This window comes from Paracoccus sp. 228, assembly GCF_000967825.1.
GTDB lineage: Bacteria > Pseudomonadota > Alphaproteobacteria > Rhodobacterales > Rhodobacteraceae > Paracoccus > Paracoccus marcusii.
Window position 1 is genome coordinate 282274 of record NZ_JYGY01000005.1, and the last position, 56748, is coordinate 339021.

Consider the following 56748-nt stretch of genomic DNA (forward strand, 5'->3'; position numbering starts at 1 on the left):
GCGACATCTGGCCCCTGCCGCGCGGGGCGTGCTAACGTGGTCGCCAATGATGACGGGGGCTTTGCGGTGGCGGTGATCCGGCTGTGGCTGTTCGTGCTGGCGGCGCAGGTGGTGTTCTATGTGCTGCTGCGCATGCATATCCGGTCCGGACAGGTCGAACGGCTTGAGAACCGGTGGGATGCCCGCCATCCCGACCAGGCGGGGAACACCGCCGCACGGCGCGCGTTCATCGCCAAGGCGATGGTCGGGTTCAACCGGACCCTGCGAGCGCGGCTGGCCGGCCTGGTCTTCGTGCTGCCCACGCTGGCCGTCGTGGTCATCGTCATCCTGGTCAACTGGCAATAGGAGCTGCCATGTATTATGTGCGCGTCGTCGCAGGCGTCCTGTTCGGCATCCTGGTCTTTGGCCTGCTGGATTACACCCTGCCGTCCCAGAACACGCTGCGGATCAGCAACACCTACAACCGCCTGACGGAGATCCCGCCCTCGGCCGCGATCTTCTGGGCCTCCGACAGCACCGGCACGGTCGAGAACGCCCAGGGCCAGCGCGACGTGCGCTTCATCGACGCGGTGCGGCCCGGCGGGCGCGTCTTCGTCTATCGCAACGAGGATACGGGCTGGGTCTGGCCGCCCTATTTCAAGTATGACAGCGCGAACCTGCAGGCCGAGGCCACGAACCTGCAATCCTCGGCGCGTGATCCGATCTGGGTCAGCGTGACCGCCTATGGCTGGCGTCTGCCGTGGATGTCGACCTATCCCAATGCGATTTCCATCAACACCGTGGCGGGCCCCGACGACCGCCCGACCAACTGGGCCGCGCTGATCGTCTGTGGCGTGCTGCTGGCCTTGCTGACGCTGGTCTGGCGCATGTGGGCGCAGTTCCGTCAGCGCAGCGCAAGGAGACCGGCATGACCAACCCCGGAACCGACCTGCACCCCGACTGGTTCGAGGGCATCCGCATCAACACCCCGGCGGTCGAACGCCGTGCCGCGACTTTACCCGCGCGCCGCAGTCTGAAGAAGGATCACCAGGCCGCGTGGCTTTTGAACGCGGTGCGCTGCATCGACCTGACCACGCTGGCGGGCGACGACACGCCCGACCGCGTAGCGCGGCTGTGCGCCAAGGCGCGCCAGCCGATCGCCGCCGATCTGCTGGAGGCCGTGGGCGTGACCGGGCTGACCACCGGCGCGGTCTGCGTCTATCCGACGATGGTCGCGCCCGCCAAGCGCGCCCTGGGCAACAGCGGCATTCCGGTGGCCAGCGTGGCGACTGGCTTTCCCGCAGGCCTGATGCCCCTGGACCTGCGCCTGGCCGAGATCCGCTATGCCGTCGATCAGGGCGCGGATGAGATCGACATCGTCATCACCCGCGCCCATGTGCTGCAGGGCAATTGGACCGCGCTTTACGATGAGTTGCGCGCCATGCGCGAGGCCTGCGGGGCCGCGCGGATGAAGGCGATCCTGGCCACCGGCGATCTGAAGTCGCTGGAGAATGTCGCCAAGGCCAGCCATGTGGCGATGCAGGCCGGGTCTGACTGGATCAAGACCTCGACCGGCAAGGAGGGCGTGAACGCGACCCTTCCGGTCAGCCTGGTCATGGTCCGCACGATCCGCGATTTCCATGCGCGCACCGGCATCAAGGTCGGCTTCAAGCCCGCGGGGGGCCTGCGTACCGCCAAGGACGCGATCAGCTGGCAGGTGCTGATGGCCGAGGAGCTGGGCCGCGACTGGCTGGCCCCGGACCTGTTCCGCATCGGCGCCTCCAGCCTGCTGGGCGATATCGAGCGCCAGATCAGCCACCATGTGACGGGCCGCTATGCCGCCGCCCACCGCCAAGCGATTGCCTGAGGATCCGATGACCAAAGTGAGCGAGATCATGCAGACGATGGAATACGGCCCCTCGACCGAGGACGCGTCCGCGGCCCGCGACTGGCTGGCCCGGCGCGGGGCGTTCGGGCATTTCATCAACGGCAGCTTCACCAAGCCGGGCGAGACCTTCGAGACCCGCGACCCCGCCACCGGCGAGGTCCTGGCCCGCGTGACGCAGGGAACGGCGGACGACGTCGCGACGGCGGTCAAGGCCGCGCGCCGCGCGCAGAAGGGCTGGGCGGCGCTGCCCGGCACCGAACGGGCGCGGCACCTCTATGCGCTGGCCCGGCATGTACAAAAGCGCGAGCGCTTTCTGTCGGTCCTTGAGACGCTGGACAACGGCAAGCCGATCCGCGAGGCGCGCGACATCGACGTGCCGCTGGTCGCGCGGCATTTCTATCACCATGCGGGCTGGGCGGAACTGCGCGACACGCGGTTCCCGGGCCACGCGCCGCTTGGCGTCTGCGGCCAGATCATCCCGTGGAACTTTCCGCTGCTGATGCTGGCCTGGAAGGTCGCGCCGGCGCTGGCCGCGGGCAACACGGTGGTGCTGAAGCCCGCCGAATACACCCCCCTGACCGCCTTGGCCTTTGCCGAGATCTGCCAGGAGGTCGGCCTGCCCGCGGGCGTCGTGAACATCGTCACCGGTGACGGCGCGACGGGCGCGGCCCTGGTCGCGGCCGAAGTCGACAAGATCGCCTTCACCGGCTCGACCGAGGTGGGGCGCGGCATCGCCACCGCCCTGGCCGGGACCGGGCGCAAGCTGACGTTGGAGCTGGGCGGCAAGTCGCCCTTCGTGGTGATGGAGGACGCCGATCTGGACGCCGCCGTCGAGGGCGTGGTGGACAGCATCTGGTTCAACCAGGGCCAGGTCTGCTGCGCGGGCTCGCGCATCCTGGTGGCGGAATCCGTGGCGGAGCGGTTCGAAACGCTGCTGTCGGCCCGCATGGCGCGGCTGCGCGTGGGCGCGCCCTTGGACAAGTCCACCGATATCGGCGCCATCGTCGATCCGGTGCAGAAGGACCGCATTCTGACGATCTGCCACGCCGCGACAGATGCCGGGGCGGAACTGGTCGGCGGTCAGGCGCAGGAGGGCTGCTTCATCGCGCCCGGCTATCTGAAGAACATCGCCCCCGCCAATCCCGGCATGGAGCAGGAGATCTTCGGCCCCATCGCCACGCTGTCGACCTTCCGCACCGCGGATGAGGCGGTCGAGCTGGCGAACAACACCCGCTATGGCTTGGCCGGATCGGTCTGGTCGGAAAGCGCGACGGTCGCCACGGACATCGCCGCGCGGATCAAGGCCGGTGTGATCTGGATCAACGGCGCCAACATGTTCGACGCCGCGGCCCCCTTCGGCGGCTATCGCGAAAGCGGTTACGGGCGCGAGGGCGGGGCCGCGGGGATGCGTGACTATCTGGCCGAGCCTGCGGTGAAACCAGGGCGTGAAGCTGCTTCGAAACCGGTCGTCGCGGTGACGGACGGGGCCGCGCCGCAGCAGGGCATCGACCGCACGGCCAAGCTCTATTACGGCGGCGCGCAGAAGCGGCCCGATGGCGGGGCGATGTACGCGGTGCCGGGCGGGCTGGCCCCCCTGGGCAGCCGCAAGGATATCCGGAACGCCGTCGAGGCTGCGACCAAGGCCGGGAAATGGGCGGCGGCGGGCGGTCACGCCCGTGCGCAGGTCCTCTATTACATCGCCGAGAACCTGTCGGCGCGGGCCGCGGAGTTCGCGGCCCGCACCAGCCGGGCCGAGGTCGATGCCGCCATCGCGCGCGCCTTCCACTATGCGGCCTGGGCCGACAAGTTCGACGGCGCGACCGTGCAGGCGAAGCCCGGCCATCTGGTCACCGTGATCCCCGAACCGATGGGCGTCATCGGCATCGCCTGCCCGAATGCACAGCCGCTGGCGGGGTTCCTGTCACTGGTGCTGCCCGCCATCGCCATGGGCAACGCGGTCGTGGCGATCCCCGCGCAGGACGATCCGCTGGCGGTGACGGACCTCTATCAGGTGTTCGACACGTCGGACCTGCCGGGCGGTGTCGTCAACATCGTGACCGGGATCACCGCCGATCTGGCCGTGCCCTTGGCCGCCCATGAGGAGGTCGCGGGCTTCTGGCACGCGGGACCCGCGGCAGGGCTGGCGGCGGTGGACCGGGCGGCGGCGGGGAACCTGAAGCCGGTCTGGGCCGTGCCCGCCCGCGACTGGACCGGCGTCCACGCGCAGGGCGAGGCGTTCCTGCACCATGCGACGCGGTTCAAGACGATCTGGCTGCCCTATGGCGCCCTGCCTGCGGGCAGCGGCAGCGCGGCCTATTGAAACGAAGAAGGGGGGCCGCTTGGCCCCCCTTTTCCGTCAGCGCCCCCGGATGCGGGGGTCCATGGCGTCGCGCAGCCCGTCGCCGATATAGTTCACGCACAGCACCGTCAGCGAGATCAGCAAGCCGGGGAAGATCACCCGCCAGGGATACAGCACCATCTGGTCCACGGCGTCGAACAGCAGCCGTCCCCAGGTCGGGAAGTCGGGCGGAAAGCCCAGGCCCAGGAAGGACAGCGCGCTTTCGGTAATGATCGCGGTGGCAATGCCCAGGGTCGCGGCCACCATGATCGGCGACAGCACGTTGGGCAGGATGTGGCGCGTGATCATGCGGTGCGATGGCGTGCCGATGGACCGCGCGGCCAGGATGAACTCGCGTTCCTTCAGGCCCAGCACCTCGCCGCGTACGATGCGGGCGGCCTGCATCCAGCTGGTCGCGCCGATGGCGGTCACGATCAGGAAGAAGATGCCAAGCGCCGGGCCGAAGGTCTGCGACAGCGGCTCGCGGAACAAGGTCACCATCAGCAGCAGCAAGGGCAGCAGCGGCAGCGCCAGGAACAGCTCTGTCAGGCGCATCAGCGGCGCGTCCAGCCGGCGGAAGTAGCCCGACATCACGCCGATCAGGCTGCCCAGGAAGATCGCGATGATCATCGCGGTCAGGCCGACGGCGATGGACACCTGGCCGCCCGCCATCAGGCGCGCCAGCAGGTCGCGGCCCAGCTGGTCGGTGCCCAGGGGATGGGCCGCGGAAAAGCCCGAGTTGCGGGCGCGGATGTCCACATAGGTCGGGTCGATCGTCCAGATCAGCGGTCCGACGGACACGAACAGGATGATCGCCACGAACAGCACCAGCGCCACCATCGCGCCGCGGTGGCTGCGGAACTGGCGCCAGACGTCGGACCACTGGCTGCGGGTCTCGACCGCGCCCTGGGGGGGCACGACCGGGGGGCTGGCGGCGGCGGGGACGGCGGCGTTGCCTGCGGCGGCGCGCAGGTCGTCGGGGGATTTGGGGTCAGTCATAGCGGATCCTCGGGTCCAGCACCCCATAGAGGATGTCTGCGATCAGGGTGAAGACGACGATCAGGATGGCAAAGATGAAGGTCAGCGTCAGGACCATCGGGATGTCGTTGCCGTGGATCGAGGTGATCAGCAGCTGTCCCAGCCCGTTCACCTTGAACACCTGTTCGGTGATGATGGCGCCGCCGAACACCGCCGGCAGGCCAAGCGCGATCACGGTCACGACCGGGATCAGGCTGTTGCGCAAGACGTGCTTCAACACGACGACGCGCTCGGACAGGCCCTTGGCGCGGGCGGTGCGGACATAGTCCTGGCCCAGGTTGTCCAGCATGGACGAGCGCATGAAGCGGCTGATCTGCGCCGCGTTGTAAAGTGCCAGCACCGTCACGGGCATCACCATCTGGCGGGCCTGCTGCTTGAAGCTGGCCCAGTCGTCGACCTGCAGCGTGGTGTCATAGACCGACGGGAACCACTGCAGGTTCACCGCGAAGATGATGATCAGCACGACGCCGGTGAAGAAGGTGGGCATCGAGAACCCGATCATCGACACGAAGGTGCCGATCTGGTCGAACCAGCTGTACTGCTTGTAGGCCGAGATGATCCCGATGGGGATCGCGATCAGGATGCCCACCAGATAGGACATGCCGACCACGGTCAGGGTCTGCGGCACGCGCTGGGCGATCACGTCGAAGACGGGGCTGCGCGACTGGAAGCTGATGATGCGCTGGGCGCCGTCGCTGAAGTTCGTGCCGAACCACTGGTCGGTCCAGTACAGCGGCTCGACCCAGAAGAACTGCTTGAGCCACAGCAGGTAGCGGACTGGCCAGGGCTCGCCCAGGCCCAGGGCCGCACGCATGCGTTCGCGGACCTCCGGGGGCACGGTCAGGGGCACGTCGCCCAAGGGATCGCCGGGCGAGGCTTCCAGCAGCAGGAAGATCACCAGCGAGATGAACAGCAATGTCGGAATGGCCAGCAGCAGCCGGCGGATGGTGAAACTCAGCATGGTGCCTCGATCCGGTGGTTTCTGGGCATCTGTGTCCCCCCGTCACGGTCCCGCGCGCCCGCGGGCCCCTGAGAGAGGGGCGCCGCCCCGGCGCAGGGCCAGGGCGGCAGGATGCATTACTGTTCGACGCGGGTCCAGTCCGCGACGTTCCAGATCTCGCTGTCCCAGGCGTTCAGCTGCACGCCGCCAAGCGTGTTCGAATGCGCCGAGGCCGTGCCGCGATAGACCAGCGGGATGATCGCGTTGCTGTCCTTGGTCAGCATGTCGTTCATCGTCCGGCCCATGGCGGCGCGTTCGTCGGCATCGACGATGCCTTCGATCTCGTCGACCATGCGGTCGTATTCCGGGTCGCAGAAGCGGCTGATGTTCTCGCCCTGCCACTGGTTGGCGGGCGAGGGCGCCTTATCGCAGGTCCACTTGGACAGGTAGGGCGCCGGGTTGTTGCCGTCGAAGTTGTCGGCATACATCTCGACGTCGGCATAGAACTTCTGCAGCGTGTCGGGCGAGCCCGCATCCGAGCCGAAGAACACCGACGCGTCGACCGTCTTCAGTTCGGTCTGGACGCCGATTTCCGACCACCACTGCTTGATCAGCGCCTGGAAGTCCTGGCGGACCGCGTTGACCGAGGTCTGGAAGACCATGTTCAGCTGCACGCCGTCCTTCTCACGCACGCCGTTGCCGCCCATCGTCCAGCCTGCCTCGTCCAGCAGGGCGTTCGCACCGGCGATGTCCTGGGTCAGGCATTCGGTGTTGTCGGACGCCCAGGCCTCGGGGGCGGGGACATAGTTGCAGGTCGGCTGGCCCGACGTGCCATAGCCGATCTCGACCAGCAGGGCGCGGTCGATGGCCATGGACAGCGCCTTGCGCACCGCCGGGTCCGACAGGAACGGATGCGGATGCGCGGCGGTCGAACGCTCGCCCTCGGGCAGCGACGACGACGGGTCGGTCAGGTTGACGTGGATGCGTTCCACCAGTGTGCCGAAGGCGGCCGAGACCTTGCCGCGGCCCGCGGCCTCCATGCCGGCGATGACGTCTGGGGCCAGCTGGGTGTTCCAGGCATAGTCGAACTCGCCCGTCTCCATGACCGACCGCGCGGCGCCGGCCGCATCGCCGCCACCCTTGACCAGCACGGTCGCGAAGGCGGGCTTGGCCGCGTCGCGGTATTCCGGGTTCGCTTCCAGGCTGATCGTGTCGTTGGTCAGGAACTGGGTGACGCGGAACGGGCCGGTGCCGATCGGGCCAAAGTTCTGGTCGGTGCAGGTCGGCGCGTTCACGCCCTTGCAGGCCTCGAACTGGGCCTTCTGCAGGATCGGCGACTGCGATCCGACAAAGGCCGAGAACGGGTCGGCGCGCGGCGAATCGAAGGTGACCTTGACGGTCTGCGGATCGACCGCCTCGACCGCGGTGATGCCCTCGAACTTGGCCAGCTGCGCGCAGCCGCCCTCGGGGTCCATGCAGTATTCGGCGGTGAAGACGACGTCATCGGCGGTCAGCGGCGTGCCGTCCGACCATTTCACGTCGTCGCGCAGCTTCCAGGTGACCGAGGTCAGGTCCTCGGCGATGCCGCCGTTCTCCAGCGACGGGATCTCGGTCACCAGGCGCGCATAGATCTGGCCTTCGGTGTCGTAGCCCGCCAGCGGTTCCAGGACCAGGCTGCCGGCGATGACTTCCTTGGTGCCGCCCGACAGATAGGGGTGCATCAGGGTCGGGGCCTGCCACATGATGATGTTCAGCTGGCCGTCGCTGCCGCGTTCCGCGAAAGCGGCAGGGGCCATCGCCAGCGTGGCGGCGGCGCCCATCAGACCGGTTCTCAGTTTCATTACACTCTCCTGTTGGGTGTTGCGGCCCGCGGGGGGTTCCACGCCACCTTCAGCCATTCGGGGGCTGATCGTCTTGTCGCGTCCCCGATTGTCCGGGTGGTTGTTCGTGTTGTCATCGTCCCTGCGGAATGCGCGCATCATCAAACGAAGCCTCTGCGAAAGGCAAGACCCATCGCACATGCGTTTGGGCTTTGACTTTCCCCGGGCAATGGCTAGCCTGCTGGCTTGATCTTTCCCGGGGGCCCCAGATGCTTGACGACAAACCTCTTGTTTCCATTGAGAAACTGCGGGTCGAATTCGAAACCAACGATGGGGTCGTGGTCGGCGTCAAGGATGTCAGCTTCAACATCAAGCCGGGCGAATGCGTCTGCGTGGTGGGCGAATCCGGGTCGGGAAAATCGGTCAGCTCGCTGTCGCTGATGCGGCTGGTGGAATTCGGCGGGGGCACCATCGCGGGCGGCCAGCTGATGTTCGAACAGGATGACGGCAAGGTCGTCGACCTGGCCCGCCAGAACAGCGCCGCGATGCGCGACATCCGCGGCAACCAGATCGGCATGATCTTCCAGGAGCCGATGACCGCGCTGAACCCGGTCTTCACCGTCGGCGACCAGCTGGTCGAGGGGTTGATCACCCATCGCGGCCTGAAGAAGGCCGAGGCCCGCGCCCGCGCGCTGGAGATCCTGCGCCAGGTCCGCATTCCCGAACCCGAACGCCGGCTGGACCAGTATCCGCACGAACTGTCGGGCGGCATGCGCCAGCGCGTCGTGATCGCCATCGCCATGGCCTGCGAGCCTCGCCTGCTGATCTGCGACGAGCCCACGACAGCGCTGGACGTGACGATCCAGGCGGAGATCCTGGCGCTGATCGACCGGCTGAAGCGGGAAAAGCAGATTGCCGTCCTTTTCATCACCCATGACATGGCCGTGGTCGCCCAGATGGCCGACCGCGTGGTGGTCATGTATCGCGGCGAGAAGGTCGAGGAAGGCCCGGTCGAGCAGATCTTCGAGAATCCTCAGCGGGATTACACCAAGATGCTGCTGGCCGCCGTCCCGCGCCTGGGCGAGATGACCGGCAAGGCCGCCCCCGAACGCCTGCGCCTGATGAGCGACGGATCGACCGGCGCCCCCGAACCCATTGTCGTCGCCAACCCCACGCCGCTGCTGACGGTCAAGAACCTGACCACGCGGTTCAAGGTCAAGGGCGGCCTGCTGCGCCGCACCGTCGCGCGGGTGCACGCGGTCGAGGATGTCAGCTTTACCATCAACGCCGGCGAGACGCTGTCGCTGGTTGGCGAATCCGGCTGCGGAAAGTCCACCTGCGGGCGGTCGATCCTGCGCCTGGTCGAGCCCGAATCGGGCACGGTCGATCTGGGCGGCACCGACATCATCGGCCTGTCTGCGAACGCGCTGCGCAAGTCGCGCCGCGACATGCAGATGATCTTTCAGGACCCGTTCGCCAGCCTGGACCCGCACATGAAGCTCTACGACCAGGTCGCAGAGCCGATGGAGAACTATGGCATCGGCAGCAAGTCCGAACGCCAGGACCGCATCGCCGCCCTGTTCGACCGGGTGGAACTGCCGCGCAGCTTCATGCGGCGCTATCCGCACGAGATGTCGGGCGGCCAGCGCCAGCGCATCGCCATCGCCCGCGCCCTGGCGCTGAACCCCAAGCTGATCATCGCGGACGAGGCCGTGTCGGCGCTGGACGTGTCGGTCCAGGCGCAGGTGCTGAACCTGCTGATGGAGCTGCAGCAGGACCTGGGCATTTCGATGCTGTTCATCAGCCATGACATGGCCGTCGTCGAACGCGTCAGCCACCATGTGGGCGTGATGTATCTGGGCCGCATCGTCGAACTGGGCACCCGCCGGCAGGTCTTCGAGAACCCCCAGCACAGCTATACCCGCCAGCTGATGTCGGCGGTGCCCGTGGCCGACCCGCGCCAGAAGAAGATCACCGAGGATCTGAGCTTCAAGCCCATCCCGTCGCCCATGCACCCGGTCGATTACGTGGCCAGGCCGTCCGTCTACCGAGAGGTCGCGCCGGGGCACCGCGTGCTGGTCGATCCGGTCACCCACGGCTGATCGCTTTTCGGGCAGGGCGTGGCGGGGTGCCCCTGGCCCCTCTTGCAGATCGTGCAGGAAATCGCCACCCTGCGCCCGAAGGAGACAACCATGCCCGTCAAGAACCGCTTTGCCGAACTGCTGCCCGAAATCACCGCCTGGCGCCGCGATTTCCACGAACATCCCGAACTGCTGTACGACGTCCACCGCACAGCGGGCCGCGTGGCCGACCTGCTGCGCGAATTCGGCTGTGACGAAGTGACCGAGGGCGTGGGCCGCACGGGCGTCGTCGGCGTCATCAAGGGCCGGACCGACAGCAAGGGCCGCGTCGTGGGCCTGCGCGCCGACATGGACGCGCTGCCGATCATCGAGCAGACGGGCGTGGAATACGCGTCAAAGACGCCGGGCAAGATGCACGCCTGCGGCCATGACGGCCACACCGCCATGCTGCTGGGTGCGGCCAAGTATCTGGCCGAGACGCGCAATTTCGACGGCACCGCCATCGTGATCTTCCAGCCCGCGGAAGAAGGCGGTGCCGGGGGCGAGGCGATGGTGCTGGACGGTCTGGTCGACCGCTGGAAGATCGACGAGTTCTATGGCATGCACAACATGCCCGGCATGCCGGTGGGCCAGTTCTCGATCCGGCCCGGCGCGATGATGGCGGCGGCCGATCAGTTCGACATCACCGTGACAGGCAAGGGCGGCCATGCCGCAAAGCCCCATGAATGCATCGACACCACCCTGACCGCCGCCCAGATCGTCGTGGCGCTGCAGTCGGTCGTGGCGCGCAACATTGACCCGCTGAAGAACGCGGTGATCTCGGTCTGCGTGGTGTCGACGGATTCGACGGCGCATAACGTGATCCCGCAGGTCGTCCAGCTGAAGGGCACCGCCCGTAGCCTGGCCCCCGAGGTCCGCGACCAGTTGGAGGAGGGGATCAAGCGCGTCGCCACCAACATCGCCGCCGCGATGGGCGCGCGCGCCGATGTCGATTACCAGCGTGGCTATCCGGTCACGATGAACGACCCGCAGGCGACGGAATGGGCCGCCGACGTGGCGCGCGACATCTCGGGCGGGGTGAACATGGACATGCAGCCGATGATGGGCGGCGAGGATTTCAGCTACATGCTGAACGAACGTCCCGGCGCCTACATCTGGGTCGGCAACGGCGACACGGCGATGGTTCATCACCCGGCCTACAATTTCAACGACGACGCGATCCCGGCGGGCTCCAGCTGGTATGCGGGCATGGTCGAGGCGCGGCTGCCGGCGGCCTAATGCAGGCCGCCTGATGTCGCGGGCGGCCCCCCGCCGTCGCAAACGTGATTGCCCTTCGCGGGCAATGCGTTGAAATGCCGGTGGCGTTCGCGCCATCGGCAAAACGGGGACCCCATATGAAGACCTTCACCCTGCGCGTGACCTGCGCCTCGACCCGCGGCATCGTCGCGGCGATTTCCGGCGCGCTGGCAGATGCGGATTGCAACATCACCGACAGCGCCCAGTTCGACGATGTCGAGACGGGGCGGTTCTTCATGCGGGTCAGCTTCCGCTCCGAAGGGGCCGCGACGCTGGAGAGCCTGCGCGCGGCTTTCGCGCCCATCGCCACCCGCTTCGGCATGGAGGTCGAGATCACCGACGATGCCGTCAAGAAGAAGGTGATGATCATGGTCAGCCGGTTCGGGCACTGCCTGAACGACCTGCTGTACCGCTGGCGCATCGGTGCCCTGCCGATCGAGATCGTGGGCGTCGTGTCGAACCACCACGAATACCAGAAGGTCGTCGTGAACCACGACATCCCCTTCCACATGATCCGCGTCACGCCCGAGAACAAGGCCGAGGCCGAGGCCCGTCAGATGGAGATCATCGACCAGACCGGGGCCGAGCTGGTCGTGCTGGCGCGCTATATGCAGGTGCTGTCGGACCGGATGTGCCAGCAGATGTCGGGGCGGATCATCAACATCCACCACTCCTTCCTGCCCAGCTTCAAGGGCGCGAACCCCTACAAGCAGGCCTATGAGCGGGGCGTCAAGCTGATCGGCGCGACCAGCCATTACGTCACCGCCGACCTGGACGAGGGCCCGATCATCGAACAGGACACGGTCCGCGTGACCCATGCCCAGTCCCCCGGCGACTATGTCTCCCTGGGCCGCGACGTCGAGGCTCAGGTTCTGGCCCGCGCGGTCCATGCCCATATCCACGGCCGGGTCTTCCTGAACGCGGCCAAGACTGTCGTCTTCCCGCCGTCGCCCGGCAGCTATGCCAGCGAGCGGATGGGTTAACGCACCGTCTCGAACTCGGCCGCGTCGGCGTCGCGCTGATCCTGGACGGCCTGGTTTGCGCCGTCGCGCGCGGCCTCCAGCGTGCTGCGGATTTCTGCCGCGCGGGCGTCATGGGCGTCATGCGCGGCTGTCAGCGCGGCGCGCAGCGCGGCCTGCTGGTCGGGGGTCAGATCCTGGTCGCGTGACCAGGCACGCACCCGGTTGCTCTCGCGCAGCGAACGGCCACCGATGCAGTTGTCCAGCCGCAGCAGCGCACCTCCGGCGGCGTTGGAATTGCGCAGCTGGGTCATCGACGCCTGGTTGTTGGTTCTCAGCATCTCGAAGCTGTTGGCGTTCCAGCGACGCCTCTCCTCGATCTCGCGCGCCAGTTCGCTTTGCGTGGTGATGGGGGTGAACAGGCCGCCCCCGGCCTGGGCCACGGCCTCCAGCTGGGCGCGTTCGTCGGCGGGCAGGTCCAGGCCCAGGATGTTGACGACGGCGCGGATGTTGCCGTCATGCAGGGCGCGGGCCTGTTCCACGGGATCGCCGCCGCAGGTCTCCTCTCCGTCCGACACGACATAGACGACCTGTTCGCCCACTGCGTCTGACGGCGACAGCTGCGTCCCGGCGGCGGCCAGCGCATCGGCCAAGGGCGTCCAGCCCGCCGGTTCCAGCGCCTGCACCGCGGCCTTCAGCGCCGTGGTGTTGTCGGTGGCAGGCACCAGGGTCTCGACCCCCGCACAGCTGGCGGCGCGACCGGCATCATCGTTCGTGCCCCGATGGCCAAAGGCCACCAGGCTGGCGATCACGTCATCAGGCAGGTCGTCCAGCAGGGCTTCGACCGCCTGCCGTGCCGCCGCCATCTTGGTGTCGCTGCCAAGCGCACCCGCCATTGACCCGGATGCGTCGAAGGCCACCACCAGCCGCCGCAGGGGCACCGGGGCGTCCGTCGCACCCCGGAAATCGGCATCGCGCTGGTCGTCGCGCATCTGTGGCATGTCGGTGAAGCAGGCGTCGATATCCTCGCCCCGGTCCCGCAGGAAGCGCGCCAGCAGCGCGTCGGCGTCCTGCGCCAGGGCAGGGGCGGTGGACAGCAGCAGGGCGGTCAGGGCAAGCAGGCGCATCAGGCGGCCTCCGGTATCGGTCGCGCACAGTATCGCCGGGGTCGCGGCCGGATGTCATCATCGCGGCCGGGCCTGCGCGGGATGTCGCCGGAACGACGAACGCCCCGGCCGTTTCGGACCGGGGCGCGCAGGGTGTGGGTCAGGGCCGCTTACTGCGGGATCTGGGCGGTGATGCCCTCGACGTAGAAGTTCATCGACTGCAGGTCCGCGTCGCTGGCGGTCTCTCCCTCGGCCAGCCAGACGGTGCCGTCGGCCTTGTTCAGCGGCCCGGTGAAGGGGTGGTATTCGCCCGCGCCGATGGCGTCGCGCAGGGCCTCGGCCTCTGCCTTGACCTCGGCGGGGACGGCGTCGGTGATCTCTCCGATCACGACCTCTCCGTCACCGATGCCTGCCCAGCTGGACCCGCTTTCCCAGGTGCCATCCAGCACCGCGCCGACGCGCTTGATGTAGTAGGGCGACCATTCATCGATGATCGAGGCCACCCGCGGGCTGGGCTTGAACGCCGCCATGTCGCTGGCCTGACCGAATCCGATGGCGCCTGCCTGCTGGGCCTGGGCCAGGGGCGCGGTCGAATCGGTGTGCTGCAGGATCACGTCCACGCCCTCGGCCAACAGCGCCGACGCGGCCTCGGCCTCCTTGGCGGGGTCGAACCAGCTGTAGGCCCAGACGACGCGCATCTCCACGTCCGGGTTCACCTTGCGGGCATGGATGAAGCTGGAGTTGATGCCCTGGATCACCTCGGGGATCGGGAAGGACCCGATATAGCCGATCTTGTTCGATTCCGTCATGCGGCCCGCGATGGTGCCGATGACCGCCCGACCCTCGTAGAAGCGCGCGTCATAGGTCGCGACGTTCTCGGCGGTCTTGTAGCCGGTGGCATGTTCGAACTTGATGTCGGGGAACTTGGCCGCGACGTTCATCACCGGGTCCATGAAGCCGAAGCTGGTCGCGAAGATCAGCTCGTTCCCGGCCAGGGCCAGCTGTGTCAGGGCGCGTTCGGCGTCGGCGCCTTCCGGCACGCTCTCGATGAAGGTGGTCTCGACGCGGTCGCCGAACTCGGCCTCGACGGCCTGGCGAGCCAGGTCGTGCTGATAGGTCCAGCCGCCGTCACCCACGGGGCCCACATAGATGAAGCCGACCTTCAGCGGCTCGTCCTGGGCCATGGCCGGGGCGGCCATCGCTGTCATCAGGGCGGCGGCCGTGGCCAGAAGATGTCTGCGGTTCATGGTATCCCTCTTGGTTGGTATGGCCGCGGTTCTACCGCAGCGCGTGGAAGTTGGTCCCAAGCGAGCCAGGGGCAGCCGCCCCCGCGCGCCGCGAGTATTTCTGGCGGGCCGAGATGGCCACCAGCACGATGATGGTCGCCAGATAGGGCGCCATCGACAGCAGCTGCACCGGCACCTGCACGCCCGCCGCCTGCAGGCGCAGCTGCAGCACGGTGACGCCGCCGAAAAGCCAGGCCCCCGCCAGGACGCCCGCCGCCGTCCAGTTCGAGAAGACCACGATCGCCAGCGCGATCCAGCCCGCCCCGGCGGTCATCCCCTCGGTCCATTGCAGGACCGTCGCGATCGAGATGAACGCCCCGCCGATCCCCGCCATCGCGCCGCCAAAGGCGATGGCCGCCAGACGGGTCAGGCGCACGTCATAGCCCAGGGCGTGGGCGGCCTCGTGGTTCTCTCCGACGCCGCGCAGGACCAGGCCGCGCCGCGTGCGGTTCAGGAACCACCAGACGACCGGCACCATCGCCAGCCCCAGCCACACGATCCAGTTGATGCGCAGCGGCCCAATGGGCATGGGCGGCGCCTTGACCCCCTCGAACGGCTTGCCGAACATCGCGGCCAGGCCCAGGCCGAACAGGGTCAGCGCCAGGCCCGATGCGACCTGGTTGGCCAGGAACAGCTGCGTCAGCGCCGCGAACAGCAGCGATATGGCCGCCCCCGCCACGGCCGCGACCAGAAACCCCAGGAACGGATTGCCGCTGGCATAGGCAGCGGCGAAACCGGCCAGCGCGCCGGTGATCATCATCCCCTCGACCCCCAGGTTCAGGACGCCCGCGCGTTCCACGACCAGTTCGCCCAGGGCGGCGAACAGGATCGGGGTCGATGCCGAGATCAGCAGCAGAAAGACGGACAGGGGGTCGATCATGCGGTGCGCCTTCTGCGGATCTGATAGCGGGTCAGGACGTCGAAGCCCAACAGGAAGAACAGCAGCATCCCCTGGAACACCTGCACGGTCGCGGCGGGCAGCGACATGGTCAGCTGAGCCAGTTCGCCCCCGATATAGGTCAGCGCCAGCAGCAGTCCCGCCAGCAGGATGCCCACCGGATGCAGCCGCCCCAGGAACGCCACGATGATCGCGGTAAACCCGTATCCCACGCCCAGCTTGTCGGTGATCTGGCCCGCGGGGCCCGCGACCTCGAACAGGCCCGCGGCACCGGCCAGCGCGCCCGACAGGCCCAGGCAGAAAGCGACCAGCGTCTGCGGCCGCACGCCCGCGAACCGCGCGGCACGGGGCGCGGTGCCGGCGGCGCGGATGTGGAACCCGCGGATGTGGCGGCTCATCAGGAACCACGTGGCCAGGACCGCGGCGGCGGCGGCCACGACGCCCCAATGCGCGCCGGTCCCGGCGATCAGCTCGGGGTTCGCGGCCGAGGGGTATTGCTGCAGGTTGCGCGATCCGGGAAAGCCCATGCCCTGCGGGTTGCGCATCGGGCCGAAGGCCATCCATGCGGCGATCCGCTGCGCGACATAGACCAGCATCAGCGACACCAGGATTTCCGATGCACCGAACCAGTTCCTTAGCATCGCGGGGATCATGCCCCAGGCCCAGCCCCCGGCCAGTCCGGCCGCGACCATCAGCGGAAACAGCCACCATGCTTCCAGCGGGTACAGCGCCAAGGCGACTGCGGCGCCGGTGATGCCGCCGATGATGTACTGCCCCTCGGCCCCGATGTTCCAGATGCCGGCGCGAAAGCCGATGGCCAGCCCGGAGGCGATCAGGATCAGCGGCGCGGCCTTGATCAGCAGCTGCGGCCGGGAATAGCCGGCGGCAGGGCCGAACAGCGGGTCCCAGAAGATCGTGCGGATCGCCGCGACCGGGTCATGCCCCAGCATCGCGAACAGCAGCCCGCCGGCGATCATCGTGGCCAGCACGGCCATGACCGGCGTCGCGACCTGCCAGCCGGTCGAGGCGCTTTGGCGCGGGATCAGCGTGATCATAGATGCGCCTCTTCCATGCCATGCGCGCCGCCCAGCATCAGCCCGATGCGGTCCAGCGTCAGGCCGTCGGTGGGCACGGGGGGCGACAGGCGGCCTTCGTTCAAGGCGCAGAAACGGTCGGACAGTTCCAAAAGCTCATCCAGATCCTGAGAGATGACGATGACGCCCGCGCCCTGGCGGGCCAGGTCCAGCAGCGATTGCCGCACGCTGGCTGCTGCCCCCGCATCCACGCCCCAGGTGGGCTGGTTCACGACCAGCACGCGCGGGTTCTGCATGACCTCTCGGCCGATGACGAATTTCTGCAGGTTGCCGCCGGACAGGGCGCGGGCCGCGACATGGGGGCCGGGGGTGCGGACGTCGAACCCGTCGATCACCGCCAGCGCATAGTCGCGCGCGGCCCTGTGGTCGATCAGCCCGCCTCGGACAAGGGACTTGCGGCTGCCCGCCGTCAGCAGCGTATTCTCGGTCAGGCTGAAATCGGGGACGGCGGCATGGCCCAGCCGGTCCTCGGGCGCGCTGAGCAGGCCCTTGACGCGGCGCGGTTCGGGGCCGGCGGCGGACAGGTCCGCGCCCTCCAGCGTGACGGTGCCGGGCGCGCTGCGGACCTCGCCCGACAGGGCGGCCAGCAGCTCCTCCTGGCCGTTGCCGGCGACGCCGCCGATGCCCAGGATCTCTCCGGCCCGCAGGGACAGGGCGATGTCCTTCAGCGCCGTGCCCTCGGCATTGGGAGCGGGCTGGGACAGGGCGCGCACCTCCAGCAGGACGGCGCCGGGCTGGCGACCGCTGCGGTCGATCTGGCGCATCTGGCCGCCGACCATCATCGCGGCCAGGTTGCGGGCGGAATGGGCGCGGGGGTCGCAGCTGTCGACGACCTTGCCGTGCCGCAGGATCGTGGCGCGGTCGCAATGGCTGCGGATCTCGTCCAGCTTGTGGCTGATGTACAGGATCGCAGTGCCTTGCGCCGCCAGCTTGCGCAGGGTCGCGAACAGCAGCTCGGCCTCCTGCGGGGTCAGCACGCTGGTCGGCTCGTCCATGATCAACAGGCGCGGGTTCTGCAGCAGGCAGCGGATGATCTCGACCCGCTGGCGTTCGCCGGCTGACAGGGTGACGATGCGCCGCGCGGGGTTCAGCGGCAGGCCGAAATCATGGCTGACCTTGGTGATGCGCGCCGACAGTTCGCGCCGCGGCGGCGGGTTCTCCATCCCCAGGGCGATGTTCTCGGCGACCGTCAGCGCGTCGAACAGGCTGAAATGCTGGAACACCATCGCCACACCCGCCGCCCGCGCCGCCCGTGGATCGGAGGGCGCATGGGCGCCGTCGCCCAGCCACATCTGCCCGTCATCGGGGCGCACCAGCCCATAGATCATCTTGACCAGCGTCGACTTGCCCGCGCCGTTCTCGCCCAGCAGGGCGTGGATCTCTCCGGGCATGACGTGGAACGACACGTCGTCATTGGCGCGGACGCCGGGATAGGACTTGCCCAGACCCCTGGCGCGGAACACGGGCATGTCGGTCAATTCTGTCCCCTTGGTCAAATTCCTGACCTGCTTAGACCGCAATTCGGCAGCCGCGCAATTGCACTGTTTGGTCACGCTGCGATACTGTCCCGATCATGGCCGCAAAATCCCCCCGATTCATCCATCTTCGCACACATTCCGAGCATTCGTTGCTGGAAGGTGCCATTCCCGTAGGCAAATTGCCAAGCCTTGCCTTCGAGGCGGGCATGCCGGCGGTCGCGCTGACCGACACGAACAACATGTTCGCCGCGCTGGAATTCAGCGTGAAGGCCCGCGACAAGGGCATCCAGCCCATTATCGGCTGTCAGGTGACACTGATGGCCGAGGCCACCGGGCCGGTCGTCCTTCTGGCACAGAACCAGGCGGGGTGGATGAACCTGATGGCGCTGTCCACCTGCCTCTATCTGCGCGAGGGCGGGGCGCTGCCGCATGTGACGGTCGACGAATTGTGCGCCAAGGCCGAGGGGCTGATCTGCCTGACCGGGGGCGCGACGGGTCCCTTGGGCCTGCTGATCGCGCAGGGCCAGATGCCCAAGGCCGAGGCGCTGGCCGACCGGCTGGCGGCGTCCTTCGGCGACCGGCTCTATGTCGAACTGCAGCGCCATCCCGGCGAGAACGGCCAGCTGATGGCCGCCGAGGCCGCGTCCGAAGGCGGTCTGGTCGACCTGGCCTATGCCAAGGGTCTGCCGCTGGTGGCGACGAACGATGTCTATTTTCCCAAGACCACCATGTACGAGGCGCATGACGCGCTGATCTGCATCGCCGAGAAGGCCTATGTCGACCAGTCCCAGCCCCGTCGCCGCCTGACGCCCCAGCATTACTTCAAGTCCGCCGAAGAGATGGCGGTCCTGTTCGCCGACCTGCCCGAGGCGATCGAGAACACCGTCGAGATCGCCCGCCGCTGCGCCTTTGCGGTGTCCAAGCACGCGCCGATCCTGCCCCGGTTCGCCGATGACGAGGTGACCGAACTGCGTCGCCAGGCCCATGCCGGCCTGGCCGAGCGGCTGAAGGTCATCCCCCACGCGGTCACGGTCGAGGAATACACCGCGCGTCTGGATTTCGAACTGGGCATCATCGAGCAGATGGGTTTTCCCGGCTATTTCCTGATCGTGGCCGATTTCATCCACTGGGCCAAGGAACAGGGCATCCCGGTCGGACCCGGCCGCGGGTCGGGCGCCGGATCGCTGGTCGCCTATGCGCTGACCATCACGGACCTGGACCCCCTGCGCTACAACCTGCTGTTCGAGCGGTTCCTGAACCCCGAACGGGTCAGCATGCCGGATTTCGACATCGACTTCTGCATGGACCGCCGCGAGGAGGTGATCCGTTACGTGCAGGGCAAGTACGGGGCCGACAAGGTGGGCCAGATCATCACCTTCGGCGCGCTGCTTTCCAAGGCTGCGGTGCGCGACGTGGGCCGCGTGCTGCAGCTGCCCTTCGGCCAGGTGGACCGCCTGTCCAAGATGATCCCGGTCGAGGGCGTGAAACCCGTCAGTATCGCCAAGGCCCGCGCCGACGAGCCGCGCCTGCGCGAGGCCGCGCGCGAGGAGGTGGTGGCCCGCCTGCTGGATTACGCCGAACAGCTGGAGGGGCTTTATCGCAACGCCTCCACCCACGCGGCGGGGGTGGTGATCGGGGACCGGCCGCTGGACCAGCTGGTGCCGCTGTACCGTGATCCGGCATCCGACATGCCGGCGACCCAGTTCAACATGAAATGGGTGGAGCAGGCCGGCCTGGTCAAGTTCGACTTCCTGGGCCTCAAGACGCTGACGGTGATCCAGAATGCGGTCGACCTGATCAACGGTCAGGGCCGTCCGCTGCACATCGCCGCCGACGGGCGGCAGCTGTACGACCCTGCGCCGGGGACAGAAAACCAGATCAACCTGATCCCGCTGGACGACAAGGCCAGCTATGACCTGTTCGCCAGCGCGCGCACGGTCGCGGTGTTCCAGGTGGAATCCAGCGGCATGATGGACGCGCTGCGCCGCATGAAGCCCACCTGCATCGAGGACATCGTGGCGCTGGTGGCGCTGTACCGTCCCGGCCCGATGGAGAACATCCCGACCTATTGCGAGGTCAAGAACGGCCTGCGCGACCTGGAATCGATCCACCCGACCATCGACGACATCCTGGCCGAGACCCAGGGCATCATCGTCTATCAGGAACAGGTGATGCAGATCGCCCAGGTCATGGCGGGCTATTCGCTGGGCGGCGCCGACCTGCTGCGCCGGGCGATGGGCAAGAAGATCGCGGCCGAGATGGCCAAGGAGCGGCCCAAGTTCGTCAAGGGCGCGGTCGCCAACGGCGTGCCCGACAAGAAGGCCGGAGAGGTCTTCGACCTGCTGGAAAAGTTCGCCAACTACGGCTTCAACAAGTCGCACGCGGCCGCCTATGCCGTGGTCAGCTATCAGACCGCGTGGCTGAAGGCGAACCACCCGGTCGAGTTCATGGCCGCGGTGATGAACTGCGACATCCACCTGACCGACAAGCTGGCCGTCTACAAACGTGAATGCGATCGGATGGGGATCGAGATCGTGCCGCCCTGCGTCAACCGCTCGGCGCCGACTTTCACCGTGGGGCCGGGGCGCATCCACTATGCCCTGGGCGCGCTGAAGGGCGTGGGCCTGGAGGCGATGCGCCTGATCCACGATGCGCGCGCGGACCAGCCGTTCCGCGACATCCACGACCTGGCACGGCGCACCGACATGAAGCGGGTGGGCAAGCGCCCGCTGGAGATGCTGGCCCGCGCCGGCGCCTTCGACGGGCTGGACGACAACCGCGCCCGGGTGATGAAGTCGCTGGACGGGTTGGTCGCCTGGTCGGCGGCGGTCCAGAGCCAGGCCGCCTCCAGCCAGACGTCGCTGTTCGGGGGCGGAGAGGATCTGCCGCCGCCGCGTGCCCCCCTGTCGGGCATCTGGCTGCCGACCGAGAAGCTGGGAGAGGAGCACAAGGCCGTCGGATTCTATCTGTCCGGGCATCCGCTGGACGACTATCTGCCGGCCCTGCGCCGCAAGAAGGTGATGACCCTGGCCGAGATCAGCCAGGACGCGCTGAACGGCCCGCTAGTCGCCCAGATCGCGGGCACGGTCGCCGCGCGGATGGAGCGCAAGTCCGCCAAGGGCACCGCCTATGCCTTCGTCAGCCTGTCGGACCCTACGGGGCTGTATGAGGTCACGGTGTTCTCGGACCTGCTGACCGCCAGCCGCGACAAGCTGGAACCGGGCGCCAGCGTCGTGCTGCAGGTCAAGGTCGAGCCGTCGGGCGATCAGGTCAAGATGCTGGCCAATTCGGTCACCGCGCTGGAGGACGCCGTGGCCGACGCGGGTGCAGGCTGCCTTGCGGTCGAGATGCAGGGCGCCGACACGATCCCGCGCCTGGTCGAGGTGCTGACCCGCATCCGCACCGACATCATCGTGCCGCCCCGGTCGCGCGGCCCGATCCGCCTGCGCATCCGCGAGGGCGATGAGATCATCGAGATCGAGGTCGCCAACGACGCCCCCCTGACCACCCCGGCGCGCCAGGCGCTGCGCGCGGTGCCCGGCGTGCTGGACGTGGTCGAGGAGTGAGCCGGGCGTCTTTGTCGTTCGAATACCCATGCCCCGCCGCGGCATGCCCCTAGCCAGATGTTCGCGCTTCGTGCTAGCAATCGGAAAAAAGAGGGCAGCATGAAGGTCTTGGGTATCGATCCCGGTTTGCGGAACATGGGCTGGGGGATGATCGAGGTGGACGGATCGCGCATCCGTCACATCGCCAACGGCACCATCCATTCGGACGGCGCGCAGGATCTGGGCGCGCGGCTGTCGGTCCTGTTCCGGGGCCTGTGCGCGGTCATCGCGACCCATGCCCCCGACGAGGCCGCGGTCGAGCAGACCTTCGTCAACAAGGACGCGACCGGGACGCTGAAGCTGGGGCAGGCGCGGGGCGTGGCCCTGCTGGCGCCAGCCGAGGCCGGGATATCGGTCGGGGAATACGCGCCCAACGCGGTCAAGAAGACCGTCGTGGGCGTGGGTCACGCGGGCAAGGAGCAGGTCCAGCACATGGTCCGCATCCAGTTGCCCGGGGCGGTCTTCGACAGCGCGGACGCGGCGGATGCACTGGCCATCGCCATCTGTCACGCCCGTCATCTGCAGGGACGGTCGCTGCGGGTCGCCACGCCCAAGCGGGGCGCGGCATGATCGGGCGGATCGCGGGGGTCATCCTGCACCGGGCGCGCGATCACGTGCTGATCGACGTGCGGGGCGTGGGATACATCGTGCATGTCAGCGAGCGGACGGCGGCGGGGCTGCCGCCGGTGGGGCAGGCGGCGGCGCTGTATACCGAACTGGTGGTGCGCGAGGATCTTTTGCAGCTGTTCGGATTCCCGACCATGCTGGACAAGGAGTGGCACCGGCTGCTGACGTCGGTCCAGGGGGTCGGTGCCAAGGTGTCGCTGGCGATCCTGAGCACGCTGGGCCCCGAGGGGCTGGGCCGGGCGATCGCGCTGGGGGACTGGGCGTCGGTTCGCAAGGCGAACGGGGTCGGTCCCAAGCTGGCGCAGCGGATCGTGCTGGAACTGAAGGACAAGGCGCCGTCGGTCATGGCCCTGGGCGGCGCGCTGACCATCGACGCGGGGGACGTTGCCGCGGGCGGTCATGCGGAGGAACCGGGCATCGAGCCCGGCCCCTCCACGGCATCCGCGCGCGGTCGCGCCGATGCCCCCGCCCCCGCGACCGGCGCGCATCAGGGTCAGGCGATGGCGGATGCGCTGTCGGCGCTGACCAATCTGGGCTATGGTCCGTCCGAGGCGGCATCCGCCGTGGCCGAGGCGCAGGCGCGGGAACCGGCGGCGGCCATGCCCGCGTTGATCCGCGCGGCGCTGCGTCTGCTGGCGCCCAAGGACTGAACCGGAGGTCTGAACATGGCAGGAAACGTCAAGGTCTTCATGCTGATGGCGGCGCTGACCGCGCTGGTCATGGCCTTGGGCTGGATGCTGGGCGGATCGGGCGGCGCGGTGATGGCGCTGGTGATCGCGGGGGGCATGAACTTCTTTAGCTATTGGAACAGCGACAAGATGGTCCTGCGTCAGCAGGGGGCGGTCGAGTTGTCGCCCCAGCAGGGGGCCGAACTGCACGCGATGACAGCGCGGCTGGCCGAGCGCGCGCAGATGCCCATGCCCAAGCTGTACCTGCTGCCGACCCAGCAACCCAATGCTTTTGCCACCGGGCGCAATCCGCAGAACTCCGCCGTGGCGGTGACGCAGGGGCTGCTGAACCACCTGTCCACCGAGGAGATCGAGGGCGTGATCGCCCATGAGCTGGCCCATATCCGGCATCGCGACACGCTGACCATGACCGTCACCGCGACCATGGCCGGCGCCATCGCGATGATGGGGAACATGATGCTGTTCGCGGGCAACCGCGAGGGGCGGGGCGGCATGATCGGCGGCATTCTGGCGATGATCTTGGCGCCGATGGCCGCGATGATGGTGCAGATGGCGATTTCTCGTGCGCGGGAATACGAGGCGGATGCGACCGGCGCGCAGATCAGCGGCAAGCCGCGGGCGCTGGCCTCAGCGCTGAGCCGGATCGCGCAGGCGGCGGGGCGCAGCGTGAACCTGCCGGCCGAGAAGAACCCCGCCGCGGCGGCGATGTTCATCATCAACCCGCTGCACGCGATGCGGGCCGACCGGCTGTTCACCACCCACCCCCCGACCGAGGAGCGGATCGCCCGGCTGATGGCGATGGATGGCACGGCCCCGCGTGACCCGGCCCCCGCCGCCGGACCAAGCCGCATCCCCCGCACCGGCGCCGCGCCGCGCACGCCCTGGGGCCGCGGATGACCGGGCCGGACCCCGACCTGCGCCCCGAAAAGCTGGACAGCGATGTCGAGGATCGCGCGCTTCGGCCGCAGAACCTGTCCGAATTCGTGGGTCAGGCCGAGGCGCGCGCGAACCTGAAGGTGTTCATCGAAAGCGCCAAGATGCGCGGCAAGGCGATGGACCACACGCTGTTCTTCGGTCCCCCGGGACTGGGCAAGACCACGCTGGCGCAGATCATGTCGCGCGAACTGGGGGTGAACTTTCGCATGACATCCGGGCCGGTCATCGCGCGGGCGGGGGACCTGGCCGCGATCCTGACCAACCTCGAGGCGCGCGACGTCCTGTTCATCGACGAGATCCACCGCATGAACCCCGCGGTCGAGGAGATCCTGTACCCCGCGATGGAGGATTTCGAGCTGGATCTTGTGATCGGCGAGGGCCCGGCCGCACGCACCGTGCGGATCGAGCTGCAGCCCTTCACGCTGGTGGGGGCGACCACGCGGCTTGGCCTGCTGACCACGCCGCTGCGCGACCGGTTCGGCATTCCGACCCGGCTGCAGTTCTATGAGATCGCGGAACTGGACCTGATCGTGCAACGCGGCGCGCGGCTGATGGGGATCAGCGCCGATCCCGAAGGGACGCTGGAGATCGCGCGCCGCGCCCGCGGCACGCCCCGCATCGCGGGCCGGCTGCTGCGCCGCGTGGTCGATTTCGCGCTGGTGGAGGGGAACGGCCGCCTGACGCGCGAGATCGCCGATATTGCGCTGAACCGGCTGGGGGTGGACGATCTGGGCTTGGACGGGGCTGACCGGCGGTACCTGACGCAGATGGCGCAGCATTACGCAGGCGGACCCGTGGGTGTCGAGACGCTATCCGCCGCCCTGTCCGAGAGCCGCGACGCCATCGAGGAGGTGATCGAGCCCTATCTGCTGCAGCAGGGCCTGGTCGCGCGCACCCCGCGCGGGCGCATGCTGACCCAGGGGGCCTGGCGCCATCTGGGCCTGGACATGCCGGTCCCCACCGGTCAGGCGACGCTGTTCGACGTCTGATTGCGGACGGGACCGATCGCGCGTATTTTGGCCCCCATGAGCCATCACCTGACATTGCGCGTCTATTACGAAGACACCGACCTGGCCGGGATCGTCTATTATGCGAACTATCTGAAATACATCGAGCGGGGGCGGTCCGAATGGATGCGTGCCACCGGAATCGACCAGATGCGCATGAAGGAGACGTCGGGCCACGTCTTTGCCGTCCGCCATATCGAGGCCGACTATCTGCGCCCCGCGCGCTTCGACGACCTGCTGACCGTGGTCACCGACCTGTCGCACGCCACGGCCGCGCGGATCGTGGTCGACCAGCAGGTGCTGCGCGGCGATGAAGTGCTGTTTTCGGCGCGGGTGACGATCGTCAGCCTGGACGGGCGGGGGCGTCCCGTGCGCCTGCCCGCCGCCCTGGCGCGGGCGCTGCCGGAGGGCTGAACCCGTGGCTTCTGCCGCGCGGATGCGGCAACACGGACGCAGGTTGATGAAAATTGACGCCATTGTGTTGCCGCGGGGGCTGAAACCCGTGGCAATTACAGGGTAACAGGCCGCAACGCCGGGCTGCCAGGGGGCAGTTGCGGCCCCTGATGATGAGGCAGTAGACCATGGAACCCATTCAGGCCGCCGAGGCCATCGACTTTTCGGCCGTGGCTTTGTTCTGGCGATCCTCGCTGACGGTGCAGGTGGTCATGATCATGCTGATCGCGGCCTCGTTCTGGTCCTGGGCGATCATCGTGCAGAAGTTCCTGACCTTTGCGCAGGCGCGCAAGGAGGCCGCCCGCTTTGACCGCGCCTTCTGGTCCGGAGAGCCCTTGGACGATCTTTATGACCGGCTTGGCGACCGCCCCAAGGGGCCGTCCGAACGGATCTTTTCCGCGGGCATGACCGAATGGCGCCGCAGCCACCGCGATGACGGGCGGCTGATCGCGGGCGGCATCGGGCGCATCGACCGGGCCATGAACGTGGCCATCCAGCGCGAGGAACAGCGCCTGTTCCGCGGCCTGTCCTTCCTGGCGACCGTGGGGTCGACCGCGCCCTTCATCGGCCTGTTCGGCACCGTCTGGGGCATCAAGTCCGCATTCGAGGGCATCGCCCTGACCCAGGACACCAGCCTGGCCGTCGTGGCGCCGGGCATCGCCGAGGCCCTGCTGGCAACCGCCCTGGGCCTGGTCGCGGCCATCCCGGCCGTCGTCTTCTACAACAAGCTGTCGGGCGACGCGGAACGCATCACCGGCGGGTGGGAGGCGTTCTCGGACGAGTTCTCGACGCTTCTGTCGCGCCAGATGGACGAGGCCTGACATGGCATCCGGGGTCGTCAAGCGCGTCCGCAGCAAAGGCCGTCGGCGCAACCTGCCGATGTCCGAGATCAACGTCACGCCCTTCGTGGACGTGATGCTGGTGCTGCTGATCATCTTTATGGTCGCGGCGCCGCTGATGACGGCGGGCGTTCCGCTGAACCTGCCCGAAACCGCCGCCAACGCGGTCCCCAACGAGGACGAAGAGCCGTTGATGGTGTCGATCCCGGTCGAGGGGTCGCTGACGATCATGGACCAGCCGGTGGCGGACGAGCAGGTCGTGACGACGCTGCGCACAATCCTGGCGGAACGGCAGTCGGGCCGGGTGTTCCTGCGTGCCGACGGCACCATCCCCTATGCTCGCGTGGTCCAGATCATGGGCGCGTTGAACGCGGCGGGGATCACCGACATCGTCCTGGTCACCGAGACCGGCGGACCGCGGATGGACGGCTGAACCATGGACGAACGCGAAGGGCGCATCGGTTACTGGGTCTCGGGGGTCGCGCACGGCTCTCTGATCCTGTGGGCGATCCTGGGCGGGGCACTGTTTCGTCCGCAGCCCAGCCCGATGGTGCGCACGACCCAGGTCTCGACCATCAGCGGCGCCGAGTTCGAGGCGATGGCCGCCGCCGCCCGCGGGGCGGGGCCGGTGGGTGCCGATTCGACCGCGGTGGCCACCTTGCCCGACCCCGTCGACCCGGCCGAGGACGGTGCGGCGCGGCCCGTCGACGCGATCCCCCCGCAATCAGGGCAGGCCGCGGCGCTGGAACAGCCCGACACGGCCGAATCCGTGCCCGACCTCAGCGATTTCGCGCCCGCCGCGCCGGTCGAGGTCGCGACCGATTTGCCCGCACCGCGCCCGAACCAGACCGACGGGGCCGAGACCGCCCCGCAGGTCCCGGACACTCCCCCGGCCCCCGTGGCAGAGGCTCAGCCTAACCGCCCGGCGCTGCCGACGCCCGACGCCGCGGCCGTTCCGGTCGCCCCGCGATCGGCGCTCGCACTTGATGCCTCGCGCCGCCCCGAGGACCGGCCGGCCGACCTGGTCGAATCCTTCAACCGCCGCGTGGCAGAGGCGGCTGCCGCCGAGGCTGCGCGTCAGGCGGCCGCGGACGCGGCTGCTGCCGCCGCGCGTCAGGCCACGGCCGATGCGGCCGCCGAAGCCGCAGCCGAGGCGGAACGCCAGGCTGCCGCCGAGGCAGACCGCCAAGCCGCCGCCGAACGCGAGCGCCAAGCCGCGGCGGACGCTGCCGCGGAAGCCGAACGTCAGGCCGCGGCAGAGGCGGAGCAGGAGCGGCGCGCAGCGGCAGAGGCTGCGGAAGAGCGCCGCGCGGAAGCCGCGCGCCAAGCTGCGGAGGAGGAACGGCAGGCAGCCGATGCCGCCGCAGAGGCCGAACGCCGCGCCGCGGCCGAAGCGGAAGAGGCGCGTCGTGCCGCGGCAGAGGCCGCGGCCGAGGAGGAGCGCCGCGCCGAAGCCGCACGGCAGGCCGCGGAGGCCGAGCGCCTGGCCGCTGAGGAGGCGGAACGCCAAGCCGCTGAGGAGGGCGAGCGCCGTGCTGCCGCAGAGGCGGAGGAGGAGCGTCGCGCCGCTGCAGCGGCCGAGGAAGAACGTCGTGCCGAAGCCGCACGCCAGGCCGAAGAAGCGGAGCGCCAGGCCGCCGCGGAGGCGGAACGCCGCGCTGCCGCAGAGGCCGAGGAAGAGCGCCGTGCCGCCGCCGAGGCAGAGCGCCAAGCCGAGGCCGAGCGTCAGGCCGCTGCCGAACAGGCCGCGCGCGAGGCGGCGGATCGGCAGGCGCTGGAGGACGCGCTGCGCGATGCGCAGGGCGGGGCAGGGGGGCAGGACGCCGCCTCTGGCTCCGACACGGCCGCCAGCCCGTCGCAGACCATCGAGGGCGGCAGCGGCGCCTCGGCCGGGCTGGACCCGCTGGCCGCCGCGCTGGCGGGGGCCATGGCGGGGACCGGGGCCGCGGCGGATCCGGCGAACGACCCTTCGGGCCCGCCGGCAGACATGATGCAGCTGACCCCCAGCCCGATCCAGGCGACGCCCCTGCCCGATGCGGCGCAGGGCCTGCCCTTGGGCGACCCGCTGACGCTGTCGGAACGCGACGGGCTGCGCTTTGCGATCCAGGACTGCTGGAACCTGGGCGCGCTGTCGGTCGAGGCGTCGCAGATGACCGTCTCTGTCGGGTTCACGCTGTCGCCGGACGGGGTGCCCGACCAGAATAGCATGCGCATCGCCGGCTATCAGGGCGGCAGCGAATCCGCAGCCCAGCAGGGGTTCGAGGTCGCGCGCCGCGCCATCCTGATGTGCGGACGCGCCGGGTTCGATCTGCCCGCATCGAAATACGGACGCTGGCGCGATGTCGTGGTGGATTTCCGCCCCGACGGCGTCGCGTTCCAATGACTGACCGGCGGGGGCCACCTTCCGCTGTTCGCCGAAAAAAGGTAGTGATGACGCCATGTTCCGCAGATTGATCCTTGCCCCTGCCTTCCTGCTGGCCGCAGCATTGCTGCCGGCCGGGCCCGTGATGGCGCAGGACACCCCCCTGCGCATCGAGATCACCGACGGCGTGATAGAGCCGATGTCGATCGCCATCCCGGCCTTTCATGGCGATGCCGAGATCGCGGCCCGCATCCGTCAGGTCGTGGCGGACGACCTGACCGGCACCGGCCTGTTCAGCGAGATCCCTGTCGAGACGCATGTCGCCCGCCCCGCCAGCTTTGCCGAGGCCGTCAGCTATGACGACTGGCGGGCGGTGAACGCGCAGGCGCTGGTCTCGGCCGAGGTGCGGCAGATGGGCGACAACATCAGCGTGGGCTTTCGGCTGTTCGACGTCGTGTCGGGCCAGCCGCAGGGCGACGGGATGCAGTTCGACGCCCGCGCCGCCGACTGGCGCCGCGCGGCCCACAAGATCGCCGACCAGATCTATGCCCGGCTGACCGGCGAAAAGCCCTATTTCGACAGCCGCGTGGCCTTCGTCCAGGAAACCGGCCCCAAAAGCGCGCGGATCAAGCGCATCGGGGTCATGGATTACGATGGCGCGAACATCCTGTGGATGACCGACAGCTCGTCCCTGGTGCTGGCGCCGAAATTCTCGCCCGACGGGCGGCGGCTGCTGTTCACCAGCTATGACAGCGGCTTTCCCCAGATCCAGCTGATGGACGTGGCGACCGTCAGCGCCCGGCCGCTGACCCGCGATGCCAGCACGATGGCCTTTGCGCCGACCTTCAGCCCGGACGGGCGGTGGGTCGCCTATTCGCGCGAACAGGGCGGCAATACCGACATCTGGCTGATGGACGTGGCCACCGGCGCCCAACGCGCGCTGACCAATTCGCCGGCCATCGACACCTCTCCGGGGTTCAGCCCGGACGGGCAGCGCATCGTGTTCGAAAGCGATCGGTCCGGCGCGCCGCAGCTGTACATCATGGGGCTGGACGGGGCCGAGCCGTCGCGCATCAGCTTTGGGGACGGGCGTTACGGCACGCCCACCTGGTCGCCCAAGGGGGACCTGATCGCGTTCACCAAGCAGATCGGCGAACGCTTTCACATCGGCACCATGCGCACCGACGGATCGTCCGAGCGCATGCTGACCGAAAGCTTCCTGGACGAAGGCCCGACCTGGGCCCCGAACGGTCGGGTGGTGATGTTCACGCGCGCCACCCCCGGCGGAAACGGCCAGCCACGTCTGCATTCGGTGGACATCACCGGGCGCAAAATGCGACCGATGAATCTTGACTTTGCCGCCTCGGACCCGTCCTGGGGTCCCCTGTTGCCATGAGGATGAGATGATGAACGCCGCGACCAAGCCTGTCCTGCTGGCCGCCCTTCTGGGGCTGGCGGCCTGTGCCCAGCCCGCGCCGACGGTGGCGCCGCCCGTGGTCGACCCCTATGCCAGCACGGGCGGGGGCGCGGTGTTTCAGGGCGATCTGGCCGGCGGCGTCCTGGGCGCCGAGGCGACGGCCCAGTATTTCCGCGGCACGGTCGGCGACACGGTCCTGTTTCCCGCCGACCAGACGACCCTGACCCCCGAGGCGCGAACCATCCTGACGGCGCAGGCCGCCTGGTTGACGCGCCACACCGGCTTTACCGCCGTGGTCCAGGGCCATGCCGAGGAGACGGGCACCCGCGAATACAACCTGGCGCTTGGCGCACGGCGGGCCAGCGCGGTGCAGGAATACCTGGTCGCGCAGGGCGTGGCCCCGGGCCGCATCCGCACGCTGTCCTTCGGCAAGGAGCGACCCGCAGCGACGTGTTCGGACGAGGGCTGCTATGCCCAGAACCGCCGTGCCGTCACCGTCGTGACCGAAGCCGCACCCCCCGCCGTGGCGATGGCCCCCGTGGCAAGCGCCGCCCCTGCCGGGGGCGTCGTCGGGGCAGGCATGTGATGCGGCTGATCCCCGCGCTGATCCTGGCCCTGACGCTTGGGGCGCCTGTTCAGGCCGCCCCGGACGCCGCGACGCTGGCCGACATGCGTCAGCAGGTGACGCAGCTGCGCAGTCAGCTGCAGGGATTGCGGGGCGAATTGGTCGCGTCGGGCGCCGCCGGGTTCCAGGCGGCGGGCGGGGCCAGCGCCATCGACCGCATGAACGCGATGGAGGCGCAGCTGATGCGCCTGACGAACCAGGCCGAACAGCTGCAGAATCGCATCAACCGGATCGCGGGCGACAGCGAACGGCGCCTGTCCGACCTGGAATTCCGCCTGTGCGAGGCCGAACCGGGCTGCGATCTGTCGGCGCTGACCGTGCCGCAGGCGCAGGCGGGGCTCAGCCCGCAGCTGGCGCCCTCGGCCCCGGCGGATGGCGGGGCGGGGCAGCCTGCCTCGACCGCGGCCGAGCAGACCGATTTCGACGCGGCCCGCGCCGCGATGGACGCCGGCGATCACGCCCGCGCGGCGCAGATGTTCGCCGATGTCGCGGAAACCCATGCCGGCGGTCCCCTGACCGCCGAGGCACTGTTCCTGCGCGGGCAGGCGCTGGATCTGGCCGGCCAGCCACGTGATGCGGCCGCCGCCTGGCTGGAGGGGTTCGCCGCCGATCCGGACGGCGCACGGGCGGGCGAGAGCCTGCTGGGCATCGCTCGCGTGATCGAGGCGCAGGGTGACGCGACCGCCGCCTGCCTGTACCTGGCAGAGATTCCCGCCCGATTTCCCGGCAGCCCGCAGGCCGTCGAGGCCGAGGGCCACGTGACCCGCCTTGGCTGCGGCGTTAGCGACCTGGGCGTTCTGGACCCGCTGCTCGATCCGTCGATGGACCCCGAAGCGGCGGCCGATCTGGCCGAATATCCGTGATCCGCGACCCCGGCGCCCGCATCAGGTCTGTCCTGGACCGGCTGGCGGGGGACCTGCCGGCGCTTGGACTGGCGGTGTCGGGGGGCGGTGATTCCATCGCCCTGATGCATGTGGCCGCCGAATGGGCGCAGGGGCGGCGCGTCATGGTCGCCACCGTCGATCACGGCCTGCGCGAGGGCAGCGCGGCCGAGGCCGACGAGGTCGCCCGCGCCGCGCGTGCCCTGGGCCTGTCGCATGCGGTGCTGCTGTGGCGGCGCGACACGCAGGTCGGCAACCTGATGGCGCAGGCCCGCGATGCGCGGCTGCGGCTGCTGTCGGGCTGGGCGCGGCGCAACGACCTGCCGGCGGTGGCGCTTGGCCACACGGCCGACGATCTGGCCGAAACGCTGCTGATGCGCCTGGCGCGCGGGTCCGGCGTGGACGGGCTGTCGGCGATGGCGGAATGGCGCGACGCGTTCGACATGCGCTGGCTGCGGCCGATGCTGGGCACCGGGCGGGCCGAGCTGCGCGACTGGCTGACGGCGCGCGACATCACCTGGATCGACGATCCGACGAACGACAATGCCGACTATGACCGCATCCGGGCGCGCCAGGCCATCGCGGCCCTGGGGCTGGAGGTGTCGGGCCTGGCCCGATCCGCCGCCCATATCGCCGACGCGCGCGACGCGCTGGCCGATTACGCGGCCCTGCTGAGCGCCGATGCCAAGGTCGATCGCGGCAGCCTGATCCTGTCGCGCGGCCCCCTGCGCGACGCGCCGCCAGAGATCCGCCGCCGCATTCTGGTCGCCGCCTGCCGGTGGGTGACGGGCGCCGACTATCCGCCGCGCCGCGCGACGCTGGTCCACGCGCTGGAGGCGATGCTGGCGCAGGGGCGGGTGACGCTGGACGGGGCGATGATCTCTCCGACGGGCGGGGGGCTGCGGGTCACGCGCGAGGCCGCGGCCGCGCTGCGCACCGGCCCCACGCCCGACCAGGTCTGGGACCGCCGCTGGCGGGTGCGCGGCCTTGCCCCCGGCCAGACGATCGCGGCCCTGGGGACCGAACCGCTGGCCCGCCTGCCGTGGCGCGATTCGGGCCTGTTGCGTGATGAGGCTGCGGCCAGCCCCGGCATCTGGCAGGACGGACGGCTGATCGCCGCGCCGCTGCTGCGCGACCACCCCGGAATCACCCTGATTCCGGTCCGGGGCGCGGCAGATTTCCGCAGGTTGGTGAAGGCGCATTGAACCTGTCGCGATAATCCCTATTTTCAAGTCAAACCGCATTCCGTCGGAGGACCCGTATTGGGCAATGCTCGCAACTTCGCCTTCTGGGTGGTTCTGTTCCTGATGATCCTCGCGCTGTTCAATCTGTTCAGCGACGGGTCGGGCACCATGAACAGCCGCCAGATCAGCTATTCCGACTTCATCGAACGGGTGCAGAACGACCAGGTCAGCGCCGTCACGATCGACGGAGAGGACGTGGCCATCACCGGCACCAACGGCGAACAGTACGCGACCGTGCGCCCGATGGGCGAGGATATCAGCGACCGGCTGATCCAGCAGGGCGTGGACGTTCGCGTGGTCAAGCAGCAAAGCAGCGGCTTCATGTCGATGCTGGGCGTCTGGCTGCCGTTTATCCTGCTGATCGGGGTGTGGATCTTCTTCATGAATCGCATGCAGGGCGGCGGCAAGGGCGGTGCCATGGGCTTTGGCAAGTCCAAGGCCAAGCTGCTGACTGAAAAGCACGGTCGCGTGACCTTTGACGATGTTGCGGGCATCGACGAAGCCAAGGAGGAGCTTGAGGAGATTGTCGAGTTCCTGCGCAACCCGCAGAAGTTCAGCCGTCTTGGCGGCAAGATCCCCAAGGGCGCGCTGCTGGTGGGCCCTCCGGGTACCGGTAAGACGCTGTTGGCGCGGGCCATTGCGGGCGAGGCGGGCGTGCCGTTCTTCACCATCTCGGGATCGGACTTCGTCGAAATGTTCGTGGGCGTTGGCGCCAGCCGCGTGCGCGACATGTTCGAACAGGCCAAGAAATCGGCCCCCTGCATCCTGTTCATCGACGAGATCGACGCCGTGGGTCGCGCCCGTGGCGTGGGCATCGGCGGCGGCAACGATGAGCGCGAACAGACACTGAACCAGCTGCTGGTCGAGATGGACGGCTTTGAGGCGAATGAAGGCATCATCATCATCGCCGCGACCAACCGCAAGGACGTGCTGGACCCCGCGCTGCTGCGTCCGGGCCGGTTCGACCGCACGATCCACGTGCCGAACCCCGACATCAAGGGCCGCGAGCGGATCCTGTCGGTCCATGCCCGCAAGGTTCCGGTCGGACCGGATGTCGACCTGCGCCTGATCGCACGCGGTACGCCCGGCTTTTCGGGCGCGGACCTGATGAACCTGGTGAACGAGGCTGCCCTTGGTGCGGCGCGCATCGGTCGTCGGTTCGTTAGCATGGCTGATTTCGAGAATGCCAAGGACAAGGTGATGCTGGGTGTCGAGCGCCGCAGCCTGGTCCTGACGCCCGAGCAGAAAGAAAAGACCGCCTATCACGAAGCCGGCCACGCCGTCGTCGGCCTGTCGCTGCCAAAGTGCGATCCGGTCTACAAGGCCACGATCATCCCGCGCGGCGGCGCCCTGGGCATGGTCGTCAGCCTGCCCGAGATGGACCGCCTGAACTTCCACAAGGACGAGGCCAAGCAGAAGATCGCGATGACCATGGCCGGCAAGGCCGCCGAGATCATCAAGTACGGCGAAGAGGGCGTGTCGAACGGCCCCGCTGGCGACATCCAGCAGGCCAGTGCGCTGGCCCGGGCGATGGTGATGCGGTGGGGCATGTCCGACAAGGTCGGCGCGGTTGATTATGCCGAGGCGCATGAGGGCTATAATGGTAGCACCGGCGGCTTCTCGGTGTCGGCCTCGACCAAGGAACTGATCGAGCAGGAGGTTCGCGACCTGATCGAGGAGGGCTATCAGGAAGCCCGCCGCATCCTGCTGGAAAAGGAGGTCGAGTTCGAGCGCATGGCCAAGGGCCTGCTGGAATACGAGACCCTGACCGGAGAGGAAATCGCCCGCATCCTGCGCGGTGATGCGATCGGCGGGGATGATGACGACACCCCGGCCAGCGTGATCCCCTCCGTCACGGCCATCCCGCGGACAAAGCCCGCGCCGGGTGGCGACCCCGCCCCTGCCTGAGACGACAAAACCCCGGTCCGATGGACCGGGGTTTCTTCTTGGATCACACCAGGGTCGGCGTGATGGTCAGCGTGCCGGCCGTGGCATGCGAATAGGGACAGACCTTGTGACCGCCCTCGATCAGGTCCTGCGCCACGGCGGGGTCCATGCCGGGCAGGGACACGGCGATCTGGACGTCCAGTCCGAAGCCCGGATCGCTGCGGGGGCCGATGCCCACGCTGACATTGACCGCCGCATCATCCGGCACCTTGACCTTTTGCGACGCAGCGTAATGGCGCATCGCGCCCATGAAGCAGGCGGCATAGCCGAGCGCGAACAGCTTTTCCGGGTTGAGCCCGTCGCCGCCGGGACCGCCCAATTCCTTCGGAACGACCAGGTCGATGGCCGAAGTGCCGTCATTTAAGGCGGTTTTGCCGTCACGGCCGCCCCCGGTGGCCGTCGCGGCGGTCCGATAGAGGATCTTTTCCGGCATGGCATTTCCTTTCTTCGATAATAGATAGCACGCTATATAAATTAACCCTTCGAAATTGCAACAGTTGCGGACTGCTCTTTGTGCAATTACACCATGTGCATGAGCGATGATCCCGCCTTGTCCAGCCTGTCGCCTTTCGATCAGATGCTGTGCTTTGACGTCTATGCCGTCAATCTTGCCTTTGGGCGGATTTACAAGCCGTTGCTGGACCCGCTTGGGCTGACCTATCCTCAGTTTCTGGTGATGATGGCGTTGTGGGCCAATGATCATCAGTCCGTCGGCGGCATCGGTGACAGCCTTGGGCTGGACAGCAGCACCCTGACCCCGCTGATCAAGCGGCTGGAGGCGGCGAACCTGGTTACCCGACAGCGGGATTCGCGTGACGAACGCCGGGTGATCGTGTCGCTGTCCCCGCAGGGCGCCGACCTGCAAGGCCAGTCCGAACGCGTCATCGCCTGCGTGACCGGCAATACCGGGCTGGATGACCGGACCGCCCAGGCACTGCGCGAGCAGCTGCGCCGCCTGCGACATCAGCTGCAGCAGAGCCCGCAGGGCTAGGCTGGGCCTTGCGATTTTGCGCGCGACGGTGCATGGGACGGACACCATGACCCGGACCTGTGACATTCCCGACATGCCCGCGCTGCGGGCCCAGATCGACCAGCTGGACGAACAGCTGATGGCGTTGCTGGCGCGACGCCATGCGCTGATCGACCGCGCCGCGCAGATCAAGGCCGGCAACGGCATGCCCGCCCGCATCGACGCCCGCGTCGAGGAGGTCGTGGCGAATGTCCGCCGCCACGCCGAGGGTCACGGCCTGGACCCCCAGCTGTACGACCGCCTGTGGCGGCAGCTGATCGAGGCCGCCATCGCCCAGGAAGAACGCCAGCTGAACAAGGACCGCCCATGACCGCCCAGACCCTTGACGGCAAGGCCTTTGCCGCCCGCCTGCGCGCCCGGATCGCCACGCAGGTCGCCGATCTTGCAGGGCAGGGCATCGTGCCCGGCCTGGCTGTCGTCCTAGTGGGCGAGGATCCGGCCAGCCAGGTTTATGTCCGGTCCAAGGGGCGCATGACGCGAGAGGTCGGCATGACCTCGTTCGAACATCGGCTGCCGGCATCGACGGATCAGGACACGCTGATGGCGCTGATCGCCAAACTGAACGCCGATCCGGCCGTGAACGGCATCCTGGTCCAGCTGCCCCTGCCCAAGGGCATGGACGAGGCGGCGGTCATCAACGCCATCCTGCCCGAAAAGGACGTGGACGGGTTCCACATCCTGAACGTCGGGCGCTTGGCCACCGGGCAGAAGGCGATGGTGCCCTGCACGCCGCTTGGCTGCCTGATGCTGCTGCGCGACTATCTGGGGTCGCTGGCCGGCCGCAATGCGGTGGTCATCGGGCGCAGCAATATCGTGGGCAAGCCCATGGCGCAGCTCCTGCTGCGCGACAGTGCGACCGTGACGGTGGCGCATTCGCGCACGACCGATCTGGCCGCGCTGTGCCGTCAGGCCGACATACTGGTCGCCGCCGTCGGGCGGCCGCATTTCGTGCAGGGCGACTGGATCAAGCCGGGCGCCACCGTCATCGACGTGGGCATCAACCGGACCGATGACGGGCTGGTGGGCGATGTCGACTTTGCCGCGGCAGTGCAGGTGGCCGGTGCGATCACCCCGGTTCCCGGTGGCGTGGGGCCGATGACCATCGCCTGCCTTCTGGCCAACACGCTGACCGCGACCGCGCGCAGCAACGGCCTGCCTGACCCCGAGGGGCTGATCCCCTAGGCGGCCATCCGCGCCGACAGCCGAAGCGCATGGGCCGTCTGTGTCGCCGCCACCGGCAGCACCGGGTCATAGGCGGCCCGGATCAGCGCCGCCAGCGCGGCGGATGGCGTCACCTCGGTGGAAAAGGTCAGCGCGGATTGCATCGTGATGCGTTCCGCGAGGGCCGCTGGATGCGCGTCGGCCAGCGCGCCCCCGATCCTGACGAAGGTCAGGCAGGCGCGGATGCCGCCAGCCTCGTCAAAGCGGAACAGCCGGTACTGGTCGGCGCCTTGGCCCGCCAGACGGTCGGGCAGGCCGGGAAGGCCCGTCAGCCGGTCCAGATCGGGCACCCCGGCCAGTTCGGACCAGTCCCGCACGAAGAACAGCATCAGGTTTGCACCGGTTTCGGGGTCAGTATCGACCACCGGGTGGCGCGCATGCGCAAAGCCCGCACGGATCGCAGCGCGAAAGATGTCCAGGCTGTCATCGGCCAGGCCGAACACTACGGGCGCCACCGGGCGGCCCCACTGCGCGCACAGGAAGCTGCCGTCGGGGCGGGTGAACAGGGTCTCTATCGCGGCGGGGTCCATGGCGTCTTTCCTGGGCATGAGAACGGGGGGCGAATGCCCCCCGGTCGGTGGTCGGTGCGAATGGGTCAGACCAGCGTGGCCTGGGTCGCGGCGCGGATCTCGTCCTCGGTGATGCCGTCGGCCAGCTGGACGATGCGCAGCCCGCCGGGCACCACGTCCAAGACACCCATGTTGGTGATGATCCGGTCGACCACGGCCTTGCCGGTCAGCGGCAGGGTGCAGGATTTCAGCACCTTGGACTCGCCCGCCTTGTTGGTGTGGTCCATGACCACGATCACGCGGCCCACGCCCGCGACCAGGTCCATCGCGCCGCCCATGCCCTTGACCAGCTTGCCAGGGATCATCCAGTTGGCCAGATCGCCCTCCTCCGAGACCTCCATCGCGCCCAGGATCGCCGCGGCGATCTTGCCGCCGCGGATCATGCCAAAGCTGGTGGCGCTGTCGAAATAGCTGGTGCGCGACAGCTCGGTGATGGTCTGCTTGCCGGCGTTGATCAGGTCGGGATCCTCGTCGCCCTCGAACGGAAAGGGGCCCATGCCCAGCATGCCGTTCTCGGACTGGAGCGTGATGTCCTTGTCGCCGACATAGTTCGCGACCAAGGTCGGAATGCCGATCCCCAGGTTGACGTACCAGCCGTCTTCCAGCTCCTCGGCCGCGCGGGCGGCCATCTGGTTGCGGTCCCAGCCTTTTGCTGCCTCGGTCATCACACGGCCTCCTTCTTGCGGGTGGTGCGCTGTTCGATGCGCTTTTCGTGCGACCCCTGGATGATCCGGTGGACATAGATGCCGGGCAGGTGGATCAGGTCGGGGTCCAGGCTGCCGCGTGGGACGATCTCCTCGACCTCGGCGACGCAGACGCGGCCGCACATCGCGGCGGGCGGGTTGAAGTTGCGTGCGGTCTTGCGGAACACCAGGTTGCCGGTGTCGTCGGCCTTCCAGGCCTTGACGATGGACAGGTCGGCCACGATCCCGCGTTCCAGGATGTAATCCTGGCCGTCGAAATTCTTGACCTCCTTGCCCTCGGCGATGACGGTGCCGACGCCGGTCTTGGTATAGAAGCCCGGGATGCCGGCGCCGCCCGCACGCATGCGTTCGGCCAGGGTGCCCTGCGGGTTGAATTCCAGCTCAAGCTCTCCGGACAGGTACTGACGCATGAATTCAGCATTCTCGCCGACATAGCTGCTGATCATTTTCCTGATCTGACGCGTGTCCAGCAGCTTGCCCAGGCCGAACCCGTCCACGCCGCAATTGTTGCTGGCGATGGTCAGATCCTTGACCTTGGATTCGACCAAGGCGTCGATCAGCAGCTCGGGGATGCCGCACAGGCCGAACCCCCCTGCCGCGATGAACATCCCGTCATGCAAAAGCCCGTCCAGAGCCTCGCCCGCAGTGGCATAGACCTTTTTCATCGGTCCTCCCGTCCTTGATCCCGTTATCGGCCCAAGTTGTTGCGTGCGCTGGCGCAAGTGTCAATCGCGGGGGCGGCGTGTTAGCGCCGCCACCCGGTCCTACTCGGCCTCGGGCTTGGCCGCGGCCTTTTTCGTGGCAGGCTTCTTGGCCGCGGGCTTCTTTGCCGCCGGTTTCTTGGCGGCGGGCTTCTTGGCGGCTGCCTTGGGCGCGGCCTTCTTGGCGGCCGGTTTCTTGGCCTTGGACGGCGATTTCGCAGCCTTGGCCGCGATCAGCTCCAGCGCCAGTTCGACGGTCAGATCCTCGGGGGTGACGTCGCGGGGCAGGGTCGCGTTGACCTTGGCCCATTTGACATAGGGGCCGTACTTGCCGCCCAAGATCTGGATCGGACCGCCGTCCGGATGCTCTCCCAGCTCGCGCAGCGGTGCGGCCGCTGCGGCGCGGCCGCGGGTCTGCTTGGCGGCCAGCACCTCGACCGCGCGGTTCATGCCGATGGTGAAGACCTCGTCGACATCGGCGATGTTGGCGTATTTCGACCCGTGCTTCACATAGGGGCCAAAGCGGCCGATCCCGGCCTCGATCAGCACCCCATCCTCGGGGTGGGGACCGACGGGGCGGGGCAGGGCCAGCAGCTGCACGGCCTGGTCCAGGTCCAGGGTCGCGACCTCCCATCCCTTCGGGATCGACGCGCGAGGGGGCTTGGGGGCCTCCTCGGTCGCCTCGCCACGCTGGACATAGGGACCGAAACGCCCGGTCTTGAGGCTGATCTGATCGCCCGCATCCTCTCCCAGCACGCGGTCGCCGATGGGCGCCTCGCCGTCCGGGGCGGACAGGGGGCGGGTATAGCGGCATTCCGGATAGTTGGTGCAGCCGATGAAGGCCCCACCCGACCGCGCGGTCTTGAGGTTCAGGCGGCCCTGACCGCACAGCGGGCATTCGCGCGGATCGCCCCCATCCGCGCGCGGCGGATAGAGATGCGGCGCCAGCGCGTCGTCGATCGCCTCCAGCACCTCGGTGATGCGCAGCTCGGACGTGCCCTCCAGTGCTTTGGAGAAGTCCTTCCAGAAGCGGCTCAGAACCTCGCGCCACAGGCGGTCGCCGGCGCTGATCTCGTCCAGCTCGTTCTCCAGATCGGCGGTGAAGTCATAGCTGACGTAACGCGGGAAATACTTCAGCAGGAAGATCGTGACCAACCGGCCCTTGTCCTCGGCGATCAGGCGGTTCTTGTCCTTGCGGACATATTCGCGGTCCTGGATCGTGGTGACGATGCTGGCATAGGTCGACGGGCGTCCGATGCCCAGCTCTTCCATCCGCTTGACCAGCGTGGCCTCGGTATAGCGCGGCGGGGGTTGGGTGAAATGCTGGCGCGCTGCGGCCTGGGCCTTGTCGCTGACCAAGAGGCCCGGCCCGGCCTTCAGCCCCGCGGGGGCCGCGACCGCGTCGCCGCCCTTCTCGCGGGCTTTGGCCAGTTCGTCGTCGAAGGCGTGGGCGACCAGACGCGCGGCCTCGCCCTCGGTGATCGCGGGCAGGCGGGCGCTATCCTCTCCGTCATCGTCGTCGCGACCCTGGTCATAGACGCGCAGGAAGCCGTCGAACAGCATCACCTGGCCGGTGGCGCGCAGGCCGACCTGGTCGTCGGGGCTGGCGATCTCGACCGTGGTCCGCTCCATCCGGGCGGCCTCCATCTGGCTGGCGATGGTCCGCTTCCAGATCAGGTCGTACAGCTTGCGCTGATCCTCGGCGGTGATCTTCAGCTTGTCCGGCGACAGCATCATGTCGGTCGGCCGGATGCACTCATGCGCCTCCTGCGCGTTCTTGGCCTTGTTCTTGTACATGCGCGGCGATTTCGGCAGGTACTTGTCGCCGAACTTGGCCTTGATCGCGTCGCGGGCGGCCATCACGGCCTCGGGGGCCATGTCGATGCCGTCGGTCCGCATGTATGTGATCAGCCCGGCCTCGTACAGGCGCTGCGCCGCCGACATGCAGGCCTTGGCGCCCATGCCCATCTTGCGGCTCGCCTCCTGCTGCAGGGTCGAGGTCATGAAGGGCGGCCAGGGGTTGCGGCTGGCGGGCTTGGCTGCGACCGACGCGACCTTCAGGTCGCGGCTTGCCACCGCGCTCAGCGCCATCGCGGCCTGATCGGCGGCGGCCAGGTCGAACCGGTCCAGCTTCTTGCCGGCCAGCGACACCAGCGTGGCGTCGTATTCGTCGCCCCCCGGGGTCGCTAGGCGGGCATGGACCGACCAGTACTCGCGCGCCTTGAAGGCCTCGATCTCCATCTCGCGGTCGACGATCAGGCGCAGGCAGACGGACTGGACGCGGCCCGCCGACTTTGCGCCCGGCAGCTTGCGCCACAGGACCGGCGACAGCTTGAACCCGACCAGATAATCCAGCGCGCGGCGCGCCAGATAGGCGTCGACCAGCGGCTGGTCGATCTGGCGCGGCTTGGCCATCGCCTCGGTCACGGCGGTCTTGGTGATGGCGTTGAAGGTCACGCGGCTGACCGCGCTGCCCTTCTTCAAGGCCGGGGCCAGCGCCTCCAGCAGGTGCCAGCTGATCGCCTCGCCCTCGCGGTCGGGGTCGGTGGCCAGAATCAGCGTCTGGTCGTCCTTCAGCGCGTCCTTGATCGCCTTGAGGTGCTTGCGGCTGTCGGCCGCGACCTCCCATTTCATGTCGAAATCATGGTCGGTGTCGACGCTGCCGTCCTTGGGCGGCAGGTCGCGGACATGGCCGAAGCTGGCCAGAACCCGATAGTCGGAACCCAGGTATTTCTCGATGGTCTTGGCCTTGGCCGGGGATTCGACGACGACGACGGGCATGATGACCTCGGACAACTGCAATGGGGCGGCAAGATGGGTGCCGGGCGGGGCAGTGTCAACGGGGGGTGACAGCACAAGACCGCAAGACGGGGGGTCAGGACAGCGCCAGACGCCCCCCGGCCAGCCGCGTGACGCGGCCCTGCAGTTCCAGCGACAGGATCACTGCGCTGGCCGTCGCCGCCGGCACGCCCAGATCGCGGATCAGGTCGTTCTCCTCGGTCGGAGAGGGGGACAGGCGCTGCAGGATGCGGCTTTCCAGCTGGATCGGACCGCCCTGGTCACGCGGCGGGGGCGGCAGGGGGTCGGGCGCGGTCATGACGACGGGCGCGGGCAGGGGCCGGGTCTGCGCCAGCGCGTCGGCCACGTCCGCGGCGCTGCGCACCAGCGTCGCCCCGTCGCGGATCAGCGCATTGCAGCCCGCCGCCCGCGCATCCATCGGATGTCCGGGCACGGCCATGACCTCTCGTCCCTGGTCCAGCGCGTTCCGGGCGGTGATCAGGGTGCCGGACCGTTGTGCGGCCTCGATCACCACGACGCCCTGTGACAGGCCTGACACGATGCGGTTGCGTGTCGGGAAATGTCGCGCCGCAGGTTCCGTGCCGGGCGGCTGTTCGGACACCAGCACGCCGCATTCGGCGATCCGCGCGGCCAGATCGGCATTTTCGGCCGGATAGATGACGTCGACGCCCCCGGCCATCACGGCGATGGTCCCGGTGGGCAGGGCTGCGGCATGGGCGGCGGTATCGACGCCGCGCGCCAGCCCGGCGGCCACGGTGAACCCGGCCTCTCCCAGCCCGGCGGCCATGCCGCGCGCCATGCGCAGCCCCAGGGACGATGCGTTGCGCGCCCCGATCACCGCCATCACGTCGCGCGACAGCCAGGCCGGGTCGCCCCGGACCCACAGGATCGCGGGGGCGCCGTCGATCTGGCGCAGGCTGTCGGGATAATCGGCGCTGTCATGGCGGATCAAGCGGGCGCCCGCCCGCCGACCGGCCGCCAGTTCGGCCGCGGCGACGCCTTCGGGGCAGACGGCATAGTCGGCAATGCCGGACTGGGCCGCGATCCCGGGCAGCGCCTCCAGCGCGGCGCGGGCGCTGCCATGTTCGGCGATCAGGCGGTGGAACGTGGCGGGGCCCACGCGGCGCGACCGGATCAGCCGCAGCACGGACAGGTCGTCGTCGACGGCCGAGGCGGGCAGGCCGAAACGGGCAGGAGCAAGTCCGATGGTCATGGGGCACCTTCTGCAGGACGGCCCCAGGATAGCCCCGTGGTGGTTAACAATCGGTTAGCGCGCGCCCTCAGGCGGCCGAGCCGCCGACCGTCAGGCCGCCGATCATCAGCGTGGGCTGGCCCACGCCGACGGGCACCCATTGCCCCTGCTTGCCGCAATTGCCGATGCCGGGGTCCAGCGCCATGTCGTTTCCGATGGCGCGCACCTGCTGCAGCGCGGTCGCCCCGTCGCCGATCAGCGTCGCGCCGCGAATCGGGTCGCCGACGACACCGTTCCTGACGCGATAGGCCTCGGTGCAGCTGAAGACGAACTTGCCGTTGGTGATGTCCACCTGGCCGCCGCCGAAACCCACCGCATAGATTCCGTCGCGCAGGTCGGCCAGGATCGCCGCGGGATCCGCGTCGCCGCCCGGCATGAAGGTGTTGGTCATTCGCGGCATCGGGACATTCGCGAAGCTTTCGCGCCGGCCGTTGCCGGTGGGCGCCACGCCCATCAGCCGCGCGTTCTGGCGGTCCTGCATGTATCCGGTCAGGATGCCGTCCTCGATGAGCACGTTGCGGGCGGGGGGCGTGCCCTCGTCGTCGATGTTGATGCTGCCGCGGCGGCCCGCGATGGTGCCGTCATCGACCACGGTCACGCCGGGGGCGGCGACGCGCTGGCCCATCAGGCCCGCAAAGGCGGAGGCCTTCTTGCGGTTGAAATCACCCTCCAGCCCGTGGCCCACGGCCTCGTGCAGCAGGATGCCGGGCCAGCCCGGCCCCAGCACGACGTCCATCACCCCCGCCGGCGCGGGGACCGACCGCAGGTTGACCAGGGCGATGCGCAGCGCCTCGTGGACCAGGCCCTGCCAATGGTCGGGGGCCATCAGCTGTTCCAACCCGTGACGTCCGCCGCCGCCCGCGCTGCCGCTTTCGCGGCGGTCGTTGTTCTCGACGATCACCGCGACGTTCAGGCGCGCCATGGGGCGGATGTCGGTGGCAAGCCCGCCCTCGGGGCGCAGGATGGCGATCTCCTGTAGGCTGCTGCCCATGGAGATGGTCACCTGCACCACCCGCGAGTCCAGCGCGCGGGCAAAGGCGTCGATCTCGCGCAGCAGCGCGATGCGGCGGGCGGTCGAGATGCCCTCGGCCGGGTCGATCGCAGGATAGAGGTTCACCGGCTCCATCGCGGGGCGCATCGCGGCCGTTCCGCCGCCGCGGCCCACGGCCAGGCGCGCGGTCTCGGCCGCGCGGCGCAGCGCGGCCTCGGAGATGTCGGTCGAATGGGCATAGCCCGTGACCTCGCCCAGCACCGCGCGCAGGCCGAAGCCACGCCCGGCCATGAAGCTGGAATTGCGCAGCCGGCCATCGTCGAAGACCAGCGATTCCTGCTGGCTGCGTTCCAGGAACAGCTCTCCGTCATCGGCGCCGGCCACCGCATCGCGCAGGATCCGCAGCGCGCCGTCCCGGTCCAGATCGGTCGAGAACGGGTCGAAGGACGGGCGGGTCATGGCGGATCTCCTGGCGGTTGGCGGGCGGGGACGGGCCTTTGGACGGGCGCGGCAGGGGGTCGCGTTTCCTTCGGGCGGGGAAATGCTGTAGGTATGTCTTGCCCGTAAGGGCGAGATATGGTCATAGAACGGTCACTGTGAAAGGAAAAGGGGCAGCCTCCCGGCAGCCCCTGCGGTCATTGGGGCCGGGCCACTGCAACGGGATGGAATGATGGCAAAAGCGATGATGGGCCGTGCATTCGCGGCAGCGACAGGGTTCGCGACGGCGGGCATGTTGGCCGGGACTGCGATGGCACAGGACGTGCTGGGCGATCTGCCCACGATCGGCAAGCCGGTCGCAAGGGGCATGGGCTTTCAGCCGGCGTCCACGGAACTGGCGCGCGATCAGCAATGGCTGGACCATTTCGTGCTGATCATCATCACGGTCGTGACGGTCTTCGTCTGCCTTCTGCTGCTGTTCGTGATCTTCCGGTTCAACGCCAAGGCGAACCCGGTGCCCGCGAAATACACCCACAACACCCCGCTGGAGATCGGCTGGACCCTGGTCCCGGTGCTGATCCTGGTGGCCATCGGCGCCTTCTCCCTGCCGATCCTGTTCCGCAGCCAGGAGATGCCGGAAAATCCCGATGTCGTGATCAAGGCCACCGGCCACCAGTGGTACTGGTCCTATGAATATCCCGACAATGGCATCGCATTCGATTCGCTGATGCTGCCCGAGGAGGAGCTGGCCGAGAACGGCTATGCGCCCGACGAATACCTGCTTGCGACCGATACCACGGTGGTCGTGCCCGTCGGCCAGACCGTGCTGCTGCAGGTGACCGCCAGCGACGTGATCCATTCCTGGACCATCCCGGCCTTTGCCGTGAAGCAGGACGCCGTTCCGGGCCGCATCGCCCAGGCCTGGTTCAACGTCGAGCAGGAAGGCACCTATTTCGGTCAGTGCAGCGAGCTGTGCGGCATCAACCACGCCTACATGCCGATCGTCGTCAAGGCCGTCAGCCCCGAGGTCTATGCGGCCTGGGTCGCCGAGCAGGGCGGCACCATGGGCGACGAACCCGCACCGACCGCCAGCCTGGACGGCGCGGCCAAGGTCGACCTGGCCCGCGCCGACTGAGGTCGGACCCACCCAGGCCCGTGGCGGCATCCTGCCGGCACGGCCAAGGAACAGAGATTGCAGGCGCGATGACCGATATCAACGCATATGACGCCGCCCCCGAGGGCGAGTTCCGCGATTACGTCGCGCTGCTGAAGCCGCGTGTGATGTCGCTGGTCGTGTTCACCGCCTTTGTCGGTCTGTTCGTCGCCCCCGTCGACGTGCATCCCTTCATCGCCTTCTGCTCGGTGCTGTTCATCGCCTTGGGCGGCGGCGCCTCGGGCGCGCTGAACATGTGGTACGACCGCGACATCGACGCGATCATGAACCGCACGCAAAGCCGCCCCATCCCGTCGGGCCGGGTCGAGCACAGCGCGGCCCTGGGCCTGGGGCTGGTCCTGTCGATCATCTCGGTCATGATGCTGGGCCTGGTGGCGAACTGGTTCGCGGCCGGGTTCTTGGCCTTCACCATCTTCTTCTATGCCGTCGTCTATACGGTCTGGCTGAAGCGCTGGACGCCCCAGAACATCGTCATCGGCGGCGCCGCGGGCGCCTTTCCCCCGATGATCGGATGGGCCTGCGCGACCGGCGGGATCAGCATCGAATCGCTTCTGATGTTCGCCCTGGTCTTCTTCTGGACGCCGCCCCATTTCTGGGCGCTGGCGCTGTTCATGAAGGAGGACTATCACAACGCGGGCGTCCCGATGCTGACCGTGACCCACGGTCGCCGCGCCGCGCGTCGCCACATCTTCGCCTATACGCTGGTCCTGGCGCCCTTCGCGCTGTGGCTGGGCGTGACCTCGGTCGGCGGGCCGCTCTACATGGCGGTCGCGGTCGTGCTGAACGCGGCCTTCATCCGCGGCGGCTGGCAGGTTCTGCGCCGCGACGAGGACGCCGCGATCGCCGACGGCTATCTGGTCGAACGGCGCGTCTTCAAGCTGTCGCTCTATTACCTGTTCCTGCATTTCCTCGCCCTGCTGGTGCAGAGCTGGATGGGAGGCTGGTGATGGCCCTGCGCACCGAACACGAGATCCACCGCCGCCGCCGGTCCCGCAACGTGGGGCTGGGCATTGTGCTGCTGGGCTTTGTCGCGCTGGTCTTTGGCCTGACGGTGGTCAAGGTCCAGGAGGGCGGCCTGGTCGAGGGTTTCGATCACCAGCCGCGCGTGTCGCTGACCCCGATGGAACCGCAGGCCCCGGCCCAGGGCCAGGCCCCCGTGCAGGAGGTGACCGAATGAAACGTCTGAGCCCCGAGGGCCGCACCGTTGCGATGCTGCTGGGCGTCGTCGTCACGATGGGCGCGCTGGCCTGGGCCGCCGTGCCCTTCTATGACTGGTTCTGCCGGGTGACCGGGTTCGGCGGCACCACGCAGGTGTCCGAGACCGCATCGGACCAGATCCTGGACGAGGTCGTGCGAGTCCGGTTCGACGCCAACACCGATTCCAATTTGGAATGGACCTTCCGCCCGATGCAGGCCCGCATGGACCTGAAGATCGGCGAAAGCGGACTGGCCTTCTACGAGGCCGTGAACAATTCCGACGTGCCGCTGACCGGAACGGCCAGCTACAACGTCGCCCCCGAGGTCTCGGGCTATTACTTCATCAAGGTCGAGTGCTTCTGCTTTACCGAGCAGACGCTGCAGCCGGGTGAACGGGTCGAGATGCCGGTCAGCTTCTACGTGGACCCCGAGCTGGTGGACGACCGCGACGCCGGTCATGTCCGCGACATCACGCTGTCCTATACCTTCCATCGGACCGAGCCGCGCAGCGCTGCGCTTGACAGCGGCGCGGCCGACACCATCAACTAAGACGAATACACGAGGGAGCCGACGGGGATCCGACATGGCGCACGCAAAGAACCACGACTATCACATCCTACCGGCCTCGGTCTGGCCGTTCCTGACCGCGATCGCGGTCTTCGTCATGCTGTTCGGCGCCGTGGCCTGGATGTCCGGAGAGGTGACCGTCATGGGCGTGCCGGTGACCGGCCCCTGGATGTTCGCGATCGGCCTTGTCGGCACCTTCTACGTGGCCTTCGCCTGGTGGGCCGACATGGTGCGCGAGGCCGAGCAGGGCGACCATACCCCGGTGGTCCGCATCGGCCTGCAGTACGGCTTCATCCTGTTCGTGATGTCCGAGGCGATGCTGTTCGTGTCGCTGTTCTGGAACTTCATCAAGCACGCGATGTACCCGATGGGCGAGAACAGCCCCATCACCGACGGCGTCTGGCCGCCGCAGGGCATCGAGACCTTCGACCCCTGGCACCTGCCGTTCATCAACACGCTGATCCTGCTTCTGTCGGGCGTGGCCGTGACCTGGGCGCACCATGCCTGGGCGCATGAGGGCGACCGTCGCACCACCATCAACGGCCTGGCGTTCGCCGTGGTCCTGGGCCTGGTCTTCACCGGCCTGCAGGCCTACGAATACAGCCACGCGGCCTTCGGTCTGGCCGACACGGCCTATGCGGCGGCCTTCTACATCGCGACGGGTTTCCACGGCCTGCACGTGATTATCGGGACGATCTTCCTGGCCGTCTGCCTGCTGCGCTTCCAGAAGGGCCAGATGACCAAGGACCAGCATCTGGGGTTCGAGGCCGCCGCCTGGTACTGGCACTTCGTCGACGTGATCTGGCTGGTGCTGTTCGCCGTCATCTATGTCTGGGGCAGCTGATCCCCGACGGTGACCGTTCAAGGCGCGCGGGGCAATCGTCCCGCGCGTTTTTCGTTGTCCTTGCCCCCCGGAGCGCCCCATGCGCCGCTATCTGTTTCCCCTGATCCTCGGCGTCGTCGGCTGTGCCGTCCTGATCTATCTGGGGCTGTGGCAGCTGGACCGCCGCGCCTGGAAGGAGGACATGCTGGCAGACATCACCGCGGGCATTCAGGCCGATCCCGTGCCCTTGCCGGACGCGATCGACCCGTCGATGAAATACCTGCCGGTGACGGTCAGCGGCACCACCACCGGGGCCGAGATCGACGTGCTGTCCCACACCCGCGAACAGGGCGCCGGCTATCAGATCGTGTCTCGCTTCGTCACCGATGATGGGCGCGCGATCCTCTTGGACCGGGGCTTTGTCCCGCAGGAGGCGCGTCGCATCGACCGTCCCCCCGTCCGCCTGCAGGTGACGGGCAACCTGCACTGGCCGCAGGATGCCAGCAGCTCTACCCCGGCGCCGAACATGGACGAGAACATCTGGTTCGCCCGCGACGTGGACGCGATGGCCCTGACGCTGGACACGTTGCCCGTGCTGGTCGTGGCCAGCGCCGTCGAGGGCGACAATCAGGGCGCCCGTCCCCTGCCGGTGGCCATCGAGGGGATTCCCAACAACCACCTGTCCTATGCGGTGCAGTGGTTCCTGATCGCGGCCACCTGGGCGGTGATGACACTGGCGCTGATCTGGCGTATCAGGCAGCGCAGCTACTGAAGGATTTCCGATGCGTTACGTCTCGACGCGGGGCCAGGCCCCGGTGCTGAATTTCGAACAGGCCATGCTGTCGGGGCTGGCGCGCGACGGGGGCCTGTACCTGCCCGAGACGATCCCGGCCTTCGAGGGGCTGGAGCAGCTGGACGGCCTGTCATACGAGGAGGTTGCGTTCCGCGTGGTGCGCCCCTTCACCGGCGACAGCTTCAGCGATGACGAACTGCGCGGCGCCATCGACCGCGCCTATGCGCGCATCAGCCACGATGCCCGCGCGCCTCTGGTCCAGCTGGCCCCCGGCCATCACCTGCTGGAGTTGTTCCACGGCCCGACGCTGGCCTTCAAGGATTTCGCGATGCAGCTGATCGCGCAGCTGTTCCAGATCGCCCTGACGCGGTCGGGCCAGCGGATCACCATCGTGGGCGCCACCTCCGGCGACACCGGATCGGCCGCGATCGAGGCCTTCCGCGGCATCGACAACGTGGACGTGTTCATCATGTATCCGCATGGCCGCGTGTCCGAGGTCCAGCGCCGCCAGATGACCACGCCCCCCGCCGCCAATGTCCATGCGCTGGCCGTGACCGGGCATTTCGACGACTGCCAGGCGCGGCTCAAGGACCTGTTCAACGACCATGCCTTCCGCGACGGGGTGGGGCTTGCAGGCGTGAACAGCATCAACTGGGCCCGCGTCGTGGCGCAGATCGTCTATTACTTCACCGCGACCGCGTCGCTTGGCATGCGGCTCACCGATTTCTGCGTGCCGACAGGCAATTTCGGCGACATCTTCGCGGGCTCCATCGCGCGCCAGATGGGCCTGCCGATCCGCCGTCTGATCGTCGCCACGAACCAGAACGACATCCTGCACCGCGCGCTGACCAGCGGCGAATACCGCATGGGCGAGGTCGAACCCTCGATCAGCCCGTCGATGGACATCCAGGTCAGCTCGAACTTCGAACGTGCGCTGTATCTGGCCTACGGCCAGGACGCGGGCGCGATCCGGCAGCTGATGGAGGAGCTGAAACAGGGCGGCTTCGCGATCAGCCAGGGCGCGCTGGAGGCCCTGCGCGAGCAATATGTCTCGGGCCGCGTGTCCGAGGAGGAGACGCTGGACACGATCCGCGCCATGCGCGAGCGGACCGGAGAGATCCTCTGCCCGCACAGCGCCGTGGGCGTCGCCGTGGCCGAGCGCCATCTGGAGCCCGGCGTGCCGATGGTCACGCTTGCCACCGCGCATCCGGCCAAGTTCCCCGATGCGGTGGAACGCGCCATCGGCGTCCGCCCCGGCCTGCCGCCGCACATGGCGGACCTGTTCGACCTCCCCGAGCGCCTGACCCGGGTTGAAAACGACGTGGACGCGCTTAAGTCCCTGATCCTTGAACGGAGGACCGCGTGAGCCAAGACCCCACCCCGCGCCTGACAACGCTGCCCAACGGGCTGCGCATCGTGACCCGGCAGATGCCCGGCCTGCATTCGGCGGCCCTGGGCATCTGGGTCAGCGCGGGCGGCAGGAACGAGCGCGCCGACCAGAACGGCATCGCGCATTTCCTGGAGCACATGGCCTTCAAGGGCACCGCCACCCGCAGCGCGCTGCAGATCGCCGAGGCGATCGAGGATGTGGGCGGCTATATCAACGCCTATACCTCGCGCGACGCGACGGCCTATTACGTCCGCGTGCTGGAGGATGACGTCGATCTGGCCTTCGACGTGATCAGCGACATCGTCCTGAACCCCGTCTTCGACGAACGCGAGATCGAGGTCGAGCGCGGCGTGATCCTGCAGGAGATCGGGCAGTCGCTGGACACGCCCGACGACATCATCTTCGACTGGCTGCAGGAGGCCGCCTATCCCGATCAGCCGATGGGCCGCACCATCCTGGGCCCCGCCGAACGGGTCAGCAGTTTTGGGCGCGCCGATCTGGCCGGTTTCGTGACCGAGAATTACGGCCCCGGCCAGATGGTCGTGGCCGCCGCCGGGTCGGTCGATCACGACCGCATCGTGCGGTTGGCCGAAAAGGTGCTGGGCCATATCGTGCCGCGTCCCCAGGGTCCGCGCGAACAGGCCCGCTGGCAGGGGCTGGAGAGCCGGACAGTCAAGCCGCTGGAGCAGGCGCATTTCGCGCTGGCGCTGGAAGGGCCGGGTTATCTGGCGCCCGATTTCTATGCCGCCCAGATCTTCTCCTCGGCGCTTGGTGGGGGAATGTCGTCGCGGCTGTTCCAGAAAATCCGCGAGGAACGGGGGCTGTGCTACACGATCTTCGCGCAGTCGGGTTTCCATGACGACACGGGGATGCTGACCATCTATGCCGGCACCGGCGCCGAGGATCTGGGCGATCTGGCCACCCTGACCATCGACGAGGTCCGTCGTGCGGCCGACGACATGTCCGAGGCCGAGATCGCCCGCGCCAAGGCGCAGCTGCGCGCGGGCCTGCTGATGGGGCTGGAAAGCCCCTCGGGCCAGGCCGAGCGCATGGCGCGCAGCCTGGCGATCTGGGGCCGCGTCCCGGACCCGGCCGAGGTTGCCGAACGCATCGCCGCGGTCACCGCCGCGGACGTGCGCGCGCATGCCGAGGCGCTGCTGGCCAATGCCCGCCCGGCGCTGGCGCTTTATGGTCCGGTGGACGGTGCGCCGTCGCGCGAGGCCCTGGCCGAACGGCTGGCCGCATGATCCTGGCGCGGCGCCGTGCCTTTCGGCTGGATGCCGAACGCATCGCGCTGCGCCTGCCATTGCATTCCGATTTCAGCGCGTGGCGGACGCTGCGCGATGACAGCCGCGCCTTTCTGACCCCGTGGGAGCCGGTCTGGTCCCCTGACCATCTGTCACGCAAGAGCTTCACCAACCGCGTCTATTGGGCGGCCCGCTCTGCCCGGGCGGGGACGGCCTATCCGCTGTTCCTAGTCCACCGCGACGGCACGTTGCTGGGCGCGATCACGCTGGACAACATCCGCCGCGGCCCCGCGCAGTCGGGCACCATCGGATACTGGATCGGGCAGGAGCATGCCCGACATGGCTATATGCGCGAGGCGATCGGGGCGCTGGTGCATCACGCCTTCACCGCGTTGGACCTGAGCCGAATCGAGGCCGCCTGCCTGCCCGAGAATGCCGCATCGCGGGGCGTGCTGGAACGGTCGGGCTTCAAGTACGAGGGCGTGGCCCAGAGCTATCTGCAGATCGACGGTCGCTGGCGCAACCATGTGCTCTACGCCAACCTGCGCAGAGACCGGCGCGGAAAGACCGAGGTGCGCTGATGCTGATCCCCGCCGACAAGACCCTGGCCGCGGCCCTGCCCGCGGGCGTGCTGCGCGACCCGTCCCCCGCCTATACCGAGGAACCGCGGGGCCGGTATCACGGGCAGGCGGGCCTGGTCGCCGCGCCCCGCGACACGCAGGAATGCGCCGCGATCATCCGCGCCTGTGCCGCGGCGCGCGTCCCGGTGGTGCCGCGCGGTGGGGGCACCGGGCTGGTCGGGGGGCAGGTGATGACGGACGGCCCCGCGCCCCTGATCCTGTCGATGGAGCGGATGACAGCGATTCGCGACACCTTTGCCGAGGAAGGGGTGATGATCGCCGAATCGGGCGTGACGCTGCAGGCGGCGCGGCAGGCGGCGGCGGGCGTGGGACGGCAGTTCCCACTGTCGCTGGCCTCGCAGGGCTCGGCCCAGATCGGTGGCGTGCTGTCGACCAATGCGGGGGGCGTGAACGTTTTGCGATACGGCAATGCCCGCGCGCTGTGCCTGGGTTTGGAGGCGGTCCTGCCCGACGGGTCGGTGATGCACGACCTGAAGCGCCTGCGGAAGGACAACACCGGATACGACCTGCGCGACCTGCTAATCGGGGCCGAGGGGACGTTGGGCATCATCACCGCCGCGTCGCTGGTCCTGGCGCCGGTGCCTGCCGAGACCGGGGTGGCGATGCTGGTCGTGGACAGCCCCGCGGCGGCCCTGTCGCTGCTGTCACTGGCGCAGGCGCGGATGGCGGGCGGCGTCACCGCGTTCGAGCTGATCTCAGGGCAGAGCCTGCATTTCCTGGACGCGGCCTTTCCCGACATGCGCCAACCGTTCGACACTCGGCCCGACTGGCTGGTCCTGATCGAAGTCGGCCTGCCTGCAGGCCTGTCCGCCGACGCGGCGCTGGAGGGGCTGTTCACCGCGGGGGCCGAGGCCGGTCTGGTCCATGACGGCGTCATCGCGCAATCGGGCCAGCAGGGGGCGGACCTCTGGGCGCTGCGCGAGCATATCCCGCTGGCCAACCGGCACATCGGTGCGATCGCCAGCCATGACATCAGCCTGCCTCTGTCCGAGGTCGCCCGCTTCATCGACGATGCAGGGGCCTGGCTGGCGGGGCAGGGGGACATGCGCGTCAACTGCTTCGGCCATCTGGGCGACGGCAACCTGCATTACAACCTGTTTCCGGCGGCGGGCCGGACCCGCGACGACTACGAAACCATCCGCCGCGACCTTTCGCGCAGGCTGCACGAAATGGTCGTGGCGCGTGGCGGGTCGTTCTCGGCCGAACATGGCGTGGGGCGGCTCAAGGCCGCCGATCTGGCGCGGTGGGGCGACCCGGCGCGGCTGGCCGCGATGAGGGCGATCAAGGGGGCGCTGGACCCCCTTGGCATCATGAACCCCGGCGCGGTGCTGTCCTAGGCGCCGTCGAACTCGCAGAGCGCGTGGACGGGCATGTCCATGCCCTCTAAAACCTTGCGCCCGCCCAGTTCGGGCAGGTCGATGACGAAGGCGCAACCGATGACCTCGGCGCCAAGACGTCGGCACAGCGTGATCGCCGCCGCCGCCGTGCCGCCGGTGGCCAGCAGGTCGTCCACGATCAGGACCTTTTCGCCGGGCTTCAGCGCGTCGTCATGGATCTCCATGATCGCCTCGCCATATTCCAGCTGGTAGGCCTCGGAGATGACGGTGCCGGGCAGCTTGCCCTTCTTGCGGATCGGCACGAAGCCGGTCGACAGCTGATGCGCCACCGCGCCGCCCAAGATGAAGCCGCGCGCCTCAAGGCCCACGACCTTGTCAATACGGGTCCCGGCATAGGCGTGCAGGATCTGGTCCACCGCCATGCGGAATCCGCGTGCATCCGCGAACAGCGTGGTCACGTCGCGGAAGATGATCCCCTCATGCGGGAAATCATGGATGGAGCGGACATAGTCCTTGACGGTGCGGCTCATGCAGGGCGGTCCATTTCGAAAAGATCGGTCACCGCGGCATAATCCTTGTATCCCAGACGCGCAATCCAGCCGCCCGCGGCACGCGGATCGAACCGCCCGTCCACGACGCAATCGTCGCGCATGTGGATGCCGGTCACCACGCCGAAGACGGCAAAGTTCGCCTGACCGGCCAGGGGCACGATCTGGCTCATGCGGCATTCCAGCGCTGCCGCGGCACCCGCCACGCGCGGACAGTCGATGGTGGTGCAATCGGCGGCCTCGATCCCCGCGGCTGCGAATTCGCTGGCCCCCGCGGGCAGGGGGGCCGAGGTCGCGTTGACCGCGTCGCGCAGATCGCCCGTGGCGATGTTCACGCAGAAGACGCCCGTCTCGATGATCTGGGCCACGCTGTCCTTGGTGCCGGGCCGGTCGCCCTTGGCGCCGGTCGAGGCGAACATCACCTGCGGCGGGACATAGGCCACGGCGTTGAAGAAGGAATAGGGCGCCAGGTTGTCGCCCTGCGACCCGCGGGTCGAGATCCAGCCGATCGGGCGGGGGGCGATGATCGCGTTGAAGGGATTGTGCGGCAGGCCGTGTCCGGCTTCGGGGCGATAGAACATGGGCGGCCTCCTTGTGGGTTCGGGCGCCAACCTGCCCCGCTTTTTCGCGCGACGCAATGTTTCGCCCGCCTTGCACCCGTGCTAAACGCCCGCCCGACAGCAAGGAGGCGCGATGTACGAGATCTGCCCCGAGACGCCCGCCGACGAACCCGAGGTCGAGGGCCTGTACGATCTGTGCTTTGCGCCGGGTCGCACCGCGCTGTCGTCCTATCGCCTGCGCGACGGCGTGCCGCGCGTGGCCGAACTGTGCCTTGTGCTGCGTGATGCGGGCGGCACGCTGATGGCCGCGATCCGGTTCTGGCCGGTGCGCGTCGACAACCGTCCCGTGCTGCTGCTGGGGCCCATCGCCGTGCACCCCACCGCGCAGGGAGAGGGTCTGGGCGGGCTCTTGATGCGCGACAGCCTGACGCGCGCGCGCCGGATGGGGTTCGACCGGGTTCTGCTGGTGGGCGACGCGCCCTATTACAGCCGTTTCGGCTTTCAGCGCCTTGACGATGTGGTGATGCCGCCACCCACGAACCCTGACCGGGTGCTGGGGCTGGAACTTCGGCCGGATGCATGGGTTAACGTGGCAGGCCCCGTCCAGCGAGAGACCCGGCCCCCTGCAGACCCGCCCGCGCCGGACCCCACGGCTTGCACCCAGGTCGACCCTCCGAAAAGGCCCGCTGATGACAGAACCGAAACCCCTCGTCCTGCCCCCCATCACTGATCCGGCGTTGCACGCCCAGATCGATCGTCTGGCGTTGCGCTATCTGGAGGCCGGGGGTCTGGGCATGCAGATCATGTCCCGCATCGGCAACGGCGCCGAAGGGCTGATCGAACGCCTGCCGGGCTTCGTGCGGTCGCGGCTGGACAGCGTCACGCGGGCCGCGCTGACGCGGGCGTTTGGTGCCGCCAGCCAGTCGCGCAAGGTGGTGCGGGACCGGGGCGATTGGTTCAACCGCATGGCCTCGACCGTCAGCGGTGCGGCGGGCGGGGTCGGCGGTTTCGCGGGCGCGCTGGTCGAACTGCCGTTCACGGTCACGTTGCTGCTGCGCGCCATGCTGGACATCGCCGCCGAACACGGCCTTGATCCCGAAAGCGAGGAAGTGCGCCTGGAATGCCTGCGCATCTTTGCCGCCGCGGGTCCGATGGCCGATGACGACCAGACCGACCTCGGCATGCTGGCCGCGCGCTTGTCGGTGACCGGCCAGACGGTGCAAAGCATGGTCAGCAAGGTCGCCCCGCGCCTGTCCGTCTCGCTTGGGCAGAAGATGGCGGCGCAGGCGGCGCCGGTGTTCGGCGCGGTGGTCGGCGCGTCCATCAACTATACCTTTGCACGCTACTATCAGGAACTGGCCCGCGTTCATTTCGGCGTCATGCGCCTGTCCCATGAAACCGGCATTCCGCAGGAGGCCCTGGCCGAAGCGCTGCGCCTGTCCATCCAGCGCCAGACGCCCCCCGACCGATCATCGCGCTGACCGCGGGGGGCCCGGGGGGCGGCAGCCCCCCGGCGTCGCGGGACGCAATCACGCCTCCTCGGCGTCCAGTGCCAGGGGCGCGGACGGGGACGCCAGATCGTCGGTCGTCAACGGCCCTGCGGGACGCGCCAGCCGTGCCTTGGTCACCCAGTACAGCCTCTCCTGTGCCCGGGTGATGGCGACATAGGTCAGCCGCTTCCACAGCTGGACCCCGGCCTCGGACCGGTTCGACCAGGCGGCGGCGCTGATGTCGGGGCCGAACACCTGCACCTCGGGCCACTGGCTGCCCTGCGCCTTGTGGATCGTGACCGCCGCCCCGTGCAGAAAAGCCGCGCCCATCCGCGCCGCAAAGGGGATGAAGGGTTCGTCCTCGTCCGGCATCTCGATCTTGACGATGCTGGCGGCCGACAGGCGCGGGTCCTCGGCCCCGATCACGTGCAGGCGCGAAAAGC

The 56748-nt window shown here is 68.5% G+C and carries 54 protein-coding genes (1 of these 54 only partly in view); 36 read left to right on the top strand and 18 right to left on the bottom strand.

Annotated features, from left to right (window positions below):
* The first annotated feature begins 36 nt into the window (after window positions 1–36).
* Genes SY26_RS16280 through SY26_RS16295 form a run of 4 tightly spaced genes read left to right on the top strand, consistent with a single transcriptional unit; the run spans window position 37 to window position 4187 of the window.
* Complete coding sequence (locus tag SY26_RS16280; RefSeq protein ID WP_052714614.1) at window positions 37–345, top strand: hypothetical protein; 309 nt, start codon at window positions 37–39, stop codon at window positions 343–345.
* Window positions 346–353: 8 nt separating this feature from the next.
* On the top strand, window positions 354–911 hold the full coding sequence (locus SY26_RS16285; protein WP_046001470.1) for a DUF1523 family protein: 558 nt from the start codon (window positions 354–356) through the stop codon (window positions 909–911).
* Window positions 908–1846 carry a deoxyribose-phosphate aldolase gene (gene deoC / locus SY26_RS16290; protein ID WP_046001362.1) on the top strand — a complete coding sequence of 313 codons (939 nt, stop codon included), beginning with the start codon at window positions 908–910 and terminating at the stop codon, window positions 1844–1846. Before SY26_RS16285 ends, deoC begins: the two co-directional genes overlap by 4 nt.
* A gap of 7 nt (window positions 1847–1853) precedes the next feature.
* Window positions 1854–4187: an aldehyde dehydrogenase family protein gene (locus SY26_RS16295; RefSeq protein WP_046001363.1), complete on the top strand. Its 2334-nt coding sequence runs from the start codon at window positions 1854–1856 to the stop codon at window positions 4185–4187.
* Between the two features lie 36 nt (window positions 4188–4223).
* Here SY26_RS16295 and SY26_RS16300 read toward each other — a convergent pair whose 3' ends face one another.
* The 3 genes from SY26_RS16300 to SY26_RS16310 form a co-directional block, all read right to left on the bottom strand.
* Window positions 4224–5204, bottom strand: a complete 981-nt coding sequence (locus SY26_RS16300; protein WP_045981443.1) for an ABC transporter permease — start codon at window positions 5202–5204, stop codon at window positions 4224–4226.
* Window positions 5197–6204 carry an ABC transporter permease gene (locus tag SY26_RS16305; RefSeq protein WP_045981444.1) on the bottom strand — a complete coding sequence of 336 codons (1008 nt, stop codon included), beginning with the start codon at window positions 6202–6204 and terminating at the stop codon, window positions 5197–5199. The genes SY26_RS16300 and SY26_RS16305 overlap by 8 nt, the downstream gene beginning before the upstream one ends.
* Window positions 6205–6320: 116 nt before the next feature.
* On the bottom strand, window positions 6321–8024 hold the full coding sequence (locus tag SY26_RS16310; protein ID WP_046001364.1) for a peptide ABC transporter substrate-binding protein: 1704 nt from the start codon (window positions 8022–8024) through the stop codon (window positions 6321–6323).
* A gap of 248 nt (window positions 8025–8272) precedes the next feature.
* Between SY26_RS16310 and SY26_RS16315 the strand changes: the two genes are divergently transcribed.
* The 3 genes from SY26_RS16315 (at window position 8273) to purU (ending at window position 12363) form a co-directional block, all read left to right on the top strand.
* A complete protein-coding gene (locus tag SY26_RS16315; protein WP_046001365.1) occupies window positions 8273–10105 on the top strand; it encodes an ABC transporter ATP-binding protein in 1833 nt (610 codons plus the stop codon).
* A gap of 90 nt (window positions 10106–10195) precedes the next feature.
* Complete coding sequence (locus tag SY26_RS16320) at window positions 10196–11362, top strand: M20 aminoacylase family protein (protein ID WP_045981468.1); 1167 nt, start codon at window positions 10196–10198, stop codon at window positions 11360–11362.
* 116 nt (window positions 11363–11478) lie between these two features.
* Window positions 11479–12363: a formyltetrahydrofolate deformylase gene (purU, locus tag SY26_RS16325; protein WP_046001366.1), complete on the top strand. Its 885-nt coding sequence runs from the start codon at window positions 11479–11481 to the stop codon at window positions 12361–12363.
* On the opposite strand, the gene SY26_RS20050 is transcribed toward purU, so the two are convergent.
* The 5 genes from SY26_RS20050 to SY26_RS16350 form a co-directional block, all read right to left on the bottom strand.
* On the bottom strand, window positions 12360–13466 hold the full coding sequence (locus SY26_RS20050; protein ID WP_052715333.1) for a VWA domain-containing protein: 1107 nt from the start codon (window positions 13464–13466) through the stop codon (window positions 12360–12362). The two genes, purU and SY26_RS20050, sit on opposite strands and share 4 nt — an antisense overlap.
* A 149-nt stretch (window positions 13467–13615) precedes the next feature.
* Window positions 13616–14692, bottom strand: a complete 1077-nt coding sequence (locus SY26_RS16335; protein ID WP_046001367.1) for a BMP family ABC transporter substrate-binding protein — start codon at window positions 14690–14692, stop codon at window positions 13616–13618.
* Between the two features lie 31 nt (window positions 14693–14723).
* Window positions 14724–15611 (bottom strand): ABC transporter permease, encoded by an 888-nt coding sequence (locus SY26_RS16340; RefSeq protein WP_045981450.1) that lies wholly within the window; start codon window positions 15609–15611, stop codon window positions 14724–14726.
* Complete coding sequence (locus SY26_RS16345) at window positions 15608–16684, bottom strand: ABC transporter permease (RefSeq protein ID WP_046001368.1); 1077 nt, start codon at window positions 16682–16684, stop codon at window positions 15608–15610. The genes SY26_RS16340 and SY26_RS16345 overlap by 4 nt, the downstream gene beginning before the upstream one ends.
* Complete coding sequence (locus tag SY26_RS16350; protein ID WP_176695110.1) at window positions 16681–18192, bottom strand: ABC transporter ATP-binding protein; 1512 nt, start codon at window positions 18190–18192, stop codon at window positions 16681–16683. The genes SY26_RS16345 and SY26_RS16350 overlap by 4 nt, the downstream gene beginning before the upstream one ends.
* A gap of 104 nt (window positions 18193–18296) precedes the next feature.
* Here SY26_RS16350 and dnaE point away from each other — a divergent pair, with 104 nt between their 5' ends.
* From dnaE to ftsH, 14 genes are all read left to right on the top strand, one after another.
* The gene (gene dnaE / locus SY26_RS16355; RefSeq protein ID WP_046001370.1) at window positions 18297–21767 is read left to right on the top strand and encodes a DNA polymerase III subunit alpha; all 3471 of its coding nucleotides are present in this window, start codon (window positions 18297–18299) and stop codon (window positions 21765–21767) included.
* Window positions 21768–21866: 99 nt separating this feature from the next.
* Entirely contained in the window at window positions 21867–22376 is a 510-nt protein-coding gene (gene ruvC, locus SY26_RS16360; RefSeq protein ID WP_045981454.1) for a crossover junction endodeoxyribonuclease RuvC, read from the top strand.
* Entirely contained in the window at window positions 22373–23083 is a 711-nt protein-coding gene (gene ruvA, locus SY26_RS16365; protein WP_046001371.1) for a Holliday junction branch migration protein RuvA, read from the top strand. The genes ruvC and ruvA overlap by 4 nt, the downstream gene beginning before the upstream one ends.
* A 15-nt stretch (window positions 23084–23098) precedes the next feature.
* Window positions 23099–24019 (top strand): zinc metalloprotease HtpX, encoded by a 921-nt coding sequence (htpX, locus tag SY26_RS16370; RefSeq protein ID WP_046001372.1) that lies wholly within the window; start codon window positions 23099–23101, stop codon window positions 24017–24019.
* Window positions 24016–25047, top strand: coding sequence for a Holliday junction branch migration DNA helicase RuvB (gene ruvB / locus SY26_RS16375; protein ID WP_045981457.1), 1032 nt, complete (start codon window positions 24016–24018; stop codon window positions 25045–25047). Before htpX ends, ruvB begins: the two co-directional genes overlap by 4 nt.
* Before the next feature lie 36 nt (window positions 25048–25083).
* Complete coding sequence (gene ybgC, locus SY26_RS16380; RefSeq protein WP_046001373.1) at window positions 25084–25479, top strand: tol-pal system-associated acyl-CoA thioesterase; 396 nt, start codon at window positions 25084–25086, stop codon at window positions 25477–25479.
* 167 nt (window positions 25480–25646) lie between these two features.
* Window positions 25647–26339, top strand: coding sequence for a protein TolQ (gene tolQ / locus SY26_RS16385; protein WP_045981459.1), 693 nt, complete (start codon window positions 25647–25649; stop codon window positions 26337–26339).
* Window position 26340: 1 nt separating this feature from the next.
* Window positions 26341–26790: an ExbD/TolR family protein gene (locus tag SY26_RS16390; RefSeq protein WP_046001374.1), complete on the top strand. Its 450-nt coding sequence runs from the start codon at window positions 26341–26343 to the stop codon at window positions 26788–26790.
* Between the two features lie 3 nt (window positions 26791–26793).
* Window positions 26794–28740 (top strand): hypothetical protein, encoded by a 1947-nt coding sequence (locus tag SY26_RS16395; RefSeq protein ID WP_046001375.1) that lies wholly within the window; start codon window positions 26794–26796, stop codon window positions 28738–28740.
* Window positions 28741–28795: 55 nt separating this feature from the next.
* Window positions 28796–30115, top strand: a complete 1320-nt coding sequence (gene tolB / locus SY26_RS16400; RefSeq protein ID WP_046001376.1) for a Tol-Pal system beta propeller repeat protein TolB — start codon at window positions 28796–28798, stop codon at window positions 30113–30115.
* Window positions 30116–30122: 7 nt separating this feature from the next.
* Complete coding sequence (gene pal / locus SY26_RS16405) at window positions 30123–30722, top strand: peptidoglycan-associated lipoprotein Pal (protein ID WP_064503570.1); 600 nt, start codon at window positions 30123–30125, stop codon at window positions 30720–30722.
* Window positions 30722–31624 (top strand): tetratricopeptide repeat protein, encoded by a 903-nt coding sequence (locus tag SY26_RS16410; protein ID WP_045982843.1) that lies wholly within the window; start codon window positions 30722–30724, stop codon window positions 31622–31624. The genes pal and SY26_RS16410 overlap by 1 nt, the downstream gene beginning before the upstream one ends.
* Window positions 31621–32847 carry a tRNA lysidine(34) synthetase TilS gene (gene tilS / locus SY26_RS16415; RefSeq protein ID WP_052715334.1) on the top strand — a complete coding sequence of 409 codons (1227 nt, stop codon included), beginning with the start codon at window positions 31621–31623 and terminating at the stop codon, window positions 32845–32847. Before SY26_RS16410 ends, tilS begins: the two co-directional genes overlap by 4 nt.
* A 57-nt stretch (window positions 32848–32904) precedes the next feature.
* Window positions 32905–34794, top strand: coding sequence for an ATP-dependent zinc metalloprotease FtsH (gene ftsH / locus SY26_RS16420; protein ID WP_045982844.1), 1890 nt, complete (start codon window positions 32905–32907; stop codon window positions 34792–34794).
* Window positions 34795–34837: 43 nt separating this feature from the next.
* On the opposite strand, the gene SY26_RS16425 is transcribed toward ftsH, so the two are convergent.
* Window positions 34838–35266, bottom strand: a complete 429-nt coding sequence (locus SY26_RS16425) for an organic hydroperoxide resistance protein (protein WP_046001377.1) — start codon at window positions 35264–35266, stop codon at window positions 34838–34840.
* Between the two features lie 99 nt (window positions 35267–35365).
* Between SY26_RS16425 and SY26_RS16430 the strand changes: the two genes are divergently transcribed.
* Genes SY26_RS16430 through folD form a run of 3 tightly spaced genes read left to right on the top strand, consistent with a single transcriptional unit; the run spans window position 35366 to window position 37045 of the window.
* Entirely contained in the window at window positions 35366–35824 is a 459-nt protein-coding gene (locus SY26_RS16430) for a MarR family winged helix-turn-helix transcriptional regulator (RefSeq protein WP_052715335.1), read from the top strand.
* 46 nt (window positions 35825–35870) lie between these two features.
* A complete protein-coding gene (locus tag SY26_RS16435; protein ID WP_045982896.1) occupies window positions 35871–36173 on the top strand; it encodes a chorismate mutase in 303 nt (100 codons plus the stop codon).
* Window positions 36170–37045 (top strand): bifunctional methylenetetrahydrofolate dehydrogenase/methenyltetrahydrofolate cyclohydrolase FolD, encoded by an 876-nt coding sequence (folD, locus tag SY26_RS16440; protein ID WP_046001379.1) that lies wholly within the window; start codon window positions 36170–36172, stop codon window positions 37043–37045. The genes SY26_RS16435 and folD overlap by 4 nt, the downstream gene beginning before the upstream one ends.
* On the opposite strand, the gene SY26_RS16445 is transcribed toward folD, so the two are convergent.
* From SY26_RS16445 to tldD, 6 genes are all read right to left on the bottom strand, one after another.
* Window positions 37042–37614, bottom strand: a complete 573-nt coding sequence (locus SY26_RS16445) for a hypothetical protein (RefSeq protein WP_046001380.1) — start codon at window positions 37612–37614, stop codon at window positions 37042–37044. The genes folD and SY26_RS16445 overlap by 4 nt on opposite strands.
* Window positions 37615–37679: 65 nt before the next feature.
* Window positions 37680–38318 (bottom strand): 3-oxoacid CoA-transferase subunit B, encoded by a 639-nt coding sequence (locus SY26_RS16450; RefSeq protein WP_046001381.1) that lies wholly within the window; start codon window positions 38316–38318, stop codon window positions 37680–37682.
* Entirely contained in the window at window positions 38318–39022 is a 705-nt protein-coding gene (locus SY26_RS16455) for a CoA transferase subunit A (protein WP_046001382.1), read from the bottom strand. Before SY26_RS16455 ends, SY26_RS16450 begins: the two co-directional genes overlap by 1 nt.
* A gap of 99 nt (window positions 39023–39121) precedes the next feature.
* On the bottom strand, window positions 39122–41839 hold the full coding sequence (topA, locus tag SY26_RS16460; protein WP_046001383.1) for a type I DNA topoisomerase: 2718 nt from the start codon (window positions 41837–41839) through the stop codon (window positions 39122–39124).
* Between the two features lie 94 nt (window positions 41840–41933).
* The gene (gene dprA / locus SY26_RS16465) at window positions 41934–43070 is read right to left on the bottom strand and encodes a DNA-processing protein DprA (protein ID WP_046001384.1); all 1137 of its coding nucleotides are present in this window, start codon (window positions 43068–43070) and stop codon (window positions 41934–41936) included.
* 67 nt (window positions 43071–43137) lie between these two features.
* A complete protein-coding gene (gene tldD / locus SY26_RS16470; RefSeq protein WP_046001385.1) occupies window positions 43138–44559 on the bottom strand; it encodes a metalloprotease TldD in 1422 nt (473 codons plus the stop codon).
* 208 nt (window positions 44560–44767) lie between these two features.
* On the opposite strand from tldD, the gene coxB reads away from it, so the two are divergent.
* From coxB to SY26_RS16520, 10 genes are all read left to right on the top strand, one after another.
* Complete coding sequence (coxB, locus tag SY26_RS16475; protein WP_084693889.1) at window positions 44768–45673, top strand: cytochrome c oxidase subunit II; 906 nt, start codon at window positions 44768–44770, stop codon at window positions 45671–45673.
* A gap of 68 nt (window positions 45674–45741) precedes the next feature.
* A complete protein-coding gene (cyoE, locus tag SY26_RS16480; RefSeq protein ID WP_046001386.1) occupies window positions 45742–46659 on the top strand; it encodes a heme o synthase in 918 nt (305 codons plus the stop codon).
* Window positions 46659–46889, top strand: a complete 231-nt coding sequence (locus SY26_RS16485; RefSeq protein ID WP_046001387.1) for a hypothetical protein — start codon at window positions 46659–46661, stop codon at window positions 46887–46889. Before cyoE ends, SY26_RS16485 begins: the two co-directional genes overlap by 1 nt.
* Window positions 46886–47458 (top strand): cytochrome c oxidase assembly protein, encoded by a 573-nt coding sequence (locus SY26_RS16490; protein ID WP_045982854.1) that lies wholly within the window; start codon window positions 46886–46888, stop codon window positions 47456–47458. The genes SY26_RS16485 and SY26_RS16490 overlap by 4 nt, the downstream gene beginning before the upstream one ends.
* A 34-nt stretch (window positions 47459–47492) precedes the next feature.
* Entirely contained in the window at window positions 47493–48320 is an 828-nt protein-coding gene (locus SY26_RS16495) for a cytochrome c oxidase subunit 3 (RefSeq protein WP_046001388.1), read from the top strand.
* Window positions 48321–48399: 79 nt separating this feature from the next.
* Window positions 48400–49071, top strand: a complete 672-nt coding sequence (locus SY26_RS16500) for an SURF1 family protein (protein ID WP_045982856.1) — start codon at window positions 48400–48402, stop codon at window positions 49069–49071.
* A 10-nt stretch (window positions 49072–49081) separates the two neighbouring features.
* Window positions 49082–50458: a threonine synthase gene (gene thrC, locus SY26_RS16505; protein ID WP_046001389.1), complete on the top strand. Its 1377-nt coding sequence runs from the start codon at window positions 49082–49084 to the stop codon at window positions 50456–50458.
* Window positions 50455–51729 carry a pitrilysin family protein gene (locus SY26_RS16510; protein WP_084693890.1) on the top strand — a complete coding sequence of 425 codons (1275 nt, stop codon included), beginning with the start codon at window positions 50455–50457 and terminating at the stop codon, window positions 51727–51729. The genes thrC and SY26_RS16510 overlap by 4 nt, the downstream gene beginning before the upstream one ends.
* Window positions 51729–52310 (top strand): GNAT family N-acetyltransferase, encoded by a 582-nt coding sequence (locus SY26_RS16515; RefSeq protein ID WP_046001474.1) that lies wholly within the window; start codon window positions 51729–51731, stop codon window positions 52308–52310. The genes SY26_RS16510 and SY26_RS16515 overlap by 1 nt, the downstream gene beginning before the upstream one ends.
* Complete coding sequence (locus SY26_RS16520; RefSeq protein ID WP_046001390.1) at window positions 52310–53707, top strand: FAD-binding oxidoreductase; 1398 nt, start codon at window positions 52310–52312, stop codon at window positions 53705–53707. The genes SY26_RS16515 and SY26_RS16520 overlap by 1 nt, the downstream gene beginning before the upstream one ends.
* Here the strand turns inward: SY26_RS16520 and SY26_RS16525 are convergent.
* Entirely contained in the window at window positions 53704–54237 is a 534-nt protein-coding gene (locus tag SY26_RS16525) for an adenine phosphoribosyltransferase (RefSeq protein WP_046001391.1), read from the bottom strand. The two genes, SY26_RS16520 and SY26_RS16525, sit on opposite strands and share 4 nt — an antisense overlap.
* Window positions 54234–54836: a flavin reductase family protein gene (locus tag SY26_RS16530; protein WP_046001392.1), complete on the bottom strand. Its 603-nt coding sequence runs from the start codon at window positions 54834–54836 to the stop codon at window positions 54234–54236. The genes SY26_RS16525 and SY26_RS16530 overlap by 4 nt, the downstream gene beginning before the upstream one ends.
* Window positions 54837–54948: 112 nt before the next feature.
* Here SY26_RS16530 and SY26_RS16535 point away from each other — a divergent pair, with 112 nt between their 5' ends.
* Both SY26_RS16535 and SY26_RS16540 read left to right on the top strand, forming a co-directional pair.
* Window positions 54949–55545: a GNAT family N-acetyltransferase gene (locus SY26_RS16535; protein WP_084693891.1), complete on the top strand. Its 597-nt coding sequence runs from the start codon at window positions 54949–54951 to the stop codon at window positions 55543–55545.
* Window positions 55505–56296: an EcsC family protein gene (locus SY26_RS16540; protein WP_046001393.1), complete on the top strand. Its 792-nt coding sequence runs from the start codon at window positions 55505–55507 to the stop codon at window positions 56294–56296. The genes SY26_RS16535 and SY26_RS16540 overlap by 41 nt, the downstream gene beginning before the upstream one ends.
* Before the next feature lie 48 nt (window positions 56297–56344).
* Here SY26_RS16540 and SY26_RS16545 read toward each other — a convergent pair whose 3' ends face one another.
* A protein-coding gene (locus SY26_RS16545) for an ATP-dependent RecD-like DNA helicase (protein ID WP_046001394.1) crosses the window boundary here: on the bottom strand, window positions 56345–56748 show its end. The gene runs 1129 nt beyond the window's last position; the window shows 404 of its 1533 coding nt (coding positions 1130–1533); its start codon lies off the right edge, out of view; the stop codon is at window positions 56345–56347.

Bases quoted from the DNA above. Each gene is read 5' to 3' on its own strand.
- SY26_RS16285 (WP_046001470.1), top strand. From the start codon at position 354: ATGTATTATGTGCGCGTCGTCGCAGGCGTCCTGTTCGGCATCCTGGTC.
- deoC (WP_046001362.1), top strand. From the start codon at position 908: ATGACCAACCCCGGAACCGACCTGCACCCCGACTGGTTCGAGGGCATC.
- SY26_RS16295 (WP_046001363.1), top strand. From the start codon at position 1,854: ATGACCAAAGTGAGCGAGATCATGCAGACGATGGAATACGGCCCCTCG.
- SY26_RS16300 (WP_045981443.1), bottom strand. From the start codon at position 5,204: ATGACTGACCCCAAATCCCCCGACGACCTGCGCGCCGCCGCAGGCAAC.
- SY26_RS16305 (WP_045981444.1), bottom strand. From the start codon at position 6,204: ATGCTGAGTTTCACCATCCGCCGGCTGCTGCTGGCCATTCCGACATTG.
- SY26_RS16310 (WP_046001364.1), bottom strand. From the start codon at position 8,024: ATGAAACTGAGAACCGGTCTGATGGGCGCCGCCGCCACGCTGGCGATG.
- SY26_RS16315 (WP_046001365.1), top strand. From the start codon at position 8,273: ATGCTTGACGACAAACCTCTTGTTTCCATTGAGAAACTGCGGGTCGAA.
- SY26_RS16320 (WP_045981468.1), top strand. From the start codon at position 10,196: ATGCCCGTCAAGAACCGCTTTGCCGAACTGCTGCCCGAAATCACCGCC.
- purU (WP_046001366.1), top strand. From the start codon at position 11,479: ATGAAGACCTTCACCCTGCGCGTGACCTGCGCCTCGACCCGCGGCATC.
- SY26_RS20050 (WP_052715333.1), bottom strand. From the start codon at position 13,466: ATGCGCCTGCTTGCCCTGACCGCCCTGCTGCTGTCCACCGCCCCTGCC.
- SY26_RS16335 (WP_046001367.1), bottom strand. From the start codon at position 14,692: ATGAACCGCAGACATCTTCTGGCCACGGCCGCCGCCCTGATGACAGCG.
- SY26_RS16340 (WP_045981450.1), bottom strand. From the start codon at position 15,611: ATGATCGACCCCCTGTCCGTCTTTCTGCTGCTGATCTCGGCATCGACC.
- SY26_RS16345 (WP_046001368.1), bottom strand. From the start codon at position 16,684: ATGATCACGCTGATCCCGCGCCAAAGCGCCTCGACCGGCTGGCAGGTC.
- SY26_RS16350 (WP_176695110.1), bottom strand. From the start codon at position 18,192: ATGCCCGTGTTCCGCGCCAGGGGTCTGGGCAAGTCCTATCCCGGCGTC.
- dnaE (WP_046001370.1), top strand. From the start codon at position 18,297: ATGGCCGCAAAATCCCCCCGATTCATCCATCTTCGCACACATTCCGAG.
- ruvC (WP_045981454.1), top strand. From the start codon at position 21,867: ATGAAGGTCTTGGGTATCGATCCCGGTTTGCGGAACATGGGCTGGGGG.
- ruvA (WP_046001371.1), top strand. From the start codon at position 22,373: ATGATCGGGCGGATCGCGGGGGTCATCCTGCACCGGGCGCGCGATCAC.
- htpX (WP_046001372.1), top strand. From the start codon at position 23,099: ATGGCAGGAAACGTCAAGGTCTTCATGCTGATGGCGGCGCTGACCGCG.
- ruvB (WP_045981457.1), top strand. From the start codon at position 24,016: ATGACCGGGCCGGACCCCGACCTGCGCCCCGAAAAGCTGGACAGCGAT.
- ybgC (WP_046001373.1), top strand. From the start codon at position 25,084: ATGAGCCATCACCTGACATTGCGCGTCTATTACGAAGACACCGACCTG.
- tolQ (WP_045981459.1), top strand. From the start codon at position 25,647: ATGGAACCCATTCAGGCCGCCGAGGCCATCGACTTTTCGGCCGTGGCT.
- SY26_RS16390 (WP_046001374.1), top strand. From the start codon at position 26,341: ATGGCATCCGGGGTCGTCAAGCGCGTCCGCAGCAAAGGCCGTCGGCGC.
- SY26_RS16395 (WP_046001375.1), top strand. From the start codon at position 26,794: ATGGACGAACGCGAAGGGCGCATCGGTTACTGGGTCTCGGGGGTCGCG.
- tolB (WP_046001376.1), top strand. From the start codon at position 28,796: ATGTTCCGCAGATTGATCCTTGCCCCTGCCTTCCTGCTGGCCGCAGCA.
- pal (WP_064503570.1), top strand. From the start codon at position 30,123: ATGATGAACGCCGCGACCAAGCCTGTCCTGCTGGCCGCCCTTCTGGGG.
- SY26_RS16410 (WP_045982843.1), top strand. From the start codon at position 30,722: ATGCGGCTGATCCCCGCGCTGATCCTGGCCCTGACGCTTGGGGCGCCT.
- SY26_RS16425 (WP_046001377.1), bottom strand. From the start codon at position 35,266: ATGCCGGAAAAGATCCTCTATCGGACCGCCGCGACGGCCACCGGGGGC.
- SY26_RS16430 (WP_052715335.1), top strand. From the start codon at position 35,366: ATGAGCGATGATCCCGCCTTGTCCAGCCTGTCGCCTTTCGATCAGATG.
- SY26_RS16435 (WP_045982896.1), top strand. From the start codon at position 35,871: ATGACCCGGACCTGTGACATTCCCGACATGCCCGCGCTGCGGGCCCAG.
- folD (WP_046001379.1), top strand. From the start codon at position 36,170: ATGACCGCCCAGACCCTTGACGGCAAGGCCTTTGCCGCCCGCCTGCGC.
- SY26_RS16445 (WP_046001380.1), bottom strand. From the start codon at position 37,614: ATGGACCCCGCCGCGATAGAGACCCTGTTCACCCGCCCCGACGGCAGC.
- SY26_RS16450 (WP_046001381.1), bottom strand. From the start codon at position 38,318: ATGACCGAGGCAGCAAAAGGCTGGGACCGCAACCAGATGGCCGCCCGC.
- SY26_RS16455 (WP_046001382.1), bottom strand. From the start codon at position 39,022: ATGAAAAAGGTCTATGCCACTGCGGGCGAGGCTCTGGACGGGCTTTTG.
- topA (WP_046001383.1), bottom strand. From the start codon at position 41,839: ATGCCCGTCGTCGTCGTCGAATCCCCGGCCAAGGCCAAGACCATCGAG.
- dprA (WP_046001384.1), bottom strand. From the start codon at position 43,070: ATGACCATCGGACTTGCTCCTGCCCGTTTCGGCCTGCCCGCCTCGGCC.
- tldD (WP_046001385.1), bottom strand. From the start codon at position 44,559: ATGACCCGCCCGTCCTTCGACCCGTTCTCGACCGATCTGGACCGGGAC.
- coxB (WP_084693889.1), top strand. From the start codon at position 44,768: ATGATGGCAAAAGCGATGATGGGCCGTGCATTCGCGGCAGCGACAGGG.
- cyoE (WP_046001386.1), top strand. From the start codon at position 45,742: ATGACCGATATCAACGCATATGACGCCGCCCCCGAGGGCGAGTTCCGC.
- SY26_RS16485 (WP_046001387.1), top strand. From the start codon at position 46,659: ATGGCCCTGCGCACCGAACACGAGATCCACCGCCGCCGCCGGTCCCGC.
- SY26_RS16490 (WP_045982854.1), top strand. From the start codon at position 46,886: ATGAAACGTCTGAGCCCCGAGGGCCGCACCGTTGCGATGCTGCTGGGC.
- SY26_RS16495 (WP_046001388.1), top strand. From the start codon at position 47,493: ATGGCGCACGCAAAGAACCACGACTATCACATCCTACCGGCCTCGGTC.
- SY26_RS16500 (WP_045982856.1), top strand. From the start codon at position 48,400: ATGCGCCGCTATCTGTTTCCCCTGATCCTCGGCGTCGTCGGCTGTGCC.
- thrC (WP_046001389.1), top strand. From the start codon at position 49,082: ATGCGTTACGTCTCGACGCGGGGCCAGGCCCCGGTGCTGAATTTCGAA.
- SY26_RS16520 (WP_046001390.1), top strand. From the start codon at position 52,310: ATGCTGATCCCCGCCGACAAGACCCTGGCCGCGGCCCTGCCCGCGGGC.
- SY26_RS16525 (WP_046001391.1), bottom strand. From the start codon at position 54,237: ATGAGCCGCACCGTCAAGGACTATGTCCGCTCCATCCATGATTTCCCG.
- SY26_RS16530 (WP_046001392.1), bottom strand. From the start codon at position 54,836: ATGTTCTATCGCCCCGAAGCCGGACACGGCCTGCCGCACAATCCCTTC.
- SY26_RS16535 (WP_084693891.1), top strand. From the start codon at position 54,949: ATGTACGAGATCTGCCCCGAGACGCCCGCCGACGAACCCGAGGTCGAG.
- SY26_RS16540 (WP_046001393.1), top strand. From the start codon at position 55,505: ATGACAGAACCGAAACCCCTCGTCCTGCCCCCCATCACTGATCCGGCG.